A 56023-nucleotide genomic window follows, 5' to 3' on the forward strand; every position below is an offset into this window, starting at 1 on the left:
CGAAAAGAGTTTCCAGGCACCGTAGAGGCCGCCAAGCCCGGCGATCAGTTCCAGCGAAAACACCAGCACCATGCCGATGGCGATCAGGAATTCTGGCGGAACAGGGAGCAGCGTGACCGGATATGCCTGCTGGTCAGCATGGCTCGTCGTATAAACGAAGAAGTCGAATGCCTGCGGAAGGTTGGCGATATTGTGCGCGACATAGAGCAGCGCCATCAAGGCGACGCAGGCGGTGATTGCAGCTTTGAGAATGCGGTCGGTCATCCCATTTCCCCCAAATCGGTGATGCGACCATGCGGCACTTTTCCCCGTGCCTGTGCTGGGGCATAGCGCAGGATATGGGAATCGAGCAAACCGCACCTGTGGACCTGACCGAGGCAGACGCTGCCAACGAGCTGATGCGCCTCGCGAAACAGATCGCACATCATGATCGGCTGTATCATGCCGAGGATTCGCCCGAGATTACCGATCCGGAATATGATGCGCTGGTGCGCCGCAATGCTGCTTTGGAAGAGGCATTCCCGCACCTCGTCCGCGAGGATTCTCCTTCGCGTAAGGTCGGCCATGCCATCGCCGCATCGCCGCTGTCGAAGGTCCCGCACGAGGTGCGGATGATGAGCCTCGACAACGGCTTTTCCGACGAAGAGATCGGCGAGTGGGTGGCGCGCGTGCGCCGCTTCCTTTCGCTCGACGACGATGCGCCGCTCGCCTTCACTGCCGAGGACAAGATCGATGGCTTGTCTTGTTCGCTCCGTTACGAAAACGGCGCCCTGACAGTCGCGGCCACGCGCGGTGACGGACAGGTCGGTGAAGACGTCACTGCTAATGTGCAGCATATTGCGGATATCCCGAAAATGCTGCGCAGCAATGCTCCCGAAGTTTTCGAGGTGCGCGGCGAAGTCTACATGGAAAAACAGGCTTTTGCTGCGCTCAATGCTGCGCAGCAAGAGGCGGGCGGAAAGCTCTTTGCCAACCCGCGAAATGCTGCGGCGGGATCGCTGCGGCAGAAGGATGCAAGCGTCACCGCACAGCGTCCCTTGCGCTTCTGGGCGCATGGCTGGGGTGCAGCATCAAAGGTGCCGGGTGATACGCAATCCGACGTGGTCGAAACCTTGCGTGAGTGGGGCTTCCCGATCTCGCCGTTGTTCACTCGCGTCGACAGCCTGGAAGGGCTGCTTTCGCACTATGCCGCCATCGGCAAGGTGCGACCGGACTTGCCGTATGAGATCGACGGGGTCGTCTACAAAGTTGACCGGCTGGACTACCAGCAACGGCTTGGCTTCGTGGCCAAGGCTCCGCGCTGGGCACTGGCGCACAAGTTTCCTGCAGAGCGCGCGGAAACCACGCTGGAGGCGATCGATATCCAGGTCGGGCGCACGGGCAAGCTGACGCCCGTCGGCAGGCTCGCGCCTGTGTTGGTCGGCGGCGTTACCGTGACCAACGTTACGCTGCATAATCGCGACGAGATCGAGCGGCTTGGCGTGCGCCCCGGCGACCGGATCGTGGTCCAGCGCGCGGGCGACGTGATCCCGCAGGTGGTCGAGAACCTCACGCGGGATACTGAGCGCGAACCTTTCGTCTTTCCCGACCATTGCCCCGAATGCGGCAGCGAAGCCGTGGCCGAGGAAGGCGAGGTCGATGTGCGCTGCACCGGCGGGCTGATCTGCCCCGCGCAGCGCACCGAACGGCTCAAGCATTTCGTCAGCCGCGGCGCGCTCGATATCGACGGGCTGGGCGAAAAGACGATCGACCAGTTCTTCGCGCTCGGCTGGCTGGAAAGTCCGGCCGACATCTTCCGGCTCATGGATCGTCGCGAGGACATTCTGGCGCTCGAAGGCTGGAAGGAGAAGTCGGTCGACAACCTCCTCGCCAGCATCGAGGCGCGGCGCGAACCCGATGCGGCGCGGCTGCTGTTCGGGCTTGGTATCCGGCACGTCGGCGCGGTGACTGCGCGGGACCTGCTGAAGAATTTCCACGAACTGCCTGCGCTTCGTGATGCGGCTGAGAAGGCGAGGGCAGGTGATGAAGAGGCCGCCAATTCCCTGACTTCGATAGACGGGATCGGCAGTGCGGTCGTCGAGGCGCTCGGCGACTTCTTCCATGAAGAGCACAACCGTGCGGTGTGGGACGATATCCTGGGCGAAGTTTCGCCGCCGCGATACGAGATCGAGACACGCGACAGTCCGGTTGCGGGAAAGACAGTGGTCTTCACAGGAAAGCTCGAAACGATGAGCCGCGACGAGGCAAAGGCCCAGGCGGAACGGCTTGGCGCAAAGGCCAGCGGCTCTGTCAGTGCCAAGACCGACTTGCTGGTTGCAGGTCCGGGTGCAGGTAGCAAGTTGAAGAAGGCCGCCGATCTCGGCATCGAGGTGATCGACGAGGCCGGATGGGCCGCCATCGTGGCTGCCGCCGAATAATCCCGACTTTCCGGAAACTTATGCGCGCGCCTTTGTTGGCATTACCGTGACCCGACCGCTTGTAACCCTCACGCTCCTGATCGTCTCCGCGTTCTTCCTGCTCGGCACCTGCGTGCAGGGTCCGGCAGAAAGCGCCGCGGAATTCGAAGAGCGGGTCATGCCCGAAGAAGTAGTCGAGGAGGAGCCGGAACTGGACGCCCGGCAAGAGATGCTCGAGGCGAGGCTGCAGCAAATCGGTGAGGGCTTTGCGGGAGAAGTCGGCATCGCCGCCGTCGAGGTCACAAGCGGCGCGACCATGGCGTACAATGGCGCCAGGCCGTTTCCCCAGCAAAGTGTCAGCAAGCTGTGGGTCTCGCTGACCGCGCTCGACCTGGTGGATGAGGGCGCTCTGGACTTGTCCGAACCGGTCGCGATCCGGCGAGAGGATCTGACCGTTTTCTACCAGCCGATCCGCGACATCGTGCGCACGCGCGGCGTGTTCCGCACCGATTACCGCGACCTGATGGAGCGGGCCCTCACGCAGAGCGACAACACCGCCAACGACCGGATCCTGCGCCGCGTCGGCGGCACCCAGGCGGTCGAGGCGTTCATGCGCCGCAAGGGCATCGAGGGCGTCCAATTCGGCACCGACGAGCGCAGCAAGCAAAGCGCGATCGCGGGGCTCGACTGGCGACCCAGCTATTCCATCGGGCGTAATTTCTACGAAGCGCGCGACCGCGTGCCGGACGACAGGAGGCGCGAGGCATTCGAGGATTATCTCGACGATCCCATCGACGGCGCAAGCGCTTCCGGCATGGCGCAGGCATTGGCGCGCCTGGCGCGGGGCGAATTGCTGTCGCCGCGATCCACCGAACTCATCCTGTCGACACTGGAAAACACCAAGAGCGGTCCGAAGCGATTGAAGGGCGGCGTGCCCTCAGGATGGTCGATTGCGCACAAGACCGGCACCGGCCAGGTCTTCGATGGCGTCCATTCCGGCTACAACGACGTGGGCGTGCTGACTGCACCCGATGGAACGAAATATGCGCTGGCTGTCATGATTGCGCGGACCCGCACTTCCTACGCGGCGCGTTTCGAGATGATGCAATCGGTGACGCGCGCGGTAGTCGAGTATCACGAAGCCAGGATGACGAGCGAGACTACCTAATTATCGGCAGGCGAGGGGATCCATTTCATCACCCCTCCGGCCAGCGGCGTCCAGTGACCCATTTTCACCCCGGCCTTCGCCAGCGTGTCGCCGACCCACTGGTTGCAGGTATTGGCCAGCGTGTAGCGCCCCAGCGCATCGTAATTGCGCGCGCCGTGTTCGAAACTGTCGTGGCTGAACCGTTCTTCGCCATGCGGCACATGGGGTAGGGCAGCCTCCACTTCGGCTACCAATACGCGGTATTCCTCGGGCCTCAGCACGAGCGGTCGATGATATTCGGAAGGCTGCGGCCAGGCGTAATGACCGACCCGCATCAGACCGTCGCCGCCCTGAAAGACAATGCGCAGCGCAGTGCTGGCCTTCAGGTCGCCCCAGGTCGGGGTGTTGAGGAAAACCTCCTTCTCGCCCCACCCGATTGCGACATGAGTCGGCATCCGCCCGTCCGACCGGGTCATTCCTGCCGAGGGGAAAGTCTGCCGCCAATCCTTCACATCGGTGACGACTGGCATGACAATTCCGGTGTGAATGCCGTTGGTCTCCACCATGATGACAATCCCGTCATCGGCTTCGGTCCAGTCCGAATTGCGCGGCACGGAACTGCCGATCCACGCCGAGGCGAGGAAAAGCGCGACAACAAGCAGGGGCAGGGCGAGAAATGCTGCCGTCAGCTTGAAGGCGCGCCGACCAGTCACCGGATGCGGCTCTTGCGTAGCCAGAGAATGGACCAGTCGCCATTTGTGACGCGCCGCGCCAGCCGCAGGCCCTTTGCCTGATAGGCGCGCCGGACCTCGGCTTCCTGGGTTTGCAGCAGCCCTGCCAGAAGGAGACTTCCACCTGGCGTAATCGACGATGCAAAGTCGGGCGCGAGCTCGACCAGCGGGCCGGCAAGGATATTGGCGATCAACAGGTCGTAGGGCGCGCGGGCCTGCAGCAAGCCGTGATCCATGCCCGGGGCAATGATCATCGTCAGCTGGCCGGACCTGTTCCCCATGGCGACATTGTTGAGGGCTGCATTATCTTCCACCACGCCGGCACAGACGGCATCGATGTCCGAAGCCGTCGCCAGCGCATGAGGCCACAGATGCATTGCCGCGAAGGCGAGGAGGCCGGTGCCGGTACCGATGTCGGCATGGTTGCGAACGGTTACTCCCTCGCGCTTCATCAGATCGAGCATGGCAAGGCAGGCGGCGGTGGTCTCGTGCTGGCCGGTGCCGAACGCCTGGCTGGCGGGGATGATGAAATCGACCATGGACGGATCGGGATCATGTTCGGGTGTGCGCACGTGGAAGCGGCCCGCGCGGATCGGATCGACGCCTTGCTGGCTCAGCGTAACCCAGTCCTGATCGGGGAGCTTTTCGCTGCTAAGCTTCGGCGCGCGGCCCTCGAATAAAGAGGCGACGGCTTTCTTGTCCGCCGCAGTCGGCTTGCGTTCGAGCCAGACCTCCAGGATCCAGTCGTCCGGCTTGTCTTCCGCTATTTCGCGACCCGACACGACCAGCTCTTCGGGAAAGTCCCAAGCCTCGTCATGCTGAAGCAGGGCGGCCTGCACTAACGGTTTCGAAGCTTCGGCCGAGAGTTTCCAGGCACTCACTCGGCAGCTTCCTTGGCCAAGCGCTCATCGAGGCGTTTGCTAAGCCGCTTTGCATAGAAGCCGCAGCCCTTGTGCAGGTAGAGCCCGTGTTCTCCGCTCATCAGGTCGAGCATGGACCCGGCCGAGGGGTGCGGTGTCACCAGAAACTCACACTGGAGCATGCGTGCCTTGTCGATGCTGGTCCGGAATGCGCGAACCATCTCCGGGTGATCGGTGAAGCGGTAATCGTCTGCGGAAACCGCGGACAGGCTGTCGACATAGGCGAAGCGGTTGCACACGGGCGGCTCGCCAGGGAGCGAACACGACCACCATGTCCAGCTGAGCGCCCCGGGCGAATGGCCGGGCGTTTCATGAGCCGTAACGCGCAGGTTGCCGAGATCGAGTATTTCCCCATCGCCGATCACGCGGTCGACCTTTACCGGGGTCATGTCTGGATGGCCGGATGCGGCCTGCGGATCGTCGGCGGCGACTTTCCCCGTTTCGAGCACGGGCTTGGCTCTTACCGAAGCCAACACTTGCGCACCTGTCGCTTCCTTGATTGCGGCATGCGCGCCGACATGGTCGAAATGCTCATGGCTCATCAGGAGATAGCGCACATCCTTCGCATCGAAACCGAGCGAGGCGATGTTCGCGAGGACCAGCGGGGCGGCCTCGGGGACGCCGCTGTCGATCAGGATGTGTCCGTCTTCGCCGGTAATCAGGACTGCCGAGATACCGCAGGTGCCGACATACCAGCTGTTGCCCATCAATTGGAACGGTGGAGCGGGCTTGTCCCACTCGTCCCACGGCTCGCACGCATCGAGAAACGCCATCTGCATCTCGTGGGCGTTCACCACCGTTTCCGTTGGCGCGGGCGAGGGCGGCGCGTCCGCATCTTCAACTTGCGGTGCTGGAATTGCCGCGCAAGCAGCGATGAGCAAGGGCAGGGCCGCGAACAGCGCTTTAACGGACATAGCTTGCTCCATTGGCGTCGAGCGTTGCACCGGTAAGCGATGGCGGGGCATCCAGCGAGAGGAATTCGACGATCCGGGCGATCTCCTCCGGTTCTGCCACGCGGCCAAGCGGAATGTCGGCCAAGAGGCCCGCGCCGCCCCGGCTGTCGAGGTAATCGCCCGCCATGGCGGTGTCGGTGAAGCCGGGCGTGATCGCGAAGCTCAGGATACCTTCTGCGGCATACTGGCGCGCGATGGTCTTGTGCATCGCCAGCATCCCGCCCTTGCTGGCCGCATAGTGCCAGTGCGCCGGCGAATCGCCGCGGTGGCCTGCCCGGCTGGCGACATGGACGATGCGTCCGGTCGCGCCGCGTTCCTGCCAGTGGCGGACCGCCAGCCTGCTCAACTGGGCGGAGGCAGTCAGGTTGATGCGCATGGTTTCTTCCCATGCCTCCAGCCAATCACCGTCCGGTTTTTCGATCGGATTGGGATCGAACAGACCGGCATTGTTGACGAGAACGTCGATTTCGCCGCCTGCCTGCTTGAGAGCGGCCTCCCACAATGCCTCCGGCGCGTCGGGGTTGCGAAAGTCCGCGGCGATGGTGCCGAAGCCTTCGCCCGAGGTCGATTGCCCGATCACTTTCGCGCCGCGCGCTTCGAGTGCCGTACGGGAAGCGGCGCCGATCCCGCGAGAGGAGCCGGTGAGAAGGATGCATGTCATGCATCACGCTATTCGAAAATTTGCGCCTTTTGTCGAGGCCGCACGCCTTGCCATGCACCGGCAGTTCGCTAAGGAGGCGGCACGAATTCAGCGATATGGAATAGATGCATGGCCAACCGCCCGCTTTCACCACACCTGCAGATCTGGAAATGGGGACCGCATATGGCGGTATCCATCCTGCACCGCATTACCGGTGACGGACTGGCATTGGTCGGTCTCGGCGTATTGCTCTGGTGGCTCGGAGCCATGGCCGCAGGCGAGGCAGCCTACGCTACCTTCGCGGGCATCATGGGTTCGCCTGTCGGCATGATCGTGCTGGTCGGCCTGAGCTGGGCATTCTTCACCCACATGATGAGCGGCCTGCGCCACTTCGTTCTCGATATCGGTGCGGGATACGAACTCGACACCAACAAGACGTGGTCGATCCTCTCGCCCGTCATCGCAATCATCCTCACCGCCCTTTTCTGGGCCGTGATCGTTCTTAAGTGAGGCCGCGCAATGGGTAACGGAACTTCCATCGGACGCGTGCGCGGGCTGGGCCCGTCGCATGAAGGTGCGCACCACTGGCTGGTGCAGCGCTTCACCGCCATCGGCAATCTCGTGCTCATGCTGTTCCTCGTGGTCAGCCTGGCGATGCTGCCTTCCTACGATTACGCGGCCATGACCGGCTGGGCTTCGCAGACGCTGCCCGCCACCGCACTGGCCCTGCTGATCGTCAGCGTGTTCTGGCACGCGCGCCTGGGCCTGCAGGTCCTGATCGAGGATTATGTCCACGACGCCGGCACCAAGTTCGGCGTGCTCACCCTTCTCAACCTTGCAACAATCGGCGGCGCAGCCTTCGGTCTCGTATCGATCGCGCGCCTTGCCCTCGGAGGAGCCGCCTGATGGCCCGCACCGAAACTTTCGAAATTGGCGGTCGCAGCTACCCGATCATCGACCATACCTATGACACCGTCGTCGTCGGCGCCGGTGGCTCGGGCCTGCGCGCCACTATGGGCAGCGCGGAAAGCGGCCTTCGCACGGCCTGCATCACCAAGGTTTTCCCGACCCGTTCGCACACCGTTGCAGCGCAGGGCGGCATCGCCGCTTCGCTCGGCAACAACACGCCCGACCACTGGTCGTGGCATATGTACGACACCGTCAAGGGCTCCGACTGGCTCGGCGACCAGGACGCGATCGAATACATGGTCCGCGAAGCGCCGCAGGCCGTCTACGAGCTGGAGCATGCGGGCGTGCCCTTCAGCCGCAATGACGACGGCACGATCTACCAGCGCCCCTTCGGCGGCCACATGCAGAACATGGGCGAAGGCCCGCCTGTGCAGCGCACCTGCGCCGCGGCCGACCGTACCGGTCACGCCATGCTTCACGCGCTTTACCAGCAGAGCCTGAAGTACGACGCGGACTTCTTCATCGAGTATTTCGCGCTCGACCTGATCATGGAAGATGGCCCGAACGGCAAGGTCTGCCGCGGCGTCATCGCCATGTGCCTCGACGACGGCACGATCCACCGTTTCCGCAGCCACGCGGTCGTGCTGGCCACCGGCGGCTATGGCCGCTGCTATTACACCGCGACATCGGCCCATACCTGCACCGGCGACGGTGGCGGCATGGTACTGCGCGCAGGCCTGCCGCTGCAGGACATGGAATTCGTCCAGTTCCACCCGACCGGCATTTACGGCGCAGGCGTGCTCATCACCGAAGGTGCGCGCGGCGAGGGCGGTTACCTCACCAACTCCGAAGGCGAGCGTTTCATGGAACGCTATGCCCCCTCGGCCAAGGACCTTGCATCGCGCGACGTCGTGTCGCGTTCGATGGCGCTGGAAATGCGCGAAGGCCGCGGTGTCGGCCCCGATGGCGACCACATCTACCTGCACCTCGATCACATCGATCCCAAGGTGCTGGGCGAGCGCCTCCCGGGCATCACCGAAAGCGGCAAGATCTTTGCCGGTGTCGACCTGACCAAGCAGCCGCTGCCGGTCACGCCGACGGTGCACTACAACATGGGCGGCATCCCCTGTAACTATCACGGCGAAGTGATGGCAGGTGATCCGAAGGATCCGGAAAAGATCGTCCCCGGCCTGTTCGCAGTTGGCGAAGCGGCTTGTGTGTCGGTCCACGGTGCAAACCGTCTCGGCTCGAACTCGCTGATCGATCTCGTGGTCTTTGGCCGCGCGACCGGCCATCGCCTGAAGGAAATCGTCAAGCCTGGCGTCAGCCATGACGAGCTTCCCAAGGACAGCGCCGACCTCGCGCTGACGCGCCTCGACCACTTCCGCCATGCCGACGGCAGCATCCCGACCGCGGTCCTGCGTTCGGACATGCAGAAGAGCATGCAGAAGCACGCAGCCGTGTTCCGCGACAGCAAGCTCCTGTCCGAAGGCGTCCAGTTGCTCCGCGACGTCAACAAGCGGATGGAGGACGTGAAGGTCCACGACCGGTCGATGATCTGGAACAGCGACCTCATCGAAACGCTCGAACTCGACAATCTCATGGCGCAGGCCAATGTGACCATCGCTTCGGCCGAAAACCGCAAGGAAAGCCGCGGCGCCCACGCGCACGAGGACTTCCCCGAGCGTGACGACAAGAACTGGATGAAGCACACCATCGCCTGGTTCGACGGTTGGGGCGGCAATGGCGGCGGCGTGAAGATCGATTATCGCCCGGTCCACGAATACACGCTGACCGACGACGTCGACTACATCGAGCCGAAAAAGCGGGTTTACTAAACCCGCGGCGAGCCGGTCATGCCGTTTCGTATCGCCATCATCGGAGGCTACGGCAATTTCGGTGGCTATGTCGCACGCGAGCTCGCTGCGGACAGCGCGATCGAACTCGTCATCTGCGGACGTAACCTGGAAAAGGCACAGGCGTTCGCAGCTGGCTTGCAAGCTGCAAACCCCGCGCAAGGCGCGCGTGTCGATATCGCGGACCCTCCCGCGGTCATGTTTGGCGACATTGCGCCGGACCTCGTCATCAATATGGTCGGCCCGTATCATGGCCAGGGGTATGGCGTAGCGGAGGCGGCGATCGCGGTCGGGGCCCATTATTGCGACATCGCAGATGCGCGCGCATTCGTGTGCGGCATCGGAGAACTGGATTCAGCCGCGCGGGAAAAGGGCGTCACGGTCCTCTCCGGCGCCAGCTCGGTCCCGGCTCTGACGGCTGCCTATTGCGATGCCGCGCTTGACGACATGACGGAACTGCGCCGTGTCGAATACGGGATAAGCGGCGCGGAACAGGCCAATCGCGGCGCAGGGACGGTTGCTGCGGTGCTTTCCTACGTCGGAGAGCGGTTCACGCGCCTTCGGGCCGGCCGGATGCAGGAAGAGATCGGATGGCGCGGCGCTATCCCCGTAGACTATCCCGAACTCGGACGCCGCTGGTTCGCTACCGGCGATGTGCCCGACCTCGAACTTTTCCAATCGCGATACCCGGGATTGCAGGACCATCGCTTCCTTGCCGGACACGAAATCGCACCCCTGCATTTCGGGCTGTGGGTGATGGGCGCGCTGCGGAGGGTGCGGTTGATCCCGAACCTGTCGCGCTTTGCCGACCTGTTGGTCAGCCTGTCGAAGCCCTTCAATGTCCTCAGCCGGGGGCGCAGCGGTTTCCACATGGTGATCGAGGGGGTGGACGCTAGCGGCGCTCCGGTCATCCGGCGACACTGGATCATCGCCCGCAGTGGCCACGGGCCGAACATCCCGATCATCCCGCCGATCCTGATTGCCCGCAAGCTTGCTCGTGGAGAGCGACTGGCACCCGGAGCGCGGCCGTGTCTCGACGTGATTTCCCTGGATGAATACCGCGCGGCTTTCGCGGGCCTCGATATCGAATGTATCGACGAATGACGCGTCCACCATACAGCTATCGCGACGATCCGCAGGTGCCCGGGTTCGACGACAGCCGTCCGCTGTTCGTCTTCGACAATGTCTGCGTCCTGTGTTCGGGCGGAGCGCGGTTCATCATGCAGCATGACCGGAAGGAAAGGATCGCGCTCACCAGCGCGCAAGGCGAACTGGGCAGCGCGCTTTACCGGCATTACGGCCTCAGGATGGATGACAGCTACCTCTTCCTGGCGGATGGGCAGGCATATGAAATGAGCGAGGGATACTTTCAGTTGGCGCGCCGCTTGGGCGGCCTGTGGCGGCTTGCCGGGGTTTTTCGGATCGTCCCGCGGCCCTTTCGTGACGCGATGTACCGCCTGGTCGCGCGCAATCGCTATCGCTGGTTCGGCAAGACCGAAGCCTGTGCATTGCTTACGCCCGACCAGAGGGCGAGATTGCTGTGAAGCGTTGCTTGTCGCCTGCGCTGAGCCTCGCCCTCGCAGCCTGTGCGGTGACGCCCGCCGCGCCGCCTTCATCGATTGGCGCCGAACCCTTTTATGCAAAGCACGTCGACGCTTCGGGCATTCCGATCCTGTCATCGGCCCGGGTGTCCGACGAGGCGCTCCTGTCCGCGCGCGACATGGCGCGCGGGATGCTGGCGCACCGACCTGAATACGCGGCATGGCTTGCGGCAAACGACTATCGCGTTGCGATTATCTCCGAAGACGAGGCATTGCTCGACCTGCCCGGCAAAGCGCATTGGACGAAGCCTGCGCGCGACGATCCGCGGCTGACGCGCTGCGAACTCAAGCATTACGACGTGCGCATCGGCGCCAAGTCCGATCGCGAATATTGGGACGAGCGGGCGAGGGGGATCGGCGGCGAACGCACGGTCGGATCGGAAGAGGACGTCCTCGGCCTGCCGACGTCACGCTATTACGGCGAAACCATTTTCGTGCACGAAATGGCGCACAATGTCCTGTTCGCCATCGAAGCAGTCGATCCGGCGTTATTTGCCGAAATTGAGGCTGCCTATGCCCACGCGCTCGCCAACGATCTCTGGCTGAATGAATATGCCACCACGACCATCCAGGAATACTGGGCCGAAGGCACGCAGATCTGGTTCAACTCCAATCGCATGATTGTTGTGGAAGGCCAGAGGATCCTAGATCACCCCGATCTTGCAGCATATGATCCGAAACTGTTCGCCGCATTGGGCTCGGCATACGGTACGCGGCACCGGCTCAAATCCGACCCCTTCCACGCCAGCCCGGCGCGCGTACCGCCGGGCCCCATTCCGGAAAATACCGCCGAAGTCTGTTAGTCCTCGTTCGGAGAGGCGAGGCGGCGCGCCTCGATGATCTTCACCGGCTCGGCCAGCATCTGTCCTTTCATCCAGCCCTCTCCCTTTTCGGGATCGGTGGGCATGGCATGGATTGTGGCGACCACGTCCATCCCTTCCACGACATATCCGAACACCGCGTAGCCGTTCTGCCAGACGGGGTCTTCGGACTTGTGATCGGCGTCCATGCCGGTCGAATCCTGAAGGAAGATCGAGAAGTCCCCGTTGGCCGTTCCCGGTTCGCCCATCGCCATTGAGAGCGCACCCTTGGTGTGGCTGAGGCCGGTTACCGTCGTCGGTTCATGTTGGATGCCGGGCAGCACCCGGTCCGGGTCCCACTGCGTGCCGCCCTGGATCAGCCCGTTGGGCTGGTCGCCCCAGTCGAGCGTCATCGCGCGGTAGAAGACCGTGCCGTCAAAGCGGTCTTCGTCGACATAGCGCAGGAAATTGCCCGCCGTGATCGGTGCCCGCTCGGTCTCCAGCTCCACGGTAATGTCGCCTGCCGTCGTTTCGAGAACGACGAGGACGGTTTCGGGTTCGCCAGGCTGGGGAGGGGCGACCTCCGCCTCCTGCGCGCCAAGCGGTGCGGCAATCAGGGCGAGGGCGGGGAGGAAAATCCGAAGCATGCAAGGCAGGCTACATCAGCGTGGTGCGGCGTCAATCCTCAGCCTTGTTGCCGTTCATCGATAGTCGGGCGTCCCATGCAGAGCCTTTGTTGCGCCCCGTGCGGCAATACTTTCTGCCAGATGCGGGTGCGGGAATGCGTTGATGTTTACAGGCGTAGTCAAACAGTCTACAGCCGTAAACGAAATCAGCGAATCCCGAGGGGAAGAGGTACGTTATGGGACAGCGCAAGCAATCGCCGGGTGACCGGATCAGCGAAGCCGAACACGCGGTCATGGAGGCTCTGTGGACCGAAAGTCCGCTGTCGGCTGCCGAAGTGTGCGAACGCGTCTGTGCCGAAAACGACTGGTCCATCCCGACGGTAAAGACGCTTCTCGGTCGCCTCGTGGCGAAACGTGTCATTGGTACCGAGCCGCAAGGGCGCAAGTTCCTCTACCACCCGCTCATCGAGCGTTCCGACTATGTCGGCGGCGAATCGCGTAGGCTGGTCGACCGCCTGTTCGGCGGCCGCGCAGCGCCATTATTCGCCCATCTGGCCGAGAATGAAGCGCTCACGGATTCCGACCTCGAAGAGATCGAGGCGCTCCTTAAGGAGATGCGGAAATGATCGAGCTCTTGCGCGAATATTGGGAATGGTTCCTGTTCGACACGCTAGTGTGGACGGGCGCCCTGATCGCGATGGTGATGGTGCTTCGTCGTCCCGTTGCAAAACACTTCGGCTCCGGCGCGGCCTACGCCCTGTGGTTCATCCCGCTGATGCGCCTGTTCGTGCCCCCGCTCACGCTTCCGGCGTGGATGAACCTGACCCCGCGCACCGAGGTTTCTTTCGAAACCGCGCCGCTCGCCTTGGATGAGGCAGCGGGAGAACCGGCGGGGTATTTCGCGGATATGGTTGCCAATTCTCCGGCGCCGCAAACCTTCGCAGACCCGACCGATTTCGTGCTGCCGCTGGTGGCAATCTGGCTGGTCGGTGCTGCGGTCATGCTGACTCGCCGTTTCTATCTTTACTTCGAACTGCGCCGCGACTTGCTCGACGATGCGCGCCCGGTGGGCGATGTCGGCAGCGTGCGCCTGATCGAAACGCCTGCCATTTCGGGGCCGATGGCCTTCGGTGTGCTGGACCGCGTGATCGCCCTTCCAGCGGGTTTCATGGCTAGCCGCGACAGGATCTCGCGCGATCTCGCGATTGCGCACGAGCTCGCTCACCATCGCGGCGGAGACCTGATCGTCAACATGGCCGTCCAGCCGCTGTTCGCGATCCACTGGTTCAATCCGCTTGGCTGGCTGGGCTGGAACGCGCTGCGCCGTGACCAGGAAGCGGCCTGCGACGCGCGGGTAGTGGCCGCCCGCCCGCGCGAGGAACGCGCTACCTATGCCGGCATCATTGCCGATTTCGCTCGCCATCCGCAGGGGACGCCGCGACCGGCGCTCGCCGCGCCGATGGCGTGTCCAGTTCTGGGGGACAAGTCGATCATCCATCGTTTGAGGAGTTTGAACATGTCCGATATTTCGCCGCGCCGCCGCATCGCCGGCCGCGCCACCCTGGCAAGCGCGTTCCTCGCCGTACCGCTCACCGCCTCCGTCTGTTTCGCCGAAGTGTCGGCGATGACTCCCGTGGACGATGTAGCCGTTGCAGAGCCCGCTCCCCTGGCCGATTTTACCTATCCGTTGCCTCCCGCGCCGCCTGAAGCTCCTGAAGTGCCGGGCAATATCGAGGTTCCCGCGCCGCCCGTCGCTCCGCTCGCTCCGCCTGCTCCTGATGTGGAACGTGCGCAGGCCGATGCCAAGCGCGCCATGACCGAAGCACGTCGCATGCACGCAGAAGCAAAACGCGAAGAAAAGCGCTGGGCGGGTGAAGCCTATGGCGAAGGTCGCAAGGTGTGGGCAGATTCTCGCCTCGCCTATGCGGAAAGCCGCCAGGATTGGGCTGACAGCCGCATTTCCTATGCCGAAGCCAAGAAGGAAAAGGCCGAAGCATGGTCGGAGGCACGGCAGGAACAGTTGGAGGCTGAAACCGAAGCCGCGGTGGCTCACGCAGTCGCCGAAGCCATCGCTGCCGTCCCCGAAGTCATCGAGAAATGCGTCTATCCCGATCGGCCCGTGACGACCAAGGTCAAGGCCAATGGCAAGACGGTCATGTATGTTTGCGAGAGCGCGGGCGACCGCCTCGCCCTGAGCGCGATTCGCGGTGCGCGCAAGGCCATCGCCAAGGACAGGTCGCTATCTGCGGAAATCCGCGAGGAAATCTTGCGCGATCTGGACGAGGAAATTGCCGAACTCGAATCCTCGCTTTCCTGATCAACCCATTCTCCTGAAAGGCCGGTTTCCGCGAGGAAGCCGGCCTTTTGCTTGCCTTGCCGGGTTCACAAGGCATTCAGTTCGTCGCTCACAAAGAACGTTTCATCGCAACCAATGGAGATGAAACGATGCGAGACAGATCCCCCACAGTCAAACTGGTCATCGCGGGGCTGATCGGCCTCGTCCTGCTGATACCGATCATCATGGTCTACGACCTGGTCAACGACCGGCAGAACCAGGCCCGTATCGCGGAATCGACTATCACGGCAGGTGCGGGAGGCTCGCAGGTTATCTCTACCCCGGTCCTCGCTGTTCCCTACCTCTCGCAAAAGCAGGTCCCGGTTCTGGTGGATGGCAAGTCGGTGATGCAGACACAGCAGGTACGCTCGGAAATCGTACTTGCTCCGGTGCAGCATTCGCTCGAAACGCAGCTCGATACGGAGCGCAAGAAGAAGGCGATCTACGAAACGGTTGTCTTCTCTGCCGATATGATTGGTCAGGCGCGGTTCGAATTGCCCGACGATCTTTCCGGCTATGAAGTGACGCGTGACCAGCTCGTCCTGTCCGAGGCGCAGCTGCGCTTCGGTGTGAGCGATGCGCGCGGCTTGCGGGGCGGCGCGAAAGCGAGCCTCGGCGGGGAAACGGTCGAGCTGGCACCCGGCCAGCGTGCCCGCGGCGAGGGCAGCGGCTTCCACGGCACCTACGACTGGAGCGAGAGCGACGCGCTCGACCTCGAATACAGCTATACCCTGCGCGGTAGCCGTTCTCTGTCATTGGCACCGGAGGGCGGCGACACGCGCTGGAACGTAACCTCGTCCTGGCAGCACCCCGGCTTCGAAGGTCGCTATCTGCCGGACACCAGCGACATCTCCGACGAAGGATTCAGCGCCAACTGGTCGATCGGAACGCTCGCCATCGGGCAGGGTCCGGCGGAAAGCCCCGATGCGGAAATTGAGCGTCGCCAGATGTCCGAATACGCAGCAGTGGAAGAAGCCGCAGGCGTTGCCTGGGCCACCATCGCGCTGGTCGAGCCCGGCGACATCTACGCGCAGGTCGACCGCAGCGTGAAATACGGCTTCCTCTTCATCGGCTTCACATTCCTTGCCTTCCTGCTGTTCGACGTGATCGGCGGAGCCCGCGTGGCGGCGGCGGAGTATCTCCTGACGGGCGCCGGACTGGTGCTGTTCTTCGTCCTGTTGCTTGCCTTCGCCGAAGTCGCGGGGTTTGCCTTGGCATATCTGATCGCCAGTGCAGCCATTATCGGGCTGCTGACCGCCTACAGCGCCGCAGTTCTTGGTGGGTGGAAACGGGCAGGCTTTATCGGCGGCTTGCTTATTGTTCTCTACGCGGGGCTGTACGTGCTGATGAGCCTCGAGGAAGCCTCGCTGATCGTTGGCTCGGTCGCGATGTTCTTCGCATTGGCGGGCGTTATGTACGCTACCCGCAATCTCGACTGGTCACAGGCGGTAAGGGAGCCGGAGCAAACCTACGAAGCATGACCTTCGTGGAGTGACACAAAGAAAGGGCGCGGACCGAGGAGGCCGCGCCCTTTTCTGTGCCTAGGCTGGACTATCAACCGATATTGGTGATCGCATCGCATTGGCGGTCATCACCCTGCAGGCCGAGGCGCAAGGCCTGGCTGCGCTGGGCGCTGGTGCCGTGAGTGAAGTTCTCGCTCGACACGCGGCCACCGGTAAGGCGGTCGTCACCGATGGCGGCGGCAGCTTCCATCCCTTCCTCGATATCGCCCGGTTCGATGAGGTTGCGGTTCTTGCCCGCCCATACGCCGGCATAACAATCGGCCTGCAGTTCCATGAGTACCTGCAGCTGGTTCGCCTGGCGGCGGTTCTGCGCCTGCGCACTGCGGATCTGCTGGGATACGCCGGTCAGCGTCTGGATGTGGTGGCCGTATTCATGGGCAAGCACGTAATAGCGCGCGAAATCGCCGCGATTGCCTGCCATGCGCGCAAGCTGGTCGTAGAAGCTGGTGTCGATATAGATCGTCTGGTCGGCCGGGCAGTAGAACGGACCGGCGGCCGAAGTCGCGCTGCCGCAACCCTGCGTGGTGACGCGGCCATTGCGGAACAGGTCGAGCGTGGGCTGGCGGAAGCTGTCGCCATAGCCCTGTTCCTGGAAAGTGCGCGCCCAGGTCTGGTTGAGCGATTGGAGGCCGTTGCACGCCTCGCGCGCATATTCGCTGGAGTTGCAGATTGCCTCTTCGTCGGTGTTGGCGGGGCCTGCCTGCTGCGAGCCTTGCTGCACGCTTTCGACCGTGCTGGCGGTCTGCATCGGGTCCAGCCCGAAGACGAAGTAGCCGATGGCGGCGATGATGATCGTGCCGCAGCCGATGCCGCCAGCCTTACCTGCGCCTCCGCTGGAGCGAACCTGGATATTGTCGGTATTGAATGGATTTAGCCGCATTCCTGCATCCCCCGCGATTGACCGTTCAGCGCTGCTGCGCAATGGCTTGTATGTTAGTCACAACACTTGAGGCCACAAATGTTTCTCGAAGGAAAGCGCGCACTTGTCACCGGATCGACTTCGGGCATCGGCCTGGCGACTGCCCGGGCCCTTGCGGCAGAAGGCACCGAGGTAGTCCTCAACGGCTTCGGAGACGAGGGCGAGATCGCCAAGTTGTGCGAGGAACTGGGTGCGACCCACTCGGGCGCGGACCTGACCGATGTCGCCCAGATCGAGGCGATGATGGCCGACAGCGGCGGGATCGACATCCTCGTCAACAATGCCGGCATGCAGCATGTCGCCCCGGTCGAGGAATTCCCCATCGCCAAGTGGGACACGATCATCGCGCTGAACCTGACGGCAGCTTTCCACACGACGCGGCTCGTTGTGCCGCATATGAAGGAGAAGGGCTGGGGCCGCATCATCAACACCGCCAGCGCCCACTCCAAGGTCGCCTCTCCGTTCAAGAGCGCATATAACGCCGCCAAGCACGGCCTCGACGGTTTTACCAAGACCATCGGCCTCGAACTGGCGCCGCACGGCATCACCGCCAACTGCATCAGCCCCGGATATGTCTGGACCCCGCTGGTCGAAAACCAGATCCCCGACACTATGAAAGCGCGCGGGATGACCCGCGACGAAGTCATCAATGACGTGCTATTGGTGAAGCAGGCCACGAAGAAGTTCGTCCAGCCGGAAGAGATCGGTGCGCTCGCGGTATTCCTGTGCCGGGACGAGGCGCAAAACGTCAACGGCGCGAACTGGAGCGTCGATGGCGGCTGGACGGCGGAGTAAACCTCCCCGAGCCACTAGCTAATCCCGCGAAGCGTCGTTACATGGGCCGCCACATTTACTCCGGCAGGCGATTCTCCCAGTGGCATCCATCGACATTCCCCTCGGCCTCACTTTCGACGACGTTCTCTTGCGTCCGGCAGAGAGCGATATCCTGCCTTCGATGGCCAAGACGCTCACGCGGCTGACACGCGACATCCAGCTCAACATTCCGGTCATCTCCAGCGCGATGGACACGGTGACGGAAGCCGACATGGCCATCGCCATGGCGCAGCTTGGCGGCATCGGCGTCTTGCACCGCAATTTCGAGGTGAAGGACCAGGCGGCCGCGGTGCGCGCGGTGAAGCGCTATGAAAGCGGTATGGTGGTCAACCCGATCACTATCAATCCCGAAGCGACGCTGGGCGATGCGCAGCAGATCATGACTGCCAACCGGATCAGCGGCATTCCCGTGACCGATCGCGGCGACAAGCTGGTCGGTATCCTGACCAACCGCGACGTGCGCTTCGCCGAAAATCCCAACCAGCCGGTCAGCGAGCTGATGACCACCGAAAACCTTGCCACCGTGCCGCTCGGCACCGGGCAGGAAGAGGCACGCCGGATGCTGCACCAGCGCCGGATCGAGAAGCTGCTCGTGGTCGATGATGACGGACGCTGCGTCGGTCTCATCACGGTGAAGGACATCGAAAAGGCAGTCGCCTATCCCGATGCGACCAAGGACCTTAGCGGGCGGCTGCGCGTCGCCGCTGCATCGACGGTCGGCGACAAGGGTTTCGAACGCACCGAAGCGCTGATCGATGCCGAAGTCGACGTGGTGGTGATCGACACCGCCCACGGTCACAACAAGGAAGTTTCCAAGGCCGTCGAACGGGTCAAGAAGCTGTCCAACAGCGTGCAGGTGATCGCGGGCAATGTCGCGACTGCCGAAGCCACGCGCGCCCTGTGCGATGCGGGCGCGGACGCAGTGAAGGTCGGCATCGGTCCGGGCTCTATCTGCACCACGCGTGTTGTCGCGGGTGTCGGCGTGCCGCAGCTGACGGCAATCATGGATTGCGCCGAAGCGGCAGAGAAGGCCGGCGTGCCGGTCATCGGCGATGGCGGTCTTCGCACCAGCGGCGATGCGGCCAAGGCTCTCGCCGCAGGCGCATCGAGCATAATGATCGGTTCGATGCTGGCAGGCACCGAAGAGGCCCCCGGCGAAACCTTCATCTACCAGGGCCGCAGCTACAAGAGCTATCGCGGTATGGGCAGCGTGGGCGCGATGGCGCGCGGCAGTGCCGACCGCTATTTCCAGGCCGACGTCAGCCAGCAGAAACTGGTGCCCGAAGGCATCGAAGGCCAGGTGCCCTACAAGGGTGCCGCCGCCGCAGTGGTTCACCAGCTCGTCGGCGGGATCAAGGCCGCCATGGGCTACACCGGTAGCGCCACGATCGACGACCTGCGCAAGCGCGCGCAGTTCGTGCGCATCACCAACGCCGGCCTCACCGAAAGCCACGTGCACGACGTATCCATCACCCGCGAAGCACCGAACTACCCTTCGCGTTAACCCATGGAACTTTTCGTCCCTTTCATGCTGTTCGTCCTCAAGATCGTGGACGAGCAGCCGGTGCACGTCGTTCTCGAACGCCAGGCTATCCTGTTCGAGAGCGAGGAAGAGTGCTTCGCTGCTGCGGACGCGATGCTCGACAGAATTGCGCATGAAGCCCACATGGAGCGCGACGATTTGCGCCACTGGTGCCTCCCGATGCCCGATCCGAGCGAGTTCGAGCAGCTGATCGAACGGCGCGATACCGCGAAACGCGAAGGAAAATGACCCCCGCCGCCAGAGTCCAGACCTCGATCGAACTGCTCGATGCGATTATCGCGTCGGCACGGTCGAAAGGTGCGCCTGCCGACCGCATTCTCGCGGAGTGGTTTCGTAGCAACCGGTTCGCCGGGTCCAAGGACCGCCGCGCCATTCGCGAACTGGTCTATGCGGCCATTCGCGCATGCGGTCCGGTCCCGGAAACGGGCCGCGCCGCGATGCTGCGCCTCGCAGAGACGGACGAGCATATCCGCGCCCTCTTCGACGGATCGAACTATGGTCCGGCAGAATTGGCTGGCGATGAACCTGTCGCGGCAGGCGGAATTGCGCCAGACTGGCTGGAGCAAAGGCTCGCCGGATCGGATGTATCGGGAGCCGAAGCTCAAGCTTTGCTGGATCGCGCACCCCTCGACATCCGCGTCAACACGCTGAGAGCCGAGCGCGCCACCCTCGCGCTCCCGGTCGAAAGCACATCTACCGCTGCGCCGAATGGCCTCCGCCTCGAGGCTGGCACGCAGGTCGAACAGTGGCCGGAGTGGCGCGAGGGCAAGATCGAGATCCAGGACACCGGATCGCAGATCGCCTGCCTTGCTGCCGGTGCGCAGCCCGGCGAGACTATTATCGACCTTTGCGCAGGCGGAGGCGGCAAGACCTTGTCGCTCGCAGCGGCGATGGACAATCTCGGTCGCCTTGTCGCCAGCGACACCGACCGCAATCGGCTCTCGGCCCTCATGCCGCGTGCGGAACGTGCCGGGGCGACCAATATCGAGACGGTATTGCTCAATCCCGGACAGGAACTTGATGCTCTTGCAAGGTTCGAAGGTCAGGCGGATGCCGTCCTGATCGACGCCCCGTGTTCGGGCGTGGGAACATGGCGCCGCAATCCCGAAGCGCGCTGGAGGCTGGACGACAAGGAACTGGCGCGCCTCACCGATTTGCAGGTTCGCCTGCTCGATATTGCTGCCCGGCTCGTCAAGCCCGGCGGGCGGTTGGTCTACGTGACGTGTTCCCTGCTCGATGAAGAGGGTGCGGACCAGTTCGACGCCTTCCTTGCGCGCGATCCGGCATTCTCCGCATCCCCGATGGAACTTCCCGCCGGACGAGCGCGAGGGCAGGGCATTCGCCTCACGCCGCACCATGACGGGACGGACGGTTTTTTCATCGCTCGTGCAGAAAAGTCATGATAGCCTTGTGACATGGCCGATCCGCGTCCATCTGCGACTACGCCCCTGACGGAGACGATAATGCGTTTTGCCCCCGCCGCTGCTGCCCTTTCGCTAGCCCTCGCGCTTACGGCGAGCGTCAGCTGGGGGAACGAGCGCGATCCGGCCCCGCGCGCTGGTGTGTTGATTGCCGAGGGCAAGTCCGCGCTGGATGCCGGCGACACGCAGGGCGCGATCGACGCGTTCGAAGCCGCGCTTGCAGTCGATCCGGGATATACGCCGATCTTCATCCACCTCGCCGAAGCGGCGCGGGCGGACAATCTCCAGGGCAAGGCGATCCGTTATTATCGCGAGGCGCTGGACCGCGATCCCCAGAACCTGGTCGCCATGGCTGGCGAAGGCGCCGCGCTTGCAGAGAAGGGTGCCTTGGAAAAGGCGCGCGAAAAGCTGGCGGCGGTTCAGTCGCTATGCGGCGAAACCTGCCCCGAAACGCAAGCGATCGAGGCCGCCATTGCCGCTGGTCCGCGCACCCCTGTCATGACGGCAGAGGCCACGTTGCCGGAAACGCAGGGCGTTCAGACCAACTGACCGCTCAGACGAGCTCGCGGAAAGCTTCGACAACGGCGCGGTAGACGCGCTTCTTGAAGGGTACGATCAACTCGGGAAGCTGTTGGGGTTCGGCCCACTTCCAGTCGCAGAATTCCGCCGGGTCATGGGCTTCGAGGTCGATGTCCTCATCCTTCCCGGAAAAGCGTGCGAGGAACCAGACCTGCTCCTGCCCACGGTATTTTCCGCCCCATAGCTTGCCGATCAGTTCTTCGGGCAGGTCATAGCGGACGGGTTCGGCCATGCGGTCGATGATGGTCACGTGTTCGGGCCTAGCGCCCGTTTCTTCCGCCAGTTCGCGCAATGCCGCCTGGTTTAGGTCCTCGCCATCGTCGACACCGCCCTGGGGCATCTGCCACCAGTCGCCTTCCTTGTTGTCGATCCGGCGACCGACGAACACGCGCCCATCGCCATTGACCAGCATCACACCGACGCAGGGCCGGTAACCCAGTTCACTCACCTGTAACGCTCCACCATCAGCTTGATCGCATCGAGGAAGGCATCGAGATCCTTCTGCCCGCTCGGTATCGCTTTTCTTAGCGTGGTAAAGCCGTGAATGATCCCGGGAAATTCAAGATAGATGACTTCGGTGCCCTGCTGGATCAGGTGCGCGGCGTATTCGCGGCCTGAATCGCGCAAGGGATCGAGGCCTGCGGTGCAGACCACGGTGGGCGGGGTATTGCTGCAATCGCCGACCATCGGCGTGTTGCGCGGATCCTTGGGGTCGCCGCCATATTGCTCGGTAAACCAGGCCATAGCCGCGCCGGTGAGGAGGAAACCTTCGGCAAAGTCCTTGAGGCTGCGATGTTGCGACACGTCGCTTGCCACCGGATAGATCGGAGCCTGGACGATCACCGGCACGTCGGCGGGTTCGTTCACGAGCTGGTTCGTGGTTACGATGGTGAGATTACCGCCCGCACTATCGCCGGTGATTACGAGCCCGGTGATTTCGCGGCCCAACGCCTCGGGCGAAGATGCCACCCAACGTGCCGCGGCTTCGCAATCGTCCGGCGCAGCGGGGAAGGGGTGTTCGGGGGCGAGACGATACTCGACCGACACCACCGGCAGGTCGAGCTGGTGGGCGATTTCCGTACACAGCGAATCGTAAACCTCGATATCGCCAATGACGAAACCGCCGCCATGGATGAAGATCACGCAGGGACCGGCTTCGCGCGTGTCCTTGGCGTCATAGAACCGCAGCGGGATATCGCCTGCGGGGCCGGGGCAGGAGAGGTCCTTCTTGATCGGCAGGTCGCGGGCCGGGGCTTCTGCCAGCTGGCCCATGGTCTTCATCTGCACACGGCCTTCGACCGCGCCCACTTCTTCGACGCCCTTGCCCCCGATCTGCTCCAGCATATCCAGGAAGCCGCGCACATCGTCGCGCACAAAATGTTCGGTATCGGCCATGGCGTCTCTCTCCTCTTTCGTTGCGAAAAGAGACTTAGCGTGTCGGCTACGCTTTTCCACTGCGCTTTTTGCGGCTAGCAGAGAAACTTCATTGCGAGAGGAGGGAGCGGGTCCTAGGTGGCGCTCCCATTGACAATGCGCCGTGAAACTCGGTGCGCGACAAGGAATTGACCGGATGGCAACAGCCGCCCCGAGCGACGCCGACCGGCCGCATAGCGGCCTTCCCGCAAGCCCCGAAGCCGTGGTTGTGCGCTTCGCCGGAGATTCCGGCGATGGTATGCAGCTGACCGGCGGGCAGTTCACGCTCTCCACCGCACTGGCCGGTAACGACCTGGCGACTTTCCCCGATTTTCCGGCGGAAATCCGCGCGCCGCAGGGCACGCTGTTCGGTGTTTCGGCTTTCCAGATCAATTTCGGCAGCCGCGAAATCAACACGGCAGGCGATGCGCCCGATGTGCTTGTGGCGATGAACCCGGCGGCGCTGAAGGTGAACATTGCTGCATTGAAGCCCGGCGGACTGATCATCGCCGACACGGGCGCCTTTACGAAGCGTAATCTGGACAAGGCGCATTACGACGCCAACCCGCTGGAAGACGGCAGCCTCGCCAAGTTCGACGTGCTTGCGTTCGACATCAGCGAGAAGACGATTGAGGCGGTGAAGCCTTTCGGCCTCGGCAACAAGGATGCGCTGCGGTCCAAGAACATGTGGACGCTGGGCCTCGCGCTGTGGATGTTCGACCGTCCGCGCGATCCTATCCATGACTGGCTGAAGGCCAAGTTCAAGTCCAAGCCCGATATCGCCGACGCCAATATTGCCGCGCTCGATGCAGGTCATGCCTATGGCGAGACGGCGGAACTCGCCGGACCGCTCAAGCAGGTCCATATCGACCCGACGCCCAGCGCGCCCGGCCTTTATCGCACCGTCACCGGCGCGGAAGCCGTCAGCCTTGGGCTGGTCGCAGGCGCGCAGCTGGCCGAGCTGCCGATGTTCTTCGGCGGCTATCCGATCACGCCCGCTTCGGCGATCCTCCACCACCTCGCGCGGCTCAAGGAATTCGGCGTCACCACCTTCCAGGCGGAAGACGAGATCGCCGCGATCTGCGCTGCCATCGGCGCAAGCTATGCCGGCCAGCTTGGCGTGACCTCGTCCTCCGGTCCGGGCATTGCGCTGAAGACCGAAGCGATCGGGCTCGGCATCATGACCGAGCTGCCGCTGGTTATCGTGAACTCGCAGCGCGGTGGCCCCTCGACCGGCCTGCCGACCAAGACCGAACAGAGCGACCTTTACCAGGCCGTCTATGGCCGTAACGGCGATGCCCCCATGCCGGTCATCGCTGCGCGCAGCCCGTCCGACGCGTTCGAAGTCGCTATCGAGGCCTGCCGCATCGCGACCCAATACATGACGCCCGTCATGCTGCTCACTGACGGCTACATCGCCAATGCGGCCGAGCCGTGGAAGGTGCCGAACCCGGCCGATTTCGAGCCGTTCCCGGCCCAATTCCTGACCGAACCGCGCGGCGAGGAACTGCTACCCTACAAGCGCGACGAAAAGGGCGCGCGTCCGTGGATCAAGCCCGGTACGCCCGGCATGATGCATCGCATCGGTGGGATCGAGAAGCACGAGCTGACCGGCAATATCGATTATTCGCCGGACAACCACCAGCGCATGACCGACCTGCGCAAGGCCAAGGTCGACAATATCGCCGTGCCCGACCAGGACGTCTGCCTTGGCGAGACGTCCGGCAAGCTGGCAGTCGTTGGCTGGGGTTCGACCTATGGCCCAATCCACCGCGCAGTCGACAACTGCCGCGCCAACGGCATGGACGTGAGCCACATCCACGTGCGCCATATCTGGCCGATGCCGAAGAATCTCGGCGACCTGCTGCGTGGCTTCGACCACGTCCTCGTGCCGGAAATGAATACGGGCCAGTTCAAGACCGTACTGCGCGACCAGTTCCTCGTCGATGCGCAGCCGCTCACCAAGACCAGCGGCCAGCCCTTCCAGATCGCTGAATTGGAACGTGAAATCGGCAAGTTCTTCGACGATATCCCCGGCAACGAAGGCGGGCAGGTCCCGGCCAACGACCAACAGCTTCCGAGCACGGATGGAGGTGCGAAATGAACGCTCCTGTGAAAATCGAAACGACCCTCAAGGACTGGGAAACTGATCAGGAGGTTCGCTGGTGTCCGGGGTGCGGTGACTATGCCATCCTGAAGGCCGTGCAGCGCACGTTGCCGCAGCTGGGGGCGGACCCTGCGAACACGGTGTTCATTTCGGGCATCGGCTGTTCGAGCCGTTTCCCCTATTACATCGAGAGCTACGGCTTCCACACGATCCACGGGCGCGCGCCTGCTTTCGCGACCGGCGCAAAGCTTGCCAATCCGGACCTCGACGTGTGGCTGGTAACAGGTGACGGCGATGGCCTGTCCATCGGCGGCAACCACTTGATGCATGTCCTGCGCCGCAACGTGAACATGCAGATCATGCTGTTCAACAACGAGATCTACGGCCTCACCAAGGGTCAGGCCTCGCCGACCAGCCGCGAAGGCACCAAGTCGCCATCGACTCCGATCGGCAGCTACGACCATCCGGCACGCCCGGCGGCATTCGCCCTCGGTAGCGGTGCGCGTTTCATCGGACGCGGGTTCGACGTGTCGAAGCACTTGCCCGATGTCCTCAAGGCAGCCCATGCCCACAAGGGTGCGGCTTTCATCGAGATTTTCCAGAACTGCATCGTCTACAACAAGGACGTCTTCAACGATTTCGCCGCGCCCAAGGGGGCGGAAGATCGCCAGCTCTGGCTGGAGAATGGCAAGCCGATGCTGTTTGCAGGCGACACCAAGGGCATCGCGCTCAATCGCGAAACGCTGAGCCTGGAAGTCGTCGATGTGACGGATGGCGATTGGGAAGCGGCGGGCGTGATCGTCCACGACGTTACCAACCGCTCTGTCGCGCATATGCTGATCGAAATGCCCTTCGGCCCGTTCCCGATGGCGCTCGGCGTGCTTTACGACGATCCGCGCCCGACCTTCGAGGACGCGGTGATCGAAGAGCGCAAGAAGGCGAGCGAGGGCAAGGAAGCCAACCTCGCCAAGCTGCTCGGCAAGGGTCAGACCTGGACCGTCAGCGGTACGGCGCAGGACCCGGTTTAGGCCGGAATAGTCCTGCCTCATGGATAATCTGACGCACAGCCTCGTCGGCGCACTGATCGGGCAGGCGGGGCTCAAGAAGAAAACCGGGCTCGCCATGCCCGCGCTGATCATCGGTGCGAACCTGCCGGATGTGGATGCGGCGTGCCTGTTCTGGCTGGAGGGCGTGGAGCATCTCGGCTTCCGACGCGGGATAACGCATGGCCCGCCAGCGCTGGTAATGCTGCCGCTGATATTGGCGGGGCTGCTCTACGCATACGACAAATGGCAGGCAGGTCGCGGCAAACGACCAGCCGCCCGGTTGCCGGTCAGCTTTAAATGGCTGTTCTTGCTGAGCTTCATTGGCTGCCTGACCCACCCGGCGCTCGACTGGCTAAACGTCTACGGCATCCGCTTGCTTGAGCCTTTCTCCAGCCAGTGGTTCTACGGCGACACGCTTTTCATCATCGATATCTGGCTGTGGGTCCTCTTGGGCTTCGCCACCTGGTTTTCCTTGCGGCGCGAGAAGCGGGGCGGGGAGTGGAAGCAGCCAGCCAAACTCGCTCTCTCGATCGCCGGCATCTACATAGCGTTGCAGGGCTTCATCACCGGCAATGCCGAGCGCGGAGTCACGGGCAGTCCGACCGGGACCGAGATCGTCATCGCCAGCCCGCCGCCGCTGTGGTCATGGAAACGCGACATGATAACCGGGGGCAACGGGCTGTACACGCTTGGCGAGGATACTACCTTTCCCGGCGTGCCGCTCGACCGCTGCGATCTGGAGCGTGCTCGCGCCTCCGACAGCCAGATCGATGCCTTCCTGTTCTGGGCGCGAACGCCCTACATCGTGCCCGAGGAAGACGGGACGCTGTGGCTGAGGGATGCGCGCTTTTCCGATCCCCGCGCCACGGGGCGTTTCGAGGTGAGGCTGCCGTCCGACATTTGCGAAGGGGTCAAGACGGAACTCTCGGGAGGGAACAGCGGTTAGGACCGCATGAGCTCACCACAAATCGTCTGGCTGCGGCGCGATCTGCGCATGGCGGACCAGCCCGCACTCCATGCCGCCGCCCAGGCCGGTCCAGTCATACCCGTCTTCGTCCTCGATCAGGACCGGGCAGGCGATCATGCCTATGGCGGGGCCTCTCTGGTGTGGCTGCATTATTCGCTGGAGAGCCTCGGGAAGGGCTTAGGTAGCCGCCGCTCGAAGAACGTCCTGCGCAAAGGCGATGCGCCTCAGATCCTCGCCTCGATCGCCGATGAGGTTGGGGCAAGCTGCGTCCACGCCATGCGCCATTACGAGCCGTGGTGGAAAGAGGCAGAGGACGAGCTTCGCGATGCGCTTGGCGAAGATCGCAAGCTGTGCCTCTATGATGGTAATTACCTGCTGCCGCCAGGCTCGGTGACGACAGGCTCGGGCGATCCCTACAAGATCTATACGCCTTTCTCGAAATCCATGCTCGAAGTCATGCCCCCGCGCGATGTGCTGGGTGAGCCGGAAACCATTTCGTCACCCGAAAGCTGGCCGGAAAGCGACGATCTGGGTGACTGGGATCTACTCCCGACAAAGCCCGACTGGGCGGGCGGCATCCGCGATTTCTGGGATTTCGGCGAGGCGGCCGGGCACGAGCGGCTCGAATGGTGGACGGACCAGGTAGCGGACTATGACGAGGGCCGCAACCTGCCGTCTAAGGACATAACCTCGCGTCTGTCGCCGCATCTCCACTGGGGCGAAATCAGCCCGGCGCAGGTCTGGCACAAACTCAAGGACAGCCGCAGCGACGGTTGGAAAACCTATGCAAAGGAGATCATCTGGCGCGACTACGCCCAGAACGTGATCGACCAGTTCCCCGACTATCCACGCGAGAGCTATCGCGATTATGATGAGCGGACCTTGTGGCGTAATCCGAATGCCGGCCACCTGATCGAGGAAGACTTGAAATGCTGGCAGCGCGGGATGACCGGCTACCCAATCGTCGATGCGGGGATGCGCCAGCTGTGGCAGACGGGCTGGATGCACAACCGCGTGCGGATGATCTGCGCCAGCTTTCTCGTCAAACACCTGCTGATCGACTGGCGCTTCGGCGAGCAGTGGTACTGGGACTGCCTGGTGGATGCCGATTACGGTAATAACGGCGTCAACTGGCAATGGATCAGCGGCACCGGGGTCGACAGCAATATGTTCAGCCGGATCATGGCCCCGCTTACGCAGAGCGAGAAATTCGATGCCGCGGATTATATTCGTGAATACGTTCCGGAACTGGGAGGCCTGTCCGATGATGAAATCCACGATCCACCTGATGACAAGCGCGGCGACTATCCGGTCAAGATGATCGGGCACAAGGAAGCGCGCGAACGGGCGCTGGAAGCGTATAGGGCAAGCAAGTCGTAGCGGACTTGTCGCCCGCTTCGCCGCACGGCATAGCGGCGCCCATGGACATGCCTACCAGCCAGCGCGGACGCAATCTCGTCGAAGGAGCGAAGCCCTTCGCCCGCAAGCCGGGGTTCCTGGCACGGCTAGTCGCTCCCGGCTTCGGCAAGATCCTCGATCGTATCGACGAGGCGGTCGTCTCCGGTGCGATCCGCGCAACTTTGCCAGATGGTACGAAGCGTGTCCTTGGCGGCCGCAATCCCGGCTTCGAGTGCGACGTAGAATTGCGCAGCTGGAACGCGCTGGTCCGCCTTGCCAGCAACGGATCGGTGGGCTGGTATCAGGCGTGGGAATCGGGAGAGTGGTGGAGCCCCGATCCCGTACCACTGTTTGCACTGTTCATGAAGCATGCCTCCCGTCTCGGAGACACGGCGCGGGCCAAGGGGCCTTTCCGCCACGGGTTGAAACTGGCGCATCTGGTCAATCGCAATACGCATGAAGGCGCGCAGAAGAATATCAGCGCCCATTACGATCTCGGAAACGATTTCTACGCCGCTTGGCTCGATCCCACGATGAGCTATTCCTCCGGTCTCGGGATTGGAGACGACGCTCTCGAAGTCGGTCAGAGACGCAAGTGGGATGCATTGGCATCGCGGCTTGGCGATCACGAGCGCCTGCTCGAGATCGGCTGCGGGTGGGGCGCTCTGGCCGATTTCTTTGCATCACGAGGCAGTGGCGTCACGGCGATCAGCCTGTCCGACGAACAGCTGCAATGGGCGAGGCAACGCCACGATCCGGCGGTCGATTTCCGCAAGCAGGACTATCGCGACACTGCGGGCAGCTACGACGCCATCGTCAGCGTGGAGATGGTCGAAGCGCTCGGCAGGGAATACTGGCCCACCTTCATGGACTGCATCGCGCGCAATTTGAAACCGGGTGGACGCGCCGCAATCCAGTACATCTCGATGCGCGACGAGTTGTTCGACGATTACGCAAAGAGCGCCGACTTCATCCAGGCCTACATCTTCCCCGGCGGCTTGCTGATCAGGACGAGCGAGTTCCGCAAACTTGCAGAGGAGCGCGGCCTTGAGTGGCGCGATCAGTCCGATTTCGGGCTCGACTACGCGGAAACCCTGCGCATCTGGCGCGAGGCATTCGACCGCGCGGAACGCGATGGCGAACTGCCGCAAGGATTCGATGAGCAATTCTGCAATTTGTGGCGCTACTACCTGATGTATTGCGAAGGCGGCTTCCGTGGCGGCGGAATCGATGTGCACCAGATAACACTGGTGAATGAGGGAGAGAGATGATGCGTGCGATACTTGCTTCGATGACTGCCTTGGCCGTGGCCGGATGCTCTGCAGCCTATTCGGGACCGGTCGAGACGGCCGATGCCGCGCCTCCCGCCGTAAGCCAGAGCATGCCGGAGCAGATGGCGAGCATGGATCCGGGCGATTCGATCCTGTTCTGGAGCGACGAGCGCCGATCCGCTGCTTTCCGCGACATGGAATCCCTGTTCCCGGGCCTGGAAGTTGCGCCGGCCAATACCGTGCGCACTTTCCCCCGCGGAGAAAGCCTCGATGCCGAAACCGTCGCCGCAATCCGCAGCTTCATGGCCGACACGCAGGCCGGCGGGGTAATGGTTCTCGAAGAAGGGAGGCTCCGGTTTGAGGAATATGGCCTGGGCCTTGGCGCGCAGGACCGCTGGACCAGCTTCTCCGTCGCCAAGAGCTTCACGTCATCCCTGCTCGGTTCGGCGATCGAGGATGGGCACATCGAAAGCCTCGATACGCCGGTGACGTCGATCATTCCCGCCCTCGCGGGCACCGCTTACGATGGCGTCACGGTTGGTCAGATCGCCACGATGACGTCGGGCGTGGCGTGGAATGAGGATTACACAGATCCCGACAGCGATGTTGCGAAGATGCTGGCCATCGCGCCGGTTGCAGGGGAATCGCAGGCAGTGACCTATGCCCGCACTCTGACGCGCGAGGCGCCGGCGGGTGAGAAATGGGTCTACAAGACGCTGGAGACCAATTTGCTCGGCCTCATCGTCGAGGAAGCTACCGGCAGGTCGCTCGCTGCCTATGCAGCGGAGAAGATCGTGGAGCCCGCAGGCTTCGAAGGCGGCTTGTTCTGGATGCAGGACCTGACCGGCGGCAATATCGGCGGCTGCTGCCTTTCGCTGCGCCTTTCGGACTATGCCCGTTTCGGCCAGTTCGTGCTCGAAGGTGGCGAAGGCGTAGTACCTGATGGCTGGTTTGCCGATTCAGGCGCGGCGCAGGTCTCCTTCGCCCCCAATGCACCGGGCTTCGGATACGGTTACCAGTGGTGGGCTTATCCGCAGGGTGCTTACGGCGCGCAGGGCATCTTCGGTCAGGCGATTACCATCGTGCCGGAAAGTGATCTGGTGGTGGCCGTGGTCAGCAACTGGCCGACGGCTACGAGCAGCGCCTATCGAGGCAAGTTCCGCGATCTCGTCTATGGCATTGCAGCCGAGGCGGACTGAACCCGAAAACGAGTGGTGGCGGAGGCCGCTAAGGCGCACCGCCACCGACGACGAGATACCGGACGAAGGTTCAGGCCAGCGCCCAGCGGTCGCCGCCATTGCGTCGGCACTGTCGCCTGTCTTGCGAAATCAGTAGGGGCGGTAGGCGCCTTCGCCGCTGTAACGGGCGAGGATGTTGTCATGGACGATCGGCGAGAGAAGCTCGCTGAATGCACAGCCGACCATGCAGTTTTCCCACCAGACGACCTGCGCCTGCAACGATTCCAGGCCGGGTAGGGTCAGCCAGCACATCTGGCCCTCGTGCATGCGGTTGATCGCTGCTGCCGAGAAGCCGGAGATCGACAAATCGTGGACCACCGTCTGGAACGCGCGGCCACCGCTCGCGCGAAGCTGGCCGGGGATGGTGAGCTTGGTACGCGGTGCGCACCGGTCTTCTTGCGCTGCTACCGAGTAGCGATCCTGGGTCTGGTAGGTCATATCCGGCACCTTGCTGAGACTGAATTTTTCCGAAACTGCACGTCCGGGTAAAAACGCGCGTGTTGTTTAGCGGAATCTCTCTCAGGAGGATTACGGAAGAGTCGCGGTATAAGGTTAACCTAACTTTCGATCCGCTCTCGGTGACGGGTCTCGAAATCGTTAACAAGCAGCTCCACTAGCCGCGAGCCGACCGCTTGAGGCGGCTTGACTGTCTGTGGGTCTTCCCCGGGATAGGCCTTTGCCCGCATCGTGGTGCGCGTTGCACCCGGATCGATGATGGCTACGCGCACACCGGAAATTTTCTCGACTTCCTGCGCATAGGATTCGAGCAGGTTGTCGAATGCGGCCTTCGTACTGCCATAGGCAGACCAATAGGCGCGGGGCGTCTCGCCGACACTGCTGGTCAGCCCGATCACGCGAGCGGCATCCGCGCGCTTCAACAGTGGGTCGAAATTCGCCAGCAACGCCTGCGTTGCCAGCACGTTGACCGTAACCGCCTGGCTCAATTGCTTGCCGTCGATCTGGGTAACCGGTGTCAAGGCCGGAAGGTAAGCTGCAGAAATAACAAGGATATCGAGCTTTTCCCAGCGGCTGGAAATAGCCGACGACAAGCGTGCGATCCCGTCGCTTTCAGCCAGGTCGACAGGAGCGATGGTCGATGCCCCACCGACGGCATGGATCTGGTCCTCGACCTGTTCGAGCGCCCGGACATCCCTGCCGGTAAGGACCACGTGCGCGCCCGCTTCGGCAAGGGCGATGGCCGTTGCGGCTCCGATACCCTTGCTCGCACCCGTGACCAGGGCGAGTTTTCCATCGAGCGGTTTCGTCATGTCAGGCGACCTTGTTTACCGGAAATGCGAGCTGTTTCTGCTTGTCTTCGCGCCGGTTGAGATCGGTCAGCGAGGTCGGGTAGTCCCCGGTGAAGCAGGCGTCGCAGAATTGCGGACAATCCTTCACGCGCGGCTTTTCGCCGACGGCGCGATAAAGTCCGTCGATCGATACGAAGGCGAGGCTGTCCGCCTTGATGAATTCGCGCATGGGTTCGACATCCATGCGTGCAGCCAGCAACTTGGAGCGTTCGGGCGTATCGACGCCGTAATAGCAGCTGTGTGCGGTCGGCGGGCTGGCCACGCGGAAATGCACTTCCTTGGCGCCCGCATCGCGCATCATCTCCACGATCTGCATCGAAGTGGTGCCGCGCACGATGGAATCATCGATGAGGACGATCCGCTTGCCTTCCACGAGCTTGCGGTTGGCGTTGTGCTTGCGCTTCACGCCGGCATGGCGCGCGCCGTCGGAAGGCTGGATGAATGTCCGGCCGACATAGTGCGAGCGGATGATGCCCAGTTCGAACGGGATGCCCGCTTCCTGCGCATATCCGATAGCGGCCGGTACGCCGCTGTCCGGAACGGGCACGACGAGATCGGCTTCCACCGGCTTTTCCTTGGCGAGTTCCGCGCCGATGGCCTTGCGCGCTTCGTAGACGCTGCGGCCTGCGAAAAAGCTGTCGGGACGGCTGAAATAGACGTGCTCGAAAATGCAGGGGCGCGGCTTGTGTGTACCGAAGGGGTGAAGCGAATCCACATTACCGTCATAATCGACCCTGATCAGTTCGCCCGGCTCGACCTCGCGCACCATTTCCGCGCCGACTACGTCGAAGGCGACGCTTTCACTGGCAAAGGCGATGGCATCGCCGATCCGGCCCATGACGAGCGGACGGATACCGAGCGGGTCGCGGCAGGCGATCATGCCTTCCGGCGTCATCACGATGAGCGCATAGGCCCCTTCCAGCAGACGCAGCGCGTCCACGAGGCGGTCAACGATTGTGGGGTACCGGCTCGTCGCGACGAGGTGGATGATGACTTCGGTGTCGGAGGTCGACTGGAAAATCGCCCCGCGCTGCACCAGTTCTTCGCGCAGCTTGCCCGCGTTCGAGATATTGCCATTGTGTGCGACGGCGAACCCGCCGCTGGCGAGATCGGCATACAGAGGCTGTACGTTGCGCAGGCCCGCGCCGCCAGTCGTCGAATAGCGTACGTGGCCGGCAGCCATATGGCCTGGCAGTTCGGCGATTGCCTCTGCGGAAGAGAAATTTTCGGCAACGTGGCCGAGGCCGCGACGGGCGCGGAATTCAGCGCCGTCCCAAGCAACGATACCGGCCGCTTCCTGGCCGCGATGCTGCAGGGCATGAAGTCCGAGCGCGGTGGCCGCCGACGCGTCCGCCGCGTTGATAACGCCGAATACGCCGCACTCTTCGCGCAGCTTGTCGCCATCCTCGTCGAGGAAAGGGTGGGTGAGGTTCCCAAGGGGCGTTTTCACAGGGTGCTGTCCGCGCTGCCAACCGATGGCGGTCCAATGGCGATGTTACGGCCCGATTACAAGGGTATTGGTCAGGAGAATGGTGGACCAAACGGCGCAATTCATTGCGCGGCCAGATTTGTCTGCCTAAACGCTCTGGCCACGGACAACGACAGACAAGAGCCGCCTTGATCCTTTCTCCATTCGAACGTGCCATCGCCAAGCGCTACCTGCTCCCCGGCAGGAGCGAAGCATTCATTGCGCTTGTCGCAGGCATTTCCATCACCGTGGTCATGCTCTCGGTGGCCATGCTGGTCATCGTGATGAGCGTTATGAACGGCTTCCGCGCCGAGTTGCTCGACAAGATCGTGGGCCTGAACGGTCATGCCATCGTGCAGGCTTATGGCGGAAAGCTGGATGACTGGGAAAATGTATTGCAGGAAGTCCGCGAAACTCCCGGCGTTGTCGAAGCATCTCCCTTGATCGAACAGCCGCTGCTTGTCACATTCAACGGCCGCGCAAAGGCGATCCTGCTGCGAGGCAATACGCTGGAGGACCTGCGCGAACTGGGCCAGAAGACGGTCAGCGGTAACATGGACGCGCTTCAGCCCGGCTCATCCAAGGTCGCCATCGGCGTGCGGCTTGCAGAGGACATCGGCGCAAGGGTCGGCGATACGATCACGGTTATCAACCCTCAGGGACGCTCGACCCCTTTCGGCACGGTCCCGCGCCAGGTCGGCTACGAGGTGGCAGCGATCTTCGAGATCGGTGTCTATGATTATGACGGCGCTTTCGTAGTCATGCCGATGCAGGACGCGCAGACCTTGCTGTTGATCGGTGACACGGTCGGCATGATCGAGGTGAAGGTCACCGATCCGGACGAAGTCGAAACCATCCTCGAACCGGTACAGATGCAATTGGCGGGCAGGGCAGTCGTCCAGGATTGGAAGACGATCAACTCGACCCTCTTCGAAGCGCTCCAGGTCGAACGCGCTGCGATGGCTTTCGCATTGAGTTTCATGGTCTTGGTTGCCGCTTTCAATATTCTTTCGAGCTTGGTCATGCTGGTCCGTGCCAAGACGCGCGACATCGCGATCATGCGCACGATGGGGGCGACGCGCCGCAGCCTGACCAAGATTTTCGTGACGACCGGCTTCACTGTCGGCGCGCTCGGCACCCTTGCGGGTCTGCTGCTCGGGGCGCTGGTGCTCGCATTCAGGGAGCAGATCGTGAAGGGCATCAGCTGGCTGACCGGCGCGGACCTGTGGGACCCGCAGGTTCGCTTCCTCAGTGCGATCCCTGCCAAGGTGGATCCGGTCGAGATCGCCATGATCGTCGGGCTTGCGCTGGTGATGAGCTTCCTCGCTACTCTTTATCCCGCGCTCAAGGCGGCGAGCACGGACCCCGTACAGGTGCTTCGCTATGAGTAATCCCGTCGTCGAACTCAAAGGCCTGACCCGCAGTTTCGAGCAGGGCGGCGAACGGATCGACGTGCTTCGCGGGGTCGATCTGAAGATCATGCCCGGCGAGATCGTGGCGCTGCTTGGACCATCGGGGTCGGGCAAGTCTACGCTGCTGCAAGCGGTCGGCCTGCTCGAAGGCGGCTTCGGCGGTGAGATCGTGATCGCTGGGAATTCGGCAGAGAAATCCGATGCCAATGCCCGCACGACTCTGCGCCGCGATCATCTCGGCTTCGTCTACCAGTTCCACCACCTCCTGCCGGACTTCGATGCGCGCGAGAACGTGGTCCTGCCCCAGCTCGTCGCAGGACGCCCACGCGCCGAAGCGGAAGACCGTGCGGAGCAACTGCTGACCGCGCTGGGCCTCGGCCACCGCCTCACCCACCGGCCAAGCCAGCTCTCCGGCGGCGAACAGCAGCGCGTTGCGGTCGCACGCGGTCTCGCCAACCGCCCGGCACTGGTTCTGGCCGACGAACCCACCGGCAACCTCGACGAGGCGACTTCTGACAAGGTGCTGGAGCAGTTCCTGCAGCTTGTCCGCGGGGAAGGCAGTGCGGCGCTGGTCGCGACGCATAACGAACGCCTCGCCCAGCGAATGGATCGCGTCGTCCGCTTGCACGAGGGCGTGCTGGGTTAGTGGACCCGAAGGTCTCTTCGCTCGTTGCTTGGGAAAGGAGACAATCGATGACCGACCACCCAAGCACATTCAAGGCGGATGACACGCACACGCCCGGCATCCAGTGGGATGACAGGGCATCCTTGCATCGCACTGGCGACGGCGACGGTGTCCTCGACGCAGCCAAAGGCTTTCGCTCCGGCACATTCGCCGACCTCGTGAAGCATTTGATGCTGCTGCCTGAGGAAGAGCGGGCCGGCTATTACATCGAGAAGGCCGGCGACCGTGAGTACCATGCAGAAGAGATAGCCGAGCTCTCCAAACGTCCGGATTTTCCACGCTCGTAGGGGTTACTTGCCAGTCGGTCGAAAGCTTGTGACCTGGCGGAGCGCCTCAGGCTACGGCGGGATCAGGGAGGACCTTCTGCATGATCACGACGAGTATCGCGCTGCTATTCCTGCAAGCCGCCAGCACCGACGCGCCTCAACCAGCAACGCCACCTCCGCCACCGCCTCGCTGCGAGGGGGAGAATTACGAGGCCTTCGATTTTTGGGTCGGCGAATGGCAGGTGACCCCTGCTGCAGGAGGCGATCCGATCGCCGACAGCCGGATAGAGAAAGTCAGCGCGAACTGCGCAATTCGCGAGACCTGGATGCCCTATCGCGGCGGTCACGGGACGAGCCTGTCGGCCTATGATCCGGAAACGAACAACTGGCACCAGCTATGGGTCGGTGCGCGCCCGGGACGCGTTTTCTTCGACGGTGGGCCGCACGAGGGGACGATGATCCTCACCGGCTATTGGGGCAAGGATGCGCATGGCAATTCGCAGCTTGTGCGTATGACCTACAGCGTGCAAGGCGACGGTTCGGTCCGCCAGTATGGACAGGCCAGTATCGATCACGGCCAGACCTGGACCGACAGTTTCGACCTCATATATCGCCGCAAGGACGCAGCCGAATGACAACCATCGCCGATTTCACCGTAGCCAACAACAAGGGCGAGGAAGTCGACCTGTCGGAAAAGCTCGGCAAGGTCCTGCTGGTGGTGAATACGGCCAGCAAGTGCGGTTTTACGCCGCAGTATGACGGGCTGGAAAAGCTGTTCCAGAAATACTCGAACAAGGGGTTCGAGGTCATGGCCTTTCCCTGCAACCAGTTCGGCAACCAGGAACCCGGCGACGCCGAAGAGATCGAGCAATTCTGCAAGGTGAACTTCGGCCTGACATTCCCTCTGATGGCCAAGGTCGACGTCAATGGCGATGATGCCAGTCCGCTGTTCGACTGGATGAAGAATGAAAAGCCCGGCCTCATGGGCTCCCGGTCCATCAAATGGAACTTCACCAAGTTCCTGATCGATCGTGATGGCAAGGTGGTGAAGCGCTACGGTCCGAACGATGCGCCCAAGGCCATCGCCAAGGATATCGAGAAGCTGCTGTAACCGCGCAGGCGTAGCGAGCGAAGGATAGGCCATGCTTGCCGATATCAATCAGTGGTTTCTGTCGCTTGGTGCCGAATATGGCGTCAATCCGTACATCTTCGGCGCCATTTATGTTGGCGCGATCCCTTTTTTCCTCGCCTCGATGGCGTGGCTCGTGAAACGGGCGAGGGCGAAGAAATCCACGGTCCTCCCGACGCTGTGCGCAGGGTTCTGCTTTGTGTCGGCCTATCTCTATCTCGCCATCGCGGGCCGCAATATCCCGGTCTGGGTGTGGGTCTTCCTCGGCGTGCTGGTCGCCTATGGCGCGTGGTCGACCATCCGCGACGCACGGCGCAAGATCGCGGCGGTGAGGGACGACTGATTTTCTCCACCGTCTGTGGAGAATAAGACTTGCCTCGCTCTTCCGAATTGGTGGGAAATCACTAATTTGGAGCGATGCCCTACAAGCCCTTCGTTCCCCTGCGTGTCCTGTCCGCCTATTCGATGCTCGAAGGGGCGATCGACCCCAAGGCAATGGCCAAGCTGGCGAAGGAACGCGGCTTTCCCGCGATCGCGATTGCGGACCGCAACGGGCTCTATGGCGCGGTCATGTTCGCCAATGCCTGCAAGGCGGAGGGCATCCAGCCGATCACCGGCACGCTCCTCGGCGTCGCGCGTGACGAAGAAGGGCGAGTTGTCGATTACGTGCCGCTCTATGCGCAGGACGAGAAAGGTTATGACAACCTCTGCCACCTCGTCAGCCGCGCGCATCTCGATCGGCCGCTCGAATTCGAGCCGCATATCAGGATCGAGGATTTCGAAGGCCACACCGACGGTCTGATCGCCCTTACCGGTGCCAGCGAAGGCGGCGTAACGCGCTTGCTCGCCGAAGGTCAGGTAAGTCACGCGACTGCCATGCTCGACAAGCTCGAAGCGCTTTTCCCGGGCCGGCTTTATGTCGAACTGGCGCGCCGAGGAAACGCGGTGGAAGAGGTCGCCGAGGCGGCGCTGATCGATCTGGCGTATGACCGCGACCTGCCGCTGGTCGCCACCAATCCGGCCAACTTCGCCGAACCGCACATGTATAAAGCGCATGACGCCATGCTGTGCATTGCCAATTCCACGCATGTCGACGCGGAGGAGCGGCCCAAGTCCAATCCGGAAGGCTATGTTAAGACCGCGCATATGATGGAAGAGGCCTTCGCCGACCTTCCCGAGGCGACGGCCAATTCGCTCGTGATCGCGCAGCGGTGTGCTTACGCGCCGCCCTATCGGGATCCGATCCTGCCCAGCCTCGCGGGCGACCTCGAGGGCGAGGCGCGTATGCTCGAAGCCGATGCCCGCAAGGGGCTGGAGGCGCGCCTCGAACCCTATGGTGAAATGTCGGAGGAAGAGCGCAAGGTCTATCTCGACAGGCTCGATTACGAGGTCGGGATTATCAACCAGATGGGCTTTCCCGGCTACTTCCTGATCGTTGCCGACTTCATCAAGTGGGCAAAGGATCACGATATCCCCGTCGGGCCGGGCCGTGGCTCGGGTGCAGGCAGCCTGGTCGCTTGGGCGTTGACGATTACCGATCTCGATCCCATCCAGCTGGGCCTGCTGTTCGAACGCTTCCTCAACCCGGAACGCGTTTCGATGCCAGACTTCGATATCGACTTCTGCGAAACCCGCCGCGGCGAGGTGATCCGCTACGTGCAGCAGAAATACGGGCACGACCACGTCGCGCAGATCATCACCTTCGGTAAGCTGAAGGCCCGTGCCGTGCTGCGCGATACGGGCCGCATCCTGCAGATGAGCTACGGCCATGTCGACCGCATCTGCAAGATGGTGCCGAACCATCCGACCGACCCGTGGACACTGCCGCGCGCACTCAACGGGGCGGCAGATTTCAAGGCCGAATACGACAACGACAACGAGGTCAAACGCCTCATCGACCTCGCGATGCAGCTGGAAGGTTTTCCCCGCAACAGCTCGACCCACGCGGCAGGTGTGGTGATCGGCGATCGACCTTTGGCGCAGCTTGTGCCGCTTTACCGCGATCCGCGCTCGGATATGCCGGTCACGCAATACGACATGAAGAATGTCGAGAGCAGCGGCCTCGTCAAATTCGACTTTCTCGGGCTGAAGACCCTGTCGGTTCTCAAGAAGGCGACCGACCTGCTTAAGAAGCGCGACATCACGATCGATTTATCTCAGCTCGAGCTCGACGATCCGGCTGTCTACGAATTGATGAAGGCGGGTAACACTGTCGGCGTCTTCCAGCTGGAATCGGAAGGCATGCGCCGCACGCTGACGGCGGTGAAGCCGACCAATTTCGGCGACATCATCGCACTCGTCTCGCTATATCGTCCGGGCCCGATGGACAACATCCCGCTCTTCGGCAAGCGCAAGGCGGGTGAGGTGCCGATCGAGTATCCGCACGAGAAGCTGGAGGGCATCCTCGCCGAAACCTACGGCATCTTCGTCTATCAGGAACAGGTCATGCAGGCCGCGCAGATCCTCGCCGGATACTCGCTCGGCGATGCAGACTTGCTGCGCCGCGCGATGGGTAAGAAGGTCCAGGCAGAAATGGACATCCAGCGCGAACGCTTCGTGACCGGGTGCAAGGAAGTCTCGGGCATCGAGAAGGCCAAGGCGAATGAGCTTTTCGACTTGATCGACAAGTTCGCGGGCTACGGCTTCAACAAGTCGCACGCTGCCGCTTACGCACTGCTTGCTTACCAGACCGCGTGGATGAAGGCGCATTACCCCGAGGAGTTCTTCGCCGCTTCCATGTGCTTCGACATGCACCAGTCGGAAAAGCTGACGATCTTCGTCGATGATGCGCGGCGGCAGGGTATCGCGGTCGAGCCACCGTGCCTCAACAAGTCCGAGGCCGAATTCACGGTCGAACAGACCGATGACGGCTATGCCGTGCGTTATGCGCTGGCAGGCATCCGCAATGTCGGCGAAAAGGCGATGGATGCCATTGTCCATGAGCGCCAGGTTTCGGGCCAGTTCGAAAGCCTGCAGGACCTGTTCCAGCGCATTCCCAAGGGCTCGCTCAATTCGCGGCAGCTGGAAGCGCTGGCGAGTGCAGGCGCACTCGACGCGTTGGAGTCCAACCGTGCCAAGGTCTTCGAGAATGCCGACCTCCTCTTGGCCGTGGCCGATGCCGCGGAACGCGAACGCTCGAGCGGGCAGGCCGGCCTGTTCGGAGGTGAAGAAGAACAAAGCGACACGCTGCGTCTGAAAGAAGTCGAGGACTGGCCGCGGGTCGAACGCATGGCGCGCGAACGCGAGAATTTCGGGTTTTACTTCTCCGCCCATCCGGTGGCAGCGTGGAAGGACGTAGCCTCTGCCAATGGCGCGCGGACCTTCGCCTCGCTCATGGCGGGCGGTGCGCCTGCTGGTGGCCGCTCGAACGCGGTCATGGCGGCCATGGTGGAGAAGGTGAACAAGGGCACCACGCGGCGCGGCAAGCCCTTTATCCGCGCGGACTTCTCGGATGCCACAGGCCAGTTCAGCGCAGCCTGCTTTGAAGAAAGCATGGTCGACAAATTCCTCACCTGGGCGGAAGAGCAGACCTGCATCCTGCTGCAGGTGGAGCTGGATTCCCCCAGTCCCGACGAGCCGCCGCGGATCACCGTTCGCGGAGGCACGCCGCTTGCCGAAGTGCGTGGGTCCATGCCGATGATCATGACGCTGGACGTGCACGATGCGGCAGCGCTTGAGGCCCTGAAAGCAGAATTGCTCGAGGCCGTCGGGGGCAAGGACGAAGTGCTCGTGACGCTACGGACTGGCGAGGCTGCCGATCCCGTCATGCGTCTTGGCCGCAATTTCGCGCTCGACGGGGAGCTAGCCGAACGCTTGGCAAGCGTGCCGAGCCTTGCCAAGGTGCAGCTCGACAAGCGGCGCGGCGGAGCACATCTTCGACTCGTCAGCTAATTCGGGCCCGCACGGACGGGCCGGGGACGAGAGAGGAGAGACGAATGCTCGGAGCGATGCAGGACTGGACTATGCGCGTAACCCACGTGATCGATCACGCGGCGCGCGAAGCACCGGATCGCGAAATCGTCACACGCTGGGCGGACGGAAGCGAGACGCGCACGAATTGGGCCGGAATTCGCACCGATGCGCTGAAGATGGCGCAGGCGCTGCAGGCGCTCGGGCTGAAGAAGGGCGACAAGGTTGCCAGCCTCGCGATGAACCACTCCCGCCACCTCGTCAGTTGGTATGGTGTCGCGGGGATGGGCGGCGTCCTCCACACGGTGAACCCGCGCCTGTTCGAGGACCAGCTCGAATACATCGTCAATCACGCCGAAGACCGCGTGATGATTTACGATGCCGCCTTTCAGCCGATCGTCGACAAGATGCGCGACCGGTGGAAGACGGTGCAGCATTACATCTGCTTCGATAGCGGCGAGCATACGACCTCGTTCGAAGACTGGATCGGCGAGCAATCGGGCGACTTCCAATGGGTTGAAGGAGACGAGCGCGATCCGTGCATGATCTGCTACACCAGCGGAACCACGGGCAATCCCAAGGGTGTCCAGTACGAACACCGCAGCACGGTGCTGCATGCGCTTGCGGGCTTGCAGCCCTCGACTTTCAATTTCAGTGCATCCTCGGTGATGCTGCCGGTGGTCCCGATGTTCCACGCGGCCAGCTGGGGGCTTCCCTATGCAGGCGCGATGGCGGGCATCAAATTCGTCTTCAGCGCGGTCAACGACCCTTCGGTGCTGCACGAGATGATGCTCAAGGAAGGCGTTACCGACAGCGCGGGCGTTCCCACCGTCTGGCTCGCCCATTTCCAGTATTGCGACGCGGAGGGTATCGACCTGCCGCCGCTCAAGGCCGCCACCATCGGGGGGTCTGCCGCGCCGAGGTTCATGATCGAGCGGTTGATGAAGAACGGCACGCGTGTTCAGCACGCCTGGGGCATGACCGAAACCTCTCCCATCGGCACGGTGGGCGGCCCGACGCATGACTGGGACCAGCTCAGCTTCGAGGAAAAGGTCCTCAAGACCATGAAGCAGGGCCGTCCGATCTTCGGCGTCGAGCTACGTACTATCGACCTCGACGATCCGACCAAGGTTCTGCCGCGCGATGGCGAGACTTCGGGCGCCTTGCAAATTCGTGGTCCCTGGGTGGTGAAGCGTTACTTCAAAGCGGAAGAGGATGCGGTGACCGAGGATGGCTGGTTCGACACCGGCGATGTCGGCATGCTGCATCCCGACGGCACCCTGCAACTGACCGACCGCACGAAGGACGTGATCAAGTCCGGCGGCGAATGGATCAGCTCTGTGGAGCTTGAAAACGCGGCCGTGGGCCACCCCGGCGTCGCCGAGGCTGCCTGCATCGGTATGTACCATCCCAAGTGGGACGAACGCCCGGTCCTGTTCGTGGTCAAGAAAGAGGGGCAGGACGTCACCGCAGAACAGGTCGTCAACTTCCTGTCTGACAAGATCGCCAAGTGGTGGCTGCCCGATGCGGTCGAATTCGTGGACGACATCCCGCACACCGCCACCGGCAAGATCAGCAAGAAGGACCTGCGCGACCGGTTCGCCGACTACAAGCTCGAGACGTGAGCAGGCTTGTCCTGCTGAACAAGCCTTTCGGTGTCCTGTCGCAGTTCACCGGGGGCAAGGAAGGGGTGGACGATACGCTGGCGCATCTGGTCGATGTGCCGGGCGTCTATCCTGCGGGCAGGCTCGACAAGGATAGCGAAGGGCTGCTCCTGCTGACCGACGACGGCAGGCTGCAATCGCGCATTGCAGAGCCGCGCTACAAGATGGCGAAGACCTATCTGGTGCAGGTAGAAGGCGAGGCTGACGACGATGCTCTGGAGAAACTGGCACACGGCGTGGAGCTCAAGGACGGCATGACGCGGCCTGCCCGTGCGAAACGTATCGAACCGCCGCCTGTCTGGGATCGCGATGCACCGGTGCGCTATCGCAAGAGCGTGCCCGATAGCTGGATTGCGCTGGAGATCACCGAGGGGCGCAACCGCCAGGTCCGCCGCATGACAGCTGCGGTTCGGCTGCCGACGCTGCGCCTGATCCGCTGGCGCATCGGGGACTGGAGCGTCGACGGTATCGCGCCAGGCACCTACCGTGAAATCGAAGTCTGAGGAGAGAGACGTGAGCGCAACCTACATCAACCCGAGCCCCGCCAACTTCCAGTCGTTCAAGGACCTCCCGCGCGACGAGCCTATCCACATGCTCAACCTCCTCCAATATCGTGATGAGGCGGAATATCCCGAGGGGCACGAGCACCACGGCAATGGCTGGAGTGGCCGCCGCGCCTACGAGGAATACGGCAAGACCAGCGGTCCGATCTTCCGGAGGGTCGGAGGCAGCATCGTGTGGCGCGGCGCGTTCCAAACTGTTGTGACCGGGCCGGAGGCGATGCAATGGCACGACGGCTTCGTTGCGCAATATCCCAATGCAGGGGCCTTCTTCGAGATGATCAAGGATACCGACTACCAGAAGGCGGTGATCAATCGGACGGCGGCTCTGGCAGACAGCAGGTTGGTGCGGTTTGCACCGGGTGAGGCGGGGGAGGGGTTCTAATGAACCTAGGATTAGATGCCGAAGAATGTCCGTATCATTGGTTCCGCAGCGCTCCATGCCCCTGAAACGCTAGAAATCGCATCCGCCCCCTCCTTGATGGCACCCACGATAGCCTTAACTTGGCCCGGCTTTCTATCGTCAGGTTTCGCTGCTGCTTGCTCGGTCACAAGGGCGATTTGTTCGACAAGTTCGTTCTTAGAGTTTTCATCTACATCTTCAGCGTTGAGGATCGCATTGGTCAGTTCCGCCAACGTTTCTGACAGCGCAACATTACCACTCTCGGTTAGGACTTGCAGGTGAGATTGAATATCCCTTGCGACGCCCAAGTTGATATTACCGACAGTGCTGCCGGAAACGTTCACGCTCTGACTATTGAAGTATATCGGGGGCACCGGCGCCGGAGGAATGGCTATGCGTGGTGAAGGTGGACCAATGCCAACCACCGCGTCTAGCTCTTGGCTGGCAAGATTCATCATGGCAGCGTTTTGTGCAAATTGCATATACCTGCTTTGCTGAAAAACATGCTCGCACTGAATACAAACAGGTTCGGAACCAATCGTGCAAATTGCCCCGCGTTTACCGCACTGGCTGCAGAGCTCTCGTTTTTCACTTTTTTTATTCATAAATGTTCAATAACCTATTCTTGGCTCGTTGCTAACATCCGATTTCAGATTAACCGTAACTGCCCACCGACAGCAGGCGGCCTGAACTGCGTGCAATCCAGTTCGAATTTCGCCTTGCCCAATCCTGCCCGCTTGCAGGCCACGCGGAACCTGGCGCGGAAGAGGTCGGCCCAGACGCCGGTCGGTTTGAGGCGCGAGAAGAAGTTGGGGTCGTTGTCCTTGCCGTTGCGGATCGACTGGACGATGCTCATCACCTTGTCGCCGCGTTCGGGGTAGTGGACGGATAGCCACTCGCGGAACAGCGGGGCGACTTCGTGCGGCAGGCGGAGCGGAATCCAGCCCACGCTGCCCACCTTGATGGCGGCGGCGCGCTGGACGATCTCCTCCATGAATTCGTCGGTGATAGCCGGGATGACCGGCGCGACGGAGCAGTGGGTCGGCACACCTGCCTCGGCCAGTTTCTGCAATGCGGAGAGTCGCTTGGCAGGCGATGCTGCGCGCGGTTCGAGCTTTCCCGACAGCTTGGGGTCGAGGCTGGTCACCGAAATGGCAACCGCGACAAGCCTGCGCTCTGCCATTTCTGTCAGCAGGTCCAGATCGTCGCACACCCTGTCCGACTTGGTGGTGATCGTGACGGGGTGGCGCGCGTCGAGGCAGACTTCCAGCATTTGACGCGTGATGCGATAGCGCCGCTCGATCGGCTGGTAGGGGTCGGTGTTGGTCCCCATGGCAATGGGCCTCGGGCGGTATTTGGGCTTCGACAGTGTCGCGCGAAGGAGTTCCGCCGCTTTCGGCTTCGCGAACAACCGGGTCTCGAAATCCAGCCCGGGCGACAGATCGTGATAGGCATGGGTAGGGCGGGCAAAGCAATATACGCAGCCATGCTCGCACCCTCGATAGGCGTTGATCGACCTATCGAAGAAGATGTCAGGCGATTGGTTGAAGCTGAGGATGGTGCGCGGCTTTTCCTCCGTCACATGCGTGCGCAGCTTTACCGGCGGACCATCCAAAGCTTCCATGTGATCGCGCCAGTCCCCATCGACCTCGCGCGTGGCAAGGCCGAAGCGGGTAGGGACCGCGCCTGACTGCGCACCGCGGCCCGCAACAGGCGACTCAGGGCTTTTCTCCATCATGAGAACATAAGAGGAACAAAGGGCGGCGTCCAGACAATGTGCGGCGGTGTCTTGTATCCGCTTGCATGATGCGCGAAGCTGTCGGCGATGGCATTGAACGGACCCTATACCTATCGCGTGGCAGAGGCTGAACTGGCGGAGGCCGGGCGCCATTATTTTCAGCGCCGCGTGTTCCAGAAACCGATGCGCTACCTCTTCATCGCCGTCATCCTGCTGGCGGTCGTCCTGGTGGCACTCGATCTATACGAGGATGGCGCCTTGCGGTTGACGACCATTCTCCTGGTGGTTCTGGGTATCCCGCTGATCTGGCTGATCCCCTATCTCATCGCCCCGATCATAATGCGCAGGCAGTATCGACAAAGCGCCGCGCTGCGCGACGAAAACCAGATCGAGTTCGACAATGAGGCGGTCCGCTTCTCCAATCGGCGCGGCCATGCTCGTATCCCGTTTGATGAGCTTTACGCCTGGTCGGAAACGGGCACCATGATCCTGCTCCACCAGACGGAAGCGTTTTTCAATCCGATCCCGAAGGAAGCTCTGGGCGATAGTTGTCGAGCGCTGATTGCTGCGCTCGAATCGGCAGGAATCAAGCGTTTCTAGCGCTCCCGCAGGCGCGGCATGATGTCGACGAAATTGCAGGGGCGGTGGCGGCTGTCGAGTTGATAGGCGAGGATCTTGTCCCACCCATCTTTCACGGCACCATTCGATCCGGGAAGCGCGAATATGTAAGTCCCGCGCGCGAGCACTGCACAGGCCCGGCTCTGGATGGTGCTCGTCCCGATGCTCTCGATACTGATGTAGCGGAAGTACTCCCCGAAACCCGGGATGTCCTTGTCCTTCACGCGGTCCAAGGCCTCCGGCGTCACGTCCCTGCCGGTCAGCCCGGTCCCGCCGGTGGTGATGACGGCATCGACTTGTTCGTCGTCAATCCAGCGATGGAGGTGCGCCGCGATCTCGTTCTTGTCATCCTTGCTGATTTCGCGTGCCGAAAGGCGATGCCCGCTCGCTTCGATCCGGCCCGCAAGAATATCGCCAGAGGTATCTTCGGCAACACTGCGGCTGTCGGAAATCGTCAGCAGCGCGATGTTCACCGGCTTGAACTCGAGGCTTTCGTCGATCGCCATCAGCGTGCCCTCCTCATCGCGTCCGGGGGAATTGCGGCCAGTCGTTCTGGGTCAGCGCAGTGCGGCTTTCCGCCATGGCTTCGGCCTGGCGTAGGTACATCCAGTAGTTGCGCATCACGATGGCGACATACCCGCGCGTCTCCCAATAGGGGATCGATTCCATCCAGAGCAGCGGATCGCCCTGGTCGTTGATTTCGCTGTTCCAGCGCGAAACCGGTGTCGGCCCGGCATTGTAGGCAGCCATGACCTTGGGCAAATGGCCCCGCGTGTATCCAGCATCGGCCAGTGCCTGGAGTGCCCGTTGACCGAAAGCAAGATTGGTGCGCGCATCCTTGAGGTTGGCGCTGGAGCTCATGTTAATCGAGGCAGCATATTCGCGCGCGGCGATCGGGCGGATCTGCATCAGGCCGATGGCATTGGCCGGGCTGACCACGGTCTCGCGGAAATTCGATTCCTGTAGCGCATGGGCGAAGGCGAGGGCGGGATCGACGCGCCAGCCGCCGGTCGGCTCGTGATAGGCGATCGGATAGCGCAGGTTCGGCGGCGAAGATGCCCCGCGCGGCGCATTGTAAGCCATGAAGGTCTGCGTCCCAGCTAGGCCGAGCGCGCGGGCTAGGCGGGTGAGTGCCGGGTAATCTGAGGCCTCGATATGGCGCGCCTGCCAGCGCAGCGCCTCGTCGGCGAGATCGCGGCGACCGACCTCGGCCAGCATGACCGCTTCGCGCACGGCAGCTTCATCCTGCAACCTGCGCCAGTCGTCGGACGTGAGATCGGGCGAGGCGTGGTCACCGGGCAGTTGCTGCGACAACTGCTCGTGCGCGAGCATGCCGTACAATGTTTCGTCGAAGCGCGCGGCCCCGCGTAGCTGCTCGTCAGCCTTCTCCGGTTGGCGGCAGCGGACCAATGCTCGCGACGCCCAATAGTGGGCAGCCGCAGTCAGAGAGGGGTTGGTCGACCCAGCGGCGCTGCGACGGAAGAAATCGGACGCGTTCGAACAATCACCGAGCCGCCAGGCTGCGAGACCCGCAACCCAGTCGCCTTCTGCCACCCATGCACCCGATCCCTGACCGACAAGCTGCGCCATGCCGAACGCTTCGCGATCGCGGTTTTCGATGTAGTAGGACCATGCGACGCGCTGGCGCCATTCCGCGCGCGCCTCGCGGGAAAGCGATGCATCGACGCCGTCGAGCAGCAAACGCGCACCATCCGGATCGTCGTTGGAAATGCGGTCGAGGATTGCGCTCTTGATATCGTCCCGCATGGTGCCGTCGTTCACGGTACGAGGCAGTATGCGCTTGGTCGAATAGGGCTGGCGCGACAACTGTTGTGCGCGCGGGAGGGCAGGCGGACTTTCCAGGCCTCTCGTCTGGCCAAGCCGGATAATTCCAGCTGCTTCCGGAAGGCGAGAATAGCGGTCGAGCCAGGCCTCGATACGCGGCAGTTCGATCCGCGGGCTTTCGGGATGGAGATAGTAGGCCGCAAGCGCCGAGCCGTGGAGCGGCCCGTCGCTGCGCTGCTGGAGCATGACTTCGACGCGGTCCCAGTTACGTGCCTCGATCGCCTCGAACAGCGAGCGGTAGTAAAGCTGGTCGTCCTGCGAAAGCAGTTGCGGCAGCGCTGCCGAATGCGAGCGCGTGAAGTAACGCACACTGTCGGACGACTGCGCCATCACCGGATTTGCGAGCGTGCCTGCCGCTGATGCGAGACAGGCGAGGATAAGCAGGCGTTTGGTCATGCGGTCCATTCGAGCCAGCGGTTCCAGAAATTGCGGCGGCGCTGCGGCGAGCGCGAAAGTTCGGCGAGATCGGGTGCGAGCAACAGTGGAACCTTGCGCCCCGAGATATCGAGTGAACCGGCCTCACGTGCCTGAGCAGCGTCGATACCGAAGAGCGGGGCAAGTCCGCGCCCGAAGGCAAGCACGCGCTCCGGCTCGGCAAGTTTGATGTGATGCGCCAGCACTTCGGAGAGGCCGCTCGCTGCGCTGGCAGTCCAGTCGGGATAAGCCGTGGGCGCGGGTAGCGCGCTCGCCATATAGGCCTCGTGCGGGGCGATATTCATTGCCCGCAGGATTGCGCCTGCAAAACGTCCTGCGCCGCCCGAGAGCAATTCTCCAGCATCATCGCCATAAGGTTCGGCCACGATAATCATCAGGCGCGACTTCGCGACTCCGCGCGGAGGAAGCCGGTCTTCGACCCGCGCATGGCCAAGCGAAGGCTCGCTCAACCACCATTCGCGAAATTTTGCGAGGTCTTGGGGCCAGCCTGTCCGATCGCCTCCAATGGACACCGATCGCGCGGTTCCCTCGAACGCCCTTTCGACGGGTGTCTGCCTGGGCTCTTCGACGCGTTTGACGGGCTTTGGCGCCGCTACGGCTTCTTCGACTTCGGGTTCAGCCAGCCAGTTGGCGGTGTCATCGGAATAATCCATGTCGACACCCGCCTCGAGCCACCAGTCGAAGGCCGCTTCGAGAGCTTCTGCGGTGGCGAAATCGCCGTTTTGCTTGGGATTTTCGTGCATCATGCGTCCAGCGCAGGTCTTGACCTCGAACGCTCCAACAATCAAGGCATCGCGCAAGCGAATAGCGACGAAAAGAGAGAGACATGAGCGAACGTGAATCCATGCCCTGTGACGTCGTCATCATCGGCGGCGGTGTGGCGGGCCTTGCAGCGGCAATCCGGCTTAAGCAGATCAACGAAGAACTCGAAGTCGTGGTGCTCGAAAAGGGCAGCGAAATCGGGGCGCACATCCTCTCAGGCGCGGTGGTCGATCCCAAGGCGCTCGACGAGCTGCTGCCCGAATGGCGCGACATGGACTGCCCGATGGCGCAGACCCCGGTGACGGAAAACCATCACTGGGTTCTGTCGGCAACCGGCAAGTCCGACCTGCCCGAATTCATGATGCCTCCCTTCATGTCGAATGAAGGCAAGTACACCGGTTCGCTGGGCAACCTCGCTCGCTGGCTGGGCGAACAGGCCGAAGGGCTTGGCGTTATGGTCTTCCCCGGTTTCCCGGCCTCAGAAGTCCTGTTCGACGACAAGGGCGCGGTCACGGGTGTCGTGACGCAGGACATGGGCATTGCCGAGGATGGCAGCCAGAAGGGCGATTATCAGCCCGGTATGGAAATCCACGCCAAGTATACGCTCTTCGCAGAGGGCGCGCGCGGCAATCTCACCAAGAAGATGAAGGCAAAGTACGACCTGGAGGCGGATTGCCAGCCGCAGGTCTACGGTCTCGGCATCAAGGAATTGTGGGACGTGGATTCGGCCAAGCACGAACCGGGCAAGGTGATCCACACGCAGGGCTGGCCCCTGTCGGAAAGCGATACCTGGGGCGGCGGTTTCATCTACCACCAGGCTGCAGGACAGGTCGCGATCGGCTTCGTGACCTCGCTCGACTACAAGAACCCCTATGTTTCGCCCTATCAGGAATTCCAGCGCTACAAGCACCACCCGGCCATCGCCGAGCTGCTCGAAGGCGGTAAGCGCGTGGCCTATGGCGCGCGCGTCATCAACGAAGGCGGCTGGCAGAGCGTGCCGAAGCTCGCTTTCCCGGGCGGCGCACTGATCGGCTGTGCGGCTGGTTTCGTGAACGTGCCGCGCATCAAGGGTAGCCACACCGCGATGAAGAGCGGCATGCTGGCAGCCGAAAGCATCGCAGCCGCCGTCGCAGCGGGCAGCGAACACACCGAACTGATGGATTACGACGAGGCCGTGCGCTCCAGCTGGATCGCGGACGAGCTCAAGCTGGTGAAGAACGCCCAACCTGCCGTTGCGAAATACGGCGGCGACATCGGCACCGTGCTCGCTGGTATCGACATGTGGATGCGCACGCTCAAGATCGGCCTGCCGATCACGATGAAGCACCATCGCGACTACGAAACGCTCGAGCGAGCCGACCTGCACAAGAAGATCGCTTATCCCAAGCCCGACGGCGTGCTAAGCTTCGACCGCCTGACCAACGTGGCCTACAGCTACACCAACCATGCGGAAGACCAGCCGGTCCACCTCAAGGTCTGCGACCGCGAATTGCAGCGCGAAAGCGAGCTGGAAGTCTTTGCCGGTCCTTCGACCCGCTATTGTCCGGCTGGCGTTTACGAATGGATCGAGGAAGAGGGTCAGGAGCCCAAGTTCCAGATCAATTCGCAGAACTGCGTCCACTGCAAGACCTGCGACATCAAGGATCCGAACCAGAACATCGAATGGACCACGCCCGAAGGTGGCGGTGGGCCGAACTATCCGAATATGTGATCCGCGCCCCGCGTGACGATCGCAGAAACCGCATACGCCAAGATCAACCTCGCGCTGCATGTCCGCAAGCGGCGCGAGGACGGCTATCATGAGCTCGAGACGCTGTTCGCCTTCGTCGATGCGGGTGACAGGCTAACCGCAAGCCCGGCAAAGCAGGACGCGGTCTCCGCTGTCGGGGAGTTTGCATCCGGGCTCGACGATCCCTTCGACAATCTGGTGGCGAAGGCACTTGGCAAATTGCCACGTAATGGCGGGCTGGCTGTCACGCTGGAGAAGATCCTGCCCGTCGCGGCTGGCCTGGGTGGCGGCTCTGCCGATGCAGGTGCCGTGTTCCGCATCGTTCGCGAGCAACACGGTCTTCCGGACGATTGGCATGCACGCGCTACGGCCCTTGGTGCAGATGTACCCGCCTGTGTCGAGAGCCGGACGTGCATCGGACGGGGGACCGGAACCGACCTCGAACCGGCCGACGACAGCCTTTCTGGCACACCCGTATTGCTGGTCAATCCGCGCCAGCCGCTCGCGACCGGGCCGGTCTTCAAGCTCTGGGACGGCGCAGATCACGGTCCGTTGCCGGAAGGCAATGCACGCGAAATCGCGCTTGCCGGTCGCAACGACCTCGAAAAGCCGGCGATTGAATTGTGCCCGGTCATTGCCCAGATACTAGATGAAATGCGCGGAACCGACCCGTTTCTGGCCCGTATGTCAGGCTCGGGTGCAACCTGTTTCGCACTCTACGACAATATTCCCGCACGGGATGCGGCAGCCGAAACCATCGCTGCCTCGCATCCCGACTGGTGGCAGTTGAAGGGCCTTCTCAGATGATGATCGACAATTTGCCGTATCGCCAGGTCGGCACGGACGACCTGCGAGCCGGCGGACTGCTTTGCGTTGCCGACCACGCGTCAAATTTCGTGCCCGAGGATATCGAACTCGGCATTGATCCTGCGCTGCTGGACCAGCACATTGCCGTCGACATCGGGGTGGAAGGGATCGCCGACCGTCTTGCACGCCGTCACAATATCCCCGCTCACATCGCCTGCGTCAGCCGCCTGGTCTGCGACTTCCATCGTACCGAGGACGACCCTGCCGTAGTTCCGACCGAAAGCGATGGCCGCCTTATAGCCGGCAACATCGGCGCAAACATCGAAGCGCGCCTGGAGCGCTTCCACCGCCCGTACCATGACGCCCTGAGCAAGCTCATTTCCAAGGTGCAGCCGCGCATGATCGTGGCCCTGCACAGTTTTACCCCGAAGATGAAAACCAGTGACGAGGACCGCCCTTGGGAAGTCTCGCTCCTCTACAACCAGGACGACCGTGCAGCACGTCACGCGATCCGCCTGTTCGGCGAACAGGGCCTGACCGTCGGCGATAACGAGCCGTATTCGGGCAAGGAACTCAACGCCACGATGGATCGCCACGCAGAGGCTGCGGGCATTCCCTATTGCACGGTCGAGATCCGGCAGGACCAGATCGCCAACGAGGCAGGCCAGGCACGCTGGGCTGTCATGCTGGCCGACGTCATGGGCCGCGTCGCGCTCGAAGTCTGATCTCGGCGGGCGCCTAAAGCCCAACTTGGGCGATCTGCGGTAAATCTGCCGCCGAATACCCGTTATCCCGCATCGATCTGTCTGCTAGAGCTAGGGCTCCAGACGGAGAAGATTGCCATGCCCGCCTATCGTTCACGCACCACTACTCATGGCCGCAACATGGCTGGAGCGCGCGGCCTGTGGCGTGCGACAGGCATGAAAGATGAGGATTTCGGCAAGCCGATCATCGCCATCGTCAACAGCTTCACCCAGTTCGTGCCGGGCCACGTGCACCTGAAGGATTTGGGCCAGCTGGTCGCAAGACAGGTCGAGGCGGCCGGCGGTGTGGCAAAGGAATTCAACACCATCGCTGTCGATGACGGGATCGCGATGGGCCACGACGGGATGCTCTATTCGCTGCCCAGTCGCGACCTGATTGCCGACAGCGTGGAATACATGGTCAACGCTCACTGCGCCGACGCAATGGTGTGCATCTCCAACTGCGACAAGATCACTCCGGGCATGTTGATGGCGGCGATGCGGCTTAACATCCCTGCAGTGTTCGTCTCTGGCGGGCCGATGGAGGCGGGCAAGGTCGTGCTCGACGGCAAGGAAAAGGCGCTCGACCTTGTGGACGCGATGGTGGCCGCCGCCGACGATTCCTATACTGACGAGCAGGTGACCGAGATCGAACGCTCCGCCTGTCCGACATGCGGATCGTGCTCAGGCATGTTCACCGCCAATTCCATGAACTGCCTGACTGAAGCACTGGGTCTTTCCCTGCCCGGCAACGGTTCCACGCTCGCCACACATGCAGATCGCCAGGGCCTGTTCGAGCGGGCAGGGCGGCTGATCGTCACGCTTGCGCGCCGCTATTACGAGGAAGACGACGCCAGCGTCCTTCCCCGCAGCATCGCCAGTTTCGAAGCCTTCGAAAACGCAATGAGCCTCGATATCGCCATGGGCGGGTCGACCAATACGGTTCTCCACCTCCTCGCTGCCGCGCACGAGGCAGGGGTCGATTTCACGATGAAGGATATCGACAGGCTCAGCCGCAAGGTGCCTTGCCTGTCCAAGGTCGCACCCGCGAAAGACGATGTGCACATGGAGGACGTCCACCGTGCGGGCGGGATCATGTCCATCCTCGGCGAACTGGAGAAAGCAGGGCTGTTACACACGGCTTTGCCCACTGTGCACAGCCCCACGATGGGCGATGCGCTGGACGATTGGGACATCGGCCGCACGCAGAACAACAAGGTTCGCGAGTTCTTCTCCGCGGCGCCGGGCGGCGTGCCCACGCAGACGGCTTTCAGCCAGTCGCGGCGGTGGGAATCGCTCGACCTCGACCGCGAGAAGGGCGTCATCCGCAGCGCAGAGCATGCCTTCAGCCAGGATGGCGGTCTTGCCGTACTTTACGGCAATATCGCCCGCGACGGGTGCATCGTGAAGACCGCCGGTGTGGACGAAAGCATCCTGACCTTTTCCGGAACGGCGAAAGTCTACGAAAGCCAGGATGACGCTGTCACCGCGATCCTCACCGAACAGGTGGTCGCAGGAGATGTGGTCGTCATCCGCTATGAGGGGCCGCGCGGGGGGCCGGGGATGCAGGAAATGCTCTACCCGACCAGCTATCTCAAATCGAAAGGGCTGGGGGCAGCCTGCGCCTTGCTCACCGACGGTCGTTTCTCGGGCGGAACCTCCGGCCTATCGATCGGCCACGTCTCGCCCGAAGCGGCGGAAGGCGGTGAGATCGCACTCGTCGAAAATGGCGACCGGATCGAAATCGACATCCCGAACCGCACGATCAACCTGATGATCGACGATTCCGAGATGGAGCGGCGGCGAGCGGCAATCGATGAGCAGGGCGATAATGCCTGGCAGCCTTTGAACGAGCGTCCCCGCGCCATCTCTCCGGCGCTGAAGGCCTATGCCGCAATGACGACCTCGGCCGCGCGCGGTGCAATTCGCGATGTCGACCAGCTGAGGCGCCGCTGAGCCGAGCACGCTTGCACCTTGGCGCGCGAAGTGGCAGCGCCGCCAGCAATGAGATTAGTGCTCCCGACCCTCGCCATCGGTCTTCTCGCGGCCTGTTCGCCAGAGCCAGAGGCTGCTCCCGGTATTGCCGAACAGGGCGGTATCGTGATCGAATGTGCTCTCAACGGCTCGGACGAGTTCGTTCGTCAATGTCGCCTCTCCGAGGAAATACCGGGCGCAAATGCCGAATTCGTCGTGCGCCATCCCGATGGGGGTTTCCGCCGGCTCGCCCTGTCCGAAAGCCCTGCCGGTTTCGACGTAGGTGACGGTGCCGGGGAGGCGAGCAGTGAGCGGCAGGGCGACTGGGTCGTTCTCACGATCGAGAATGACCGATATCGCTGGAAGGAGCCGGTCGGTGAATGAAGCCGTCTTGACCGTCGCACAAATGGTCGCGGCCGAGAAAGCGGCGATGGCTGCGGGTTCCAGCGAATGGGAGCTCATGCTCAAGGCCGGGCAGGGCGCCGCCCAATCGGTCCACCGCGCGGCAGGCGGAAGGCCGGTGACCGTCCTGTGCGGTCCGGGAAACAATGGCGGTGATGGATATGTGATCGCCGAGGATTTGCGGTCACGGGGATATGATGTCGACGTCATCGCACCGGTCGAACCCGCGACGGATACTGCCCAAACGGCGCGAAGCCAGTTTGGAGGCAACGTGCGCGAGGAGGGCCCGTTCGAGCATGCGATCGTGGTCGATTGCCTCTTCGGCTACGGCCTGTCACGGCAAGTCGAGGGTGTGTTCCGTGAGCTGCTTGAAGAATTATCTGCAAGTCACTGTTTTAAAATAGCAATCGATGTCCCAAGCGCGGTACGAAGCGATTGCGGTTCCACTCTCGGACCTTTGCCGCGATACGACCTGACGCTTGCACTGGGTGCGTGGAAGCAGGCGCATTTCCTGATGCCGTCCATGGCGATGATGGGCGCGAAAAAGCTGGTCGATCTTGGCTTGCCGCTCGACGACGCACATGGCGTCCTCTCCAGCCGGCCATCGCTCTCGGCACCGGCAGCGGATGCGCACAAATATACGCGGGGCCTCGTCGCCGTTGTGGCTGGCGACATGCCCGGCGCGCCGATTTTGTCCTGCGAAGCGGCGATGCGCGCGGGTGCAGGATATGTGAAGCTTTTCAGCGACCGATCACACCCGGACGCACCGGCCGACCTGGTGATCGTCGAGGACGATCTCGATGAAGCGCTGGACGACGATCGCATCGACGCTTTGCTGGTCGGACCAGGGCTGGGTCGAGGCGAAACCTCGCGCGAACGACTGGCAGCAGCTTTGACGTCAGGCAGGCAATGCGTACTCGACGCCGATGCGCTTCACCTGCTCGACGACGACATTCTGGAAGGTGTCGATCCGTCCCGCATTCTGCTGACGCCG

At 62.5% G+C, this 56023-nt stretch carries 56 protein-coding genes (2 of these 56 running past the window's edge); 39 read left to right on the forward strand and 17 right to left on the reverse strand.

Features of this window, described 5'->3' with window-relative positions; translation table 11 throughout:
• Nucleotides 1-264: the 5' portion of a DUF2165 family protein gene (locus tag GRI34_RS03780; RefSeq protein WP_160594796.1), read on the reverse strand. 228 nt of this gene lie to the left of the window's left edge; 264 of the gene's 492 nt are visible here — the first part of the coding sequence; the start codon lies at nucleotides 262-264; the stop codon falls past the left edge of the window.
• Between the two features lie 74 nt (nucleotides 265-338).
• On the opposite strand from GRI34_RS03780, the gene ligA reads away from it, so the two are divergent.
• Nucleotides 339-2417: an NAD-dependent DNA ligase LigA gene (ligA, locus tag GRI34_RS03785; protein ID WP_160594797.1), complete on the forward strand. Its 2079-nt coding sequence runs from the start codon at nucleotides 339-341 to the stop codon at nucleotides 2415-2417.
• 46 nt (nucleotides 2418-2463) lie between these two features.
• Complete coding sequence (gene bla, locus GRI34_RS03790; RefSeq protein WP_160594798.1) at nucleotides 2464-3564, forward strand: class A beta-lactamase; 1101 nt, start codon at nucleotides 2464-2466, stop codon at nucleotides 3562-3564.
• Here the strand turns inward: bla and GRI34_RS03795 are convergent.
• From GRI34_RS03795 to GRI34_RS03810, 4 genes are read right to left on the reverse strand one after another with little or no spacing between them, the layout of a single operon-like run.
• Entirely contained in the window at nucleotides 3561-4256 is a 696-nt protein-coding gene (locus GRI34_RS03795; protein WP_325065175.1) for a DUF2459 domain-containing protein, read from the reverse strand. The genes bla and GRI34_RS03795 overlap by 4 nt on opposite strands.
• On the reverse strand, nucleotides 4253-5155 hold the full coding sequence (locus tag GRI34_RS03800) for a 50S ribosomal protein L11 methyltransferase (protein ID WP_160594799.1): 903 nt from the start codon (nucleotides 5153-5155) through the stop codon (nucleotides 4253-4255). Before GRI34_RS03800 ends, GRI34_RS03795 begins: the two co-directional genes overlap by 4 nt.
• Nucleotides 5152-6108, reverse strand: a complete 957-nt coding sequence (locus GRI34_RS03805; RefSeq protein WP_122630825.1) for a subclass B3 metallo-beta-lactamase EAM-1 — start codon at nucleotides 6106-6108, stop codon at nucleotides 5152-5154. The genes GRI34_RS03800 and GRI34_RS03805 overlap by 4 nt, the downstream gene beginning before the upstream one ends.
• Nucleotides 6098-6808 (reverse strand): SDR family NAD(P)-dependent oxidoreductase, encoded by a 711-nt coding sequence (locus GRI34_RS03810; protein WP_160594800.1) that lies wholly within the window; start codon nucleotides 6806-6808, stop codon nucleotides 6098-6100. The genes GRI34_RS03805 and GRI34_RS03810 overlap by 11 nt, the downstream gene beginning before the upstream one ends.
• Before the next feature lie 108 nt (nucleotides 6809-6916).
• Between GRI34_RS03810 and sdhC the strand changes: the two genes are divergently transcribed.
• Genes sdhC through GRI34_RS03840 form a run of 6 tightly spaced genes read left to right on the forward strand, consistent with a single transcriptional unit; the run spans nucleotide 6917 to nucleotide 11956 of the window.
• A complete protein-coding gene (gene sdhC, locus GRI34_RS03815) occupies nucleotides 6917-7297 on the forward strand; it encodes a succinate dehydrogenase, cytochrome b556 subunit (RefSeq protein WP_160594801.1) in 381 nt (126 codons plus the stop codon).
• A 9-nt stretch (nucleotides 7298-7306) separates the two neighbouring features.
• Entirely contained in the window at nucleotides 7307-7693 is a 387-nt protein-coding gene (gene sdhD / locus GRI34_RS03820; RefSeq protein ID WP_100261144.1) for a succinate dehydrogenase, hydrophobic membrane anchor protein, read from the forward strand.
• Nucleotides 7693-9534, forward strand: a complete 1842-nt coding sequence (gene sdhA, locus GRI34_RS03825; protein WP_160594802.1) for a succinate dehydrogenase flavoprotein subunit — start codon at nucleotides 7693-7695, stop codon at nucleotides 9532-9534. Before sdhD ends, sdhA begins: the two co-directional genes overlap by 1 nt.
• An 18-nt stretch (nucleotides 9535-9552) precedes the next feature.
• Nucleotides 9553-10656, forward strand: coding sequence for a saccharopine dehydrogenase family protein (locus GRI34_RS03830; protein WP_160594803.1), 1104 nt, complete (start codon nucleotides 9553-9555; stop codon nucleotides 10654-10656).
• Complete coding sequence (locus GRI34_RS03835; protein WP_160594804.1) at nucleotides 10653-11096, forward strand: thiol-disulfide oxidoreductase DCC family protein; 444 nt, start codon at nucleotides 10653-10655, stop codon at nucleotides 11094-11096. Before GRI34_RS03830 ends, GRI34_RS03835 begins: the two co-directional genes overlap by 4 nt.
• Nucleotides 11093-11956: a glycoside hydrolase gene (locus GRI34_RS03840; protein WP_325065176.1), complete on the forward strand. Its 864-nt coding sequence runs from the start codon at nucleotides 11093-11095 to the stop codon at nucleotides 11954-11956. Before GRI34_RS03835 ends, GRI34_RS03840 begins: the two co-directional genes overlap by 4 nt.
• On the opposite strand, the gene GRI34_RS03845 is transcribed toward GRI34_RS03840, so the two are convergent.
• The gene (locus GRI34_RS03845) at nucleotides 11953-12600 is read right to left on the reverse strand and encodes a peptidylprolyl isomerase (RefSeq protein WP_160594805.1); all 648 of its coding nucleotides are present in this window, start codon (nucleotides 12598-12600) and stop codon (nucleotides 11953-11955) included. The genes GRI34_RS03840 and GRI34_RS03845 overlap by 4 nt on opposite strands.
• 215 nt (nucleotides 12601-12815) lie before the next feature.
• Here GRI34_RS03845 and GRI34_RS03850 point away from each other — a divergent pair, with 215 nt between their 5' ends.
• From GRI34_RS03850 to creD, 3 genes are all read left to right on the forward strand, one after another.
• Entirely contained in the window at nucleotides 12816-13205 is a 390-nt protein-coding gene (locus GRI34_RS03850; protein WP_160594806.1) for a BlaI/MecI/CopY family transcriptional regulator, read from the forward strand.
• On the forward strand, nucleotides 13202-14896 hold the full coding sequence (locus tag GRI34_RS03855; protein WP_160594807.1) for a M56 family metallopeptidase: 1695 nt from the start codon (nucleotides 13202-13204) through the stop codon (nucleotides 14894-14896). Before GRI34_RS03850 ends, GRI34_RS03855 begins: the two co-directional genes overlap by 4 nt.
• Nucleotides 14897-15024: 128 nt before the next feature.
• The gene (creD, locus tag GRI34_RS03860; protein WP_160594808.1) at nucleotides 15025-16395 is read left to right on the forward strand and encodes a cell envelope integrity protein CreD; all 1371 of its coding nucleotides are present in this window, start codon (nucleotides 15025-15027) and stop codon (nucleotides 16393-16395) included.
• 73 nt (nucleotides 16396-16468) lie between these two features.
• Here creD and ypfJ read toward each other — a convergent pair whose 3' ends face one another.
• Nucleotides 16469-17317, reverse strand: a complete 849-nt coding sequence (ypfJ, locus tag GRI34_RS03865) for a KPN_02809 family neutral zinc metallopeptidase (protein WP_160594809.1) — start codon at nucleotides 17315-17317, stop codon at nucleotides 16469-16471.
• A 78-nt stretch (nucleotides 17318-17395) separates the two neighbouring features.
• Here ypfJ and GRI34_RS03870 point away from each other — a divergent pair, with 78 nt between their 5' ends.
• The 5 genes from GRI34_RS03870 (at nucleotide 17396) to GRI34_RS03890 (ending at nucleotide 21703) form a co-directional block, all read left to right on the forward strand.
• Nucleotides 17396-18151 carry a 3-hydroxybutyrate dehydrogenase gene (locus GRI34_RS03870; RefSeq protein ID WP_160594810.1) on the forward strand — a complete coding sequence of 252 codons (756 nt, stop codon included), beginning with the start codon at nucleotides 17396-17398 and terminating at the stop codon, nucleotides 18149-18151.
• Between the two features lie 88 nt (nucleotides 18152-18239).
• On the forward strand, nucleotides 18240-19694 hold the full coding sequence (guaB, locus tag GRI34_RS03875) for an IMP dehydrogenase (protein WP_160596381.1): 1455 nt from the start codon (nucleotides 18240-18242) through the stop codon (nucleotides 19692-19694).
• Nucleotides 19695-19697: 3 nt separating this feature from the next.
• Nucleotides 19698-19961, forward strand: coding sequence for a hypothetical protein (locus GRI34_RS03880; RefSeq protein WP_160594811.1), 264 nt, complete (start codon nucleotides 19698-19700; stop codon nucleotides 19959-19961).
• Entirely contained in the window at nucleotides 19958-21136 is a 1179-nt protein-coding gene (locus tag GRI34_RS03885; protein ID WP_160594812.1) for an RsmB/NOP family class I SAM-dependent RNA methyltransferase, read from the forward strand. The genes GRI34_RS03880 and GRI34_RS03885 overlap by 4 nt, the downstream gene beginning before the upstream one ends.
• A 60-nt stretch (nucleotides 21137-21196) precedes the next feature.
• On the forward strand, nucleotides 21197-21703 hold the full coding sequence (locus GRI34_RS03890; RefSeq protein WP_160594813.1) for a tetratricopeptide repeat protein: 507 nt from the start codon (nucleotides 21197-21199) through the stop codon (nucleotides 21701-21703).
• Nucleotides 21704-21707: 4 nt separating this feature from the next.
• Here the strand turns inward: GRI34_RS03890 and GRI34_RS03895 are convergent, their stop codons facing one another.
• Nucleotides 21708-22145: an RNA pyrophosphohydrolase gene (locus GRI34_RS03895; protein ID WP_199800221.1), complete on the reverse strand. Its 438-nt coding sequence runs from the start codon at nucleotides 22143-22145 to the stop codon at nucleotides 21708-21710.
• A 32-nt stretch (nucleotides 22146-22177) separates the two neighbouring features.
• Complete coding sequence (locus GRI34_RS03900) at nucleotides 22178-23128, reverse strand: alpha/beta hydrolase (protein WP_160594815.1); 951 nt, start codon at nucleotides 23126-23128, stop codon at nucleotides 22178-22180.
• 175 nt (nucleotides 23129-23303) lie between these two features.
• On the opposite strand from GRI34_RS03900, the gene GRI34_RS03905 reads away from it, so the two are divergent.
• From GRI34_RS03905 to GRI34_RS03930, 6 genes are read left to right on the forward strand one after another with little or no spacing between them, the layout of a single operon-like run.
• The gene (locus GRI34_RS03905) at nucleotides 23304-25250 is read left to right on the forward strand and encodes a 2-oxoacid:acceptor oxidoreductase subunit alpha (protein ID WP_160594816.1); all 1947 of its coding nucleotides are present in this window, start codon (nucleotides 23304-23306) and stop codon (nucleotides 25248-25250) included.
• Complete coding sequence (locus tag GRI34_RS03910) at nucleotides 25247-26281, forward strand: 2-oxoacid:ferredoxin oxidoreductase subunit beta (RefSeq protein WP_160594817.1); 1035 nt, start codon at nucleotides 25247-25249, stop codon at nucleotides 26279-26281. The genes GRI34_RS03905 and GRI34_RS03910 overlap by 4 nt, the downstream gene beginning before the upstream one ends.
• A gap of 19 nt (nucleotides 26282-26300) precedes the next feature.
• Nucleotides 26301-27245, forward strand: a complete 945-nt coding sequence (locus tag GRI34_RS03915; protein ID WP_160594818.1) for a metal-dependent hydrolase — start codon at nucleotides 26301-26303, stop codon at nucleotides 27243-27245.
• Nucleotides 27246-27251: 6 nt separating this feature from the next.
• A complete protein-coding gene (locus GRI34_RS03920) occupies nucleotides 27252-28646 on the forward strand; it encodes a cryptochrome/photolyase family protein (RefSeq protein ID WP_160594819.1) in 1395 nt (464 codons plus the stop codon).
• A 41-nt stretch (nucleotides 28647-28687) separates the two neighbouring features.
• The gene (locus GRI34_RS03925; protein WP_160594820.1) at nucleotides 28688-29935 is read left to right on the forward strand and encodes an SAM-dependent methyltransferase; all 1248 of its coding nucleotides are present in this window, start codon (nucleotides 28688-28690) and stop codon (nucleotides 29933-29935) included.
• Complete coding sequence (locus tag GRI34_RS03930; protein ID WP_160594821.1) at nucleotides 29935-31134, forward strand: serine hydrolase domain-containing protein; 1200 nt, start codon at nucleotides 29935-29937, stop codon at nucleotides 31132-31134. Before GRI34_RS03925 ends, GRI34_RS03930 begins: the two co-directional genes overlap by 1 nt.
• Before the next feature lie 129 nt (nucleotides 31135-31263).
• Here the strand turns inward: GRI34_RS03930 and GRI34_RS03935 are convergent, their stop codons facing one another.
• From GRI34_RS03935 to purF, 3 genes are all read right to left on the reverse strand, one after another.
• Nucleotides 31264-31611 (reverse strand): PilZ domain-containing protein, encoded by a 348-nt coding sequence (locus tag GRI34_RS03935; protein ID WP_090479507.1) that lies wholly within the window; start codon nucleotides 31609-31611, stop codon nucleotides 31264-31266.
• 119 nt (nucleotides 31612-31730) lie between these two features.
• Entirely contained in the window at nucleotides 31731-32441 is a 711-nt protein-coding gene (locus GRI34_RS03940) for an SDR family NAD(P)-dependent oxidoreductase (RefSeq protein WP_160594822.1), read from the reverse strand.
• A gap of 1 nt (nucleotide 32442) precedes the next feature.
• Nucleotides 32443-33930 carry an amidophosphoribosyltransferase gene (purF, locus tag GRI34_RS03945; protein ID WP_160594823.1) on the reverse strand — a complete coding sequence of 496 codons (1488 nt, stop codon included), beginning with the start codon at nucleotides 33928-33930 and terminating at the stop codon, nucleotides 32443-32445.
• Nucleotides 33931-34097: 167 nt separating this feature from the next.
• Here purF and GRI34_RS03950 point away from each other — a divergent pair, with 167 nt between their 5' ends.
• The 10 genes from GRI34_RS03950 (at nucleotide 34098) to GRI34_RS03995 (ending at nucleotide 43958) form a co-directional block, all read left to right on the forward strand.
• Nucleotides 34098-35339 carry a lipoprotein-releasing ABC transporter permease subunit gene (locus GRI34_RS03950; RefSeq protein ID WP_160594824.1) on the forward strand — a complete coding sequence of 414 codons (1242 nt, stop codon included), beginning with the start codon at nucleotides 34098-34100 and terminating at the stop codon, nucleotides 35337-35339.
• A complete protein-coding gene (locus tag GRI34_RS03955; protein ID WP_160594825.1) occupies nucleotides 35332-36006 on the forward strand; it encodes an ABC transporter ATP-binding protein in 675 nt (224 codons plus the stop codon). Before GRI34_RS03950 ends, GRI34_RS03955 begins: the two co-directional genes overlap by 8 nt.
• Before the next feature lie 47 nt (nucleotides 36007-36053).
• Nucleotides 36054-36332, forward strand: a complete 279-nt coding sequence (locus GRI34_RS03960; RefSeq protein WP_160594826.1) for a hypothetical protein — start codon at nucleotides 36054-36056, stop codon at nucleotides 36330-36332.
• 80 nt (nucleotides 36333-36412) lie between these two features.
• Nucleotides 36413-36946, forward strand: a complete 534-nt coding sequence (locus GRI34_RS03965; protein WP_160594827.1) for a hypothetical protein — start codon at nucleotides 36413-36415, stop codon at nucleotides 36944-36946.
• Entirely contained in the window at nucleotides 36943-37422 is a 480-nt protein-coding gene (locus GRI34_RS03970) for a glutathione peroxidase (RefSeq protein WP_160594828.1), read from the forward strand. The genes GRI34_RS03965 and GRI34_RS03970 overlap by 4 nt, the downstream gene beginning before the upstream one ends.
• Before the next feature lie 31 nt (nucleotides 37423-37453).
• Nucleotides 37454-37783 carry a hypothetical protein gene (locus GRI34_RS03975; RefSeq protein ID WP_160594829.1) on the forward strand — a complete coding sequence of 110 codons (330 nt, stop codon included), beginning with the start codon at nucleotides 37454-37456 and terminating at the stop codon, nucleotides 37781-37783.
• A gap of 74 nt (nucleotides 37784-37857) precedes the next feature.
• On the forward strand, nucleotides 37858-41331 hold the full coding sequence (dnaE, locus tag GRI34_RS03980; protein WP_160594830.1) for a DNA polymerase III subunit alpha: 3474 nt from the start codon (nucleotides 37858-37860) through the stop codon (nucleotides 41329-41331).
• A gap of 44 nt (nucleotides 41332-41375) precedes the next feature.
• A complete protein-coding gene (locus GRI34_RS03985; RefSeq protein ID WP_160594831.1) occupies nucleotides 41376-42974 on the forward strand; it encodes a long-chain fatty acid--CoA ligase in 1599 nt (532 codons plus the stop codon).
• Nucleotides 42971-43516, forward strand: coding sequence for a pseudouridine synthase (locus GRI34_RS03990; RefSeq protein ID WP_160594832.1), 546 nt, complete (start codon nucleotides 42971-42973; stop codon nucleotides 43514-43516). Before GRI34_RS03985 ends, GRI34_RS03990 begins: the two co-directional genes overlap by 4 nt.
• A gap of 10 nt (nucleotides 43517-43526) precedes the next feature.
• Nucleotides 43527-43958: a DUF1330 domain-containing protein gene (locus tag GRI34_RS03995; protein WP_160594833.1), complete on the forward strand. Its 432-nt coding sequence runs from the start codon at nucleotides 43527-43529 to the stop codon at nucleotides 43956-43958.
• An 11-nt stretch (nucleotides 43959-43969) separates the two neighbouring features.
• On the opposite strand, the gene GRI34_RS04000 is transcribed toward GRI34_RS03995, so the two are convergent.
• Nucleotides 43970-44581 (reverse strand): hypothetical protein, encoded by a 612-nt coding sequence (locus tag GRI34_RS04000; RefSeq protein ID WP_160594834.1) that lies wholly within the window; start codon nucleotides 44579-44581, stop codon nucleotides 43970-43972.
• Nucleotides 44582-44625: 44 nt separating this feature from the next.
• Entirely contained in the window at nucleotides 44626-45711 is a 1086-nt protein-coding gene (locus GRI34_RS04005) for a PA0069 family radical SAM protein (RefSeq protein WP_160596382.1), read from the reverse strand.
• A gap of 90 nt (nucleotides 45712-45801) precedes the next feature.
• On the opposite strand from GRI34_RS04005, the gene GRI34_RS04010 reads away from it, so the two are divergent.
• Entirely contained in the window at nucleotides 45802-46314 is a 513-nt protein-coding gene (locus GRI34_RS04010; RefSeq protein ID WP_160594835.1) for a YcxB family protein, read from the forward strand.
• Here the strand turns inward: GRI34_RS04010 and moaB are convergent.
• Genes moaB through GRI34_RS04025 form a run of 3 tightly spaced genes read right to left on the reverse strand, consistent with a single transcriptional unit; the run spans nucleotide 46311 to nucleotide 49400 of the window.
• Complete coding sequence (moaB, locus tag GRI34_RS04015; RefSeq protein WP_160594836.1) at nucleotides 46311-46838, reverse strand: molybdenum cofactor biosynthesis protein B; 528 nt, start codon at nucleotides 46836-46838, stop codon at nucleotides 46311-46313. The genes GRI34_RS04010 and moaB overlap by 4 nt on opposite strands.
• 13 nt (nucleotides 46839-46851) lie before the next feature.
• Entirely contained in the window at nucleotides 46852-48582 is a 1731-nt protein-coding gene (locus GRI34_RS04020; protein ID WP_160594837.1) for a lytic transglycosylase domain-containing protein, read from the reverse strand.
• Nucleotides 48570-49400, reverse strand: coding sequence for a hypothetical protein (locus GRI34_RS04025; RefSeq protein ID WP_160594838.1), 831 nt, complete (start codon nucleotides 49398-49400; stop codon nucleotides 48570-48572). Before GRI34_RS04025 ends, GRI34_RS04020 begins: the two co-directional genes overlap by 13 nt.
• Before the next feature lie 38 nt (nucleotides 49401-49438).
• Here GRI34_RS04025 and GRI34_RS04030 point away from each other — a divergent pair, with 38 nt between their 5' ends.
• From GRI34_RS04030 to GRI34_RS04055, 6 genes are all read left to right on the forward strand, one after another.
• Nucleotides 49439-51085: an electron transfer flavoprotein-ubiquinone oxidoreductase gene (locus GRI34_RS04030; RefSeq protein ID WP_160594839.1), complete on the forward strand. Its 1647-nt coding sequence runs from the start codon at nucleotides 49439-49441 to the stop codon at nucleotides 51083-51085.
• A gap of 12 nt (nucleotides 51086-51097) precedes the next feature.
• On the forward strand, nucleotides 51098-51910 hold the full coding sequence (locus GRI34_RS04035) for a 4-(cytidine 5'-diphospho)-2-C-methyl-D-erythritol kinase (protein WP_160594840.1): 813 nt from the start codon (nucleotides 51098-51100) through the stop codon (nucleotides 51908-51910).
• Nucleotides 51910-52635, forward strand: a complete 726-nt coding sequence (locus GRI34_RS04040) for an N-formylglutamate amidohydrolase (protein ID WP_090480250.1) — start codon at nucleotides 51910-51912, stop codon at nucleotides 52633-52635. The genes GRI34_RS04035 and GRI34_RS04040 overlap by 1 nt, the downstream gene beginning before the upstream one ends.
• Before the next feature lie 117 nt (nucleotides 52636-52752).
• Entirely contained in the window at nucleotides 52753-54609 is a 1857-nt protein-coding gene (ilvD, locus tag GRI34_RS04045) for a dihydroxy-acid dehydratase (protein ID WP_160594841.1), read from the forward strand.
• Nucleotides 54610-54657: 48 nt separating this feature from the next.
• Nucleotides 54658-55011, forward strand: a complete 354-nt coding sequence (locus GRI34_RS04050; RefSeq protein ID WP_160594842.1) for a hypothetical protein — start codon at nucleotides 54658-54660, stop codon at nucleotides 55009-55011.
• A protein-coding gene (locus tag GRI34_RS04055; RefSeq protein WP_325065178.1) for an NAD(P)H-hydrate dehydratase crosses the window boundary here: on the forward strand, nucleotides 55004-56023 show its 5' portion. It continues 366 nt past the right edge of the window; the window shows 1020 of its 1386 coding nt (coding positions 1-1020); the start codon lies at nucleotides 55004-55006; the stop codon falls past the right edge of the window. The genes GRI34_RS04050 and GRI34_RS04055 overlap by 8 nt, the downstream gene beginning before the upstream one ends.

Source organism: Qipengyuania aquimaris (genome assembly GCF_009827445.1).
GTDB classification, from domain to species: domain Bacteria; phylum Pseudomonadota; class Alphaproteobacteria; order Sphingomonadales; family Sphingomonadaceae; genus Qipengyuania; species Qipengyuania aquimaris.

What these genes read in the sequence shown, in the direction of transcription:
- GRI34_RS04050 (WP_160594842.1), top strand. Translation starts at nt 54,658, where the DNA reads ATGAGATTAGTGCTCCCGACCCTCGCCATCGGTCTTCTCGCGGCCTGT.
- GRI34_RS03850 (WP_160594806.1), top strand. Translation starts at nt 12,816, where the DNA reads ATGGGACAGCGCAAGCAATCGCCGGGTGACCGGATCAGCGAAGCCGAA.
- moaB (WP_160594836.1), bottom strand. Translation starts at nt 46,838, where the DNA reads ATGGCGATCGACGAAAGCCTCGAGTTCAAGCCGGTGAACATCGCGCTG.
- GRI34_RS03885 (WP_160594812.1), top strand. Translation starts at nt 19,958, where the DNA reads ATGACCCCCGCCGCCAGAGTCCAGACCTCGATCGAACTGCTCGATGCG.
- ligA (WP_160594797.1), top strand. Translation starts at nt 339, where the DNA reads ATGGGAATCGAGCAAACCGCACCTGTGGACCTGACCGAGGCAGACGCT.
- GRI34_RS03855 (WP_160594807.1), top strand. Translation starts at nt 13,202, where the DNA reads ATGATCGAGCTCTTGCGCGAATATTGGGAATGGTTCCTGTTCGACACG.
- sdhA (WP_160594802.1), top strand. Translation starts at nt 7,693, where the DNA reads ATGGCCCGCACCGAAACTTTCGAAATTGGCGGTCGCAGCTACCCGATC.
- ilvD (WP_160594841.1), top strand. Translation starts at nt 52,753, where the DNA reads ATGCCCGCCTATCGTTCACGCACCACTACTCATGGCCGCAACATGGCT.
- GRI34_RS04005 (WP_160596382.1), bottom strand. Translation starts at nt 45,711, where the DNA reads ATGGAGAAAAGCCCTGAGTCGCCTGTTGCGGGCCGCGGTGCGCAGTCA.
- GRI34_RS03955 (WP_160594825.1), top strand. Translation starts at nt 35,332, where the DNA reads ATGAGTAATCCCGTCGTCGAACTCAAAGGCCTGACCCGCAGTTTCGAG.
- GRI34_RS03960 (WP_160594826.1), top strand. Translation starts at nt 36,054, where the DNA reads ATGACCGACCACCCAAGCACATTCAAGGCGGATGACACGCACACGCCC.
- GRI34_RS03940 (WP_160594822.1), bottom strand. Translation starts at nt 32,441, where the DNA reads ATGACGAAACCGCTCGATGGAAAACTCGCCCTGGTCACGGGTGCGAGC.
- GRI34_RS03925 (WP_160594820.1), top strand. Translation starts at nt 28,688, where the DNA reads ATGGACATGCCTACCAGCCAGCGCGGACGCAATCTCGTCGAAGGAGCG.
- GRI34_RS04030 (WP_160594839.1), top strand. Translation starts at nt 49,439, where the DNA reads ATGAGCGAACGTGAATCCATGCCCTGTGACGTCGTCATCATCGGCGGC.
- GRI34_RS03890 (WP_160594813.1), top strand. Translation starts at nt 21,197, where the DNA reads ATGCGTTTTGCCCCCGCCGCTGCTGCCCTTTCGCTAGCCCTCGCGCTT.
- GRI34_RS04010 (WP_160594835.1), top strand. Translation starts at nt 45,802, where the DNA reads ATGGCATTGAACGGACCCTATACCTATCGCGTGGCAGAGGCTGAACTG.
- GRI34_RS03920 (WP_160594819.1), top strand. Translation starts at nt 27,252, where the DNA reads ATGAGCTCACCACAAATCGTCTGGCTGCGGCGCGATCTGCGCATGGCG.
- GRI34_RS03805 (WP_122630825.1), bottom strand. Translation starts at nt 6,108, where the DNA reads ATGTCCGTTAAAGCGCTGTTCGCGGCCCTGCCCTTGCTCATCGCTGCT.
- GRI34_RS03870 (WP_160594810.1), top strand. Translation starts at nt 17,396, where the DNA reads ATGTTTCTCGAAGGAAAGCGCGCACTTGTCACCGGATCGACTTCGGGC.
- GRI34_RS03830 (WP_160594803.1), top strand. Translation starts at nt 9,553, where the DNA reads ATGCCGTTTCGTATCGCCATCATCGGAGGCTACGGCAATTTCGGTGGC.
- dnaE (WP_160594830.1), top strand. Translation starts at nt 37,858, where the DNA reads ATGCCCTACAAGCCCTTCGTTCCCCTGCGTGTCCTGTCCGCCTATTCG.
- sdhD (WP_100261144.1), top strand. Translation starts at nt 7,307, where the DNA reads ATGGGTAACGGAACTTCCATCGGACGCGTGCGCGGGCTGGGCCCGTCG.
- GRI34_RS03935 (WP_090479507.1), bottom strand. Translation starts at nt 31,611, where the DNA reads ATGACCTACCAGACCCAGGATCGCTACTCGGTAGCAGCGCAAGAAGAC.
- GRI34_RS03880 (WP_160594811.1), top strand. Translation starts at nt 19,698, where the DNA reads ATGGAACTTTTCGTCCCTTTCATGCTGTTCGTCCTCAAGATCGTGGAC.
- GRI34_RS03975 (WP_160594829.1), top strand. Translation starts at nt 37,454, where the DNA reads ATGCTTGCCGATATCAATCAGTGGTTTCTGTCGCTTGGTGCCGAATAT.
- sdhC (WP_160594801.1), top strand. Translation starts at nt 6,917, where the DNA reads ATGGCCAACCGCCCGCTTTCACCACACCTGCAGATCTGGAAATGGGGA.
- GRI34_RS03810 (WP_160594800.1), bottom strand. Translation starts at nt 6,808, where the DNA reads ATGACATGCATCCTTCTCACCGGCTCCTCTCGCGGGATCGGCGCCGCT.
- GRI34_RS03965 (WP_160594827.1), top strand. Translation starts at nt 36,413, where the DNA reads ATGATCACGACGAGTATCGCGCTGCTATTCCTGCAAGCCGCCAGCACC.
- GRI34_RS04020 (WP_160594837.1), bottom strand. Translation starts at nt 48,582, where the DNA reads ATGGACCGCATGACCAAACGCCTGCTTATCCTCGCCTGTCTCGCATCA.
- GRI34_RS03835 (WP_160594804.1), top strand. Translation starts at nt 10,653, where the DNA reads ATGACGCGTCCACCATACAGCTATCGCGACGATCCGCAGGTGCCCGGG.
- GRI34_RS04040 (WP_090480250.1), top strand. Translation starts at nt 51,910, where the DNA reads ATGATCGACAATTTGCCGTATCGCCAGGTCGGCACGGACGACCTGCGA.
- GRI34_RS03895 (WP_199800221.1), bottom strand. Translation starts at nt 22,145, where the DNA reads ATGCTGGTCAATGGCGATGGGCGCGTGTTCGTCGGTCGCCGGATCGAC.
- GRI34_RS03930 (WP_160594821.1), top strand. Translation starts at nt 29,935, where the DNA reads ATGCGTGCGATACTTGCTTCGATGACTGCCTTGGCCGTGGCCGGATGC.
- GRI34_RS03970 (WP_160594828.1), top strand. Translation starts at nt 36,943, where the DNA reads ATGACAACCATCGCCGATTTCACCGTAGCCAACAACAAGGGCGAGGAA.
- GRI34_RS03905 (WP_160594816.1), top strand. Translation starts at nt 23,304, where the DNA reads ATGGCAACAGCCGCCCCGAGCGACGCCGACCGGCCGCATAGCGGCCTT.
- GRI34_RS03985 (WP_160594831.1), top strand. Translation starts at nt 41,376, where the DNA reads ATGCTCGGAGCGATGCAGGACTGGACTATGCGCGTAACCCACGTGATC.
- GRI34_RS03845 (WP_160594805.1), bottom strand. Translation starts at nt 12,600, where the DNA reads ATGCTTCGGATTTTCCTCCCCGCCCTCGCCCTGATTGCCGCACCGCTT.
- GRI34_RS03915 (WP_160594818.1), top strand. Translation starts at nt 26,301, where the DNA reads ATGGATAATCTGACGCACAGCCTCGTCGGCGCACTGATCGGGCAGGCG.
- GRI34_RS03900 (WP_160594815.1), bottom strand. Translation starts at nt 23,128, where the DNA reads ATGGCCGATACCGAACATTTTGTGCGCGACGATGTGCGCGGCTTCCTG.
- GRI34_RS03910 (WP_160594817.1), top strand. Translation starts at nt 25,247, where the DNA reads ATGAACGCTCCTGTGAAAATCGAAACGACCCTCAAGGACTGGGAAACT.
- creD (WP_160594808.1), top strand. Translation starts at nt 15,025, where the DNA reads ATGCGAGACAGATCCCCCACAGTCAAACTGGTCATCGCGGGGCTGATC.
- GRI34_RS04000 (WP_160594834.1), bottom strand. Translation starts at nt 44,581, where the DNA reads ATGAATAAAAAAAGTGAAAAACGAGAGCTCTGCAGCCAGTGCGGTAAA.
- ypfJ (WP_160594809.1), bottom strand. Translation starts at nt 17,317, where the DNA reads ATGCGGCTAAATCCATTCAATACCGACAATATCCAGGTTCGCTCCAGC.